Annotated in this window: 49 protein-coding genes (2 of these 49 running past the window's edge); 22 read left to right on the forward strand and 27 right to left on the reverse strand. The window is 39.3% G+C overall.

What is annotated here, in order from left to right:
• The 6 genes from D0T08_RS09400 to D0T08_RS09430 form a co-directional block, all read right to left on the reverse strand.
• A protein-coding gene (locus D0T08_RS09400; protein WP_116982362.1) for a hypothetical protein crosses the window boundary here: on the reverse strand, positions 1–1,135 show its 5' portion. 107 nt of this gene lie to the left of the window's left edge; 1,135 of the gene's 1,242 nt are visible here — the first part of the coding sequence; it begins with the start codon at positions 1,133–1,135; its stop codon lies off the left edge, out of view.
• A gap of 216 nt (positions 1,136–1,351) precedes the next feature.
• Entirely contained in the window at positions 1,352–2,791 is a 1,440-nt protein-coding gene (locus D0T08_RS09405) for a tail fiber domain-containing protein (RefSeq protein ID WP_116982363.1), read from the reverse strand.
• 233 nt (positions 2,792–3,024) lie between these two features.
• The gene (locus tag D0T08_RS09415) at positions 3,025–4,452 is read right to left on the reverse strand and encodes a tail fiber domain-containing protein (RefSeq protein ID WP_116982365.1); all 1,428 of its coding nucleotides are present in this window, start codon (positions 4,450–4,452) and stop codon (positions 3,025–3,027) included.
• A gap of 212 nt (positions 4,453–4,664) precedes the next feature.
• Positions 4,665–6,113 carry a tail fiber domain-containing protein gene (locus tag D0T08_RS09420; protein WP_116982366.1) on the reverse strand — a complete coding sequence of 483 codons (1,449 nt, stop codon included), beginning with the start codon at positions 6,111–6,113 and terminating at the stop codon, positions 4,665–4,667.
• Between the two features lie 173 nt (positions 6,114–6,286).
• The gene (locus tag D0T08_RS09425) at positions 6,287–7,924 is read right to left on the reverse strand and encodes a tail fiber domain-containing protein (RefSeq protein ID WP_116982367.1); all 1,638 of its coding nucleotides are present in this window, start codon (positions 7,922–7,924) and stop codon (positions 6,287–6,289) included.
• Between the two features lie 223 nt (positions 7,925–8,147).
• Positions 8,148–9,998, reverse strand: a complete 1,851-nt coding sequence (locus tag D0T08_RS09430; protein WP_116982368.1) for a tail fiber domain-containing protein — start codon at positions 9,996–9,998, stop codon at positions 8,148–8,150.
• Between the two features lie 311 nt (positions 9,999–10,309).
• Here D0T08_RS09430 and D0T08_RS09435 point away from each other — a divergent pair, with 311 nt between their 5' ends.
• The 4 genes from D0T08_RS09435 to D0T08_RS09450 all read left to right on the forward strand — a co-directional run bounded on the left by D0T08_RS09435 (position 10,310) and on the right by D0T08_RS09450 (position 15,515).
• A complete protein-coding gene (locus D0T08_RS09435; RefSeq protein ID WP_116982369.1) occupies positions 10,310–11,257 on the forward strand; it encodes an Ig-like domain-containing protein in 948 nt (315 codons plus the stop codon).
• 195 nt (positions 11,258–11,452) lie between these two features.
• A complete protein-coding gene (locus D0T08_RS09440) occupies positions 11,453–12,001 on the forward strand; it encodes an RNA polymerase sigma factor (RefSeq protein WP_116982370.1) in 549 nt (182 codons plus the stop codon).
• A 10-nt stretch (positions 12,002–12,011) separates the two neighbouring features.
• Complete coding sequence (locus D0T08_RS09445) at positions 12,012–13,523, forward strand: outer membrane beta-barrel protein (protein ID WP_116982371.1); 1,512 nt, start codon at positions 12,012–12,014, stop codon at positions 13,521–13,523.
• Positions 13,524–13,982: 459 nt separating this feature from the next.
• A complete protein-coding gene (locus tag D0T08_RS09450; protein WP_116982372.1) occupies positions 13,983–15,515 on the forward strand; it encodes an SBBP repeat-containing protein in 1,533 nt (510 codons plus the stop codon).
• Positions 15,516–15,583: 68 nt separating this feature from the next.
• Here D0T08_RS09450 and D0T08_RS09455 read toward each other — a convergent pair whose 3' ends face one another.
• Complete coding sequence (locus D0T08_RS09455; RefSeq protein ID WP_158561229.1) at positions 15,584–16,972, reverse strand: C1 family peptidase; 1,389 nt, start codon at positions 16,970–16,972, stop codon at positions 15,584–15,586.
• Between the two features lie 336 nt (positions 16,973–17,308).
• Here D0T08_RS09455 and D0T08_RS09460 point away from each other — a divergent pair, with 336 nt between their 5' ends.
• Both D0T08_RS09460 and D0T08_RS09465 read left to right on the forward strand, forming a co-directional pair.
• Positions 17,309–17,671 (forward strand): hypothetical protein, encoded by a 363-nt coding sequence (locus D0T08_RS09460; RefSeq protein WP_147322739.1) that lies wholly within the window; start codon positions 17,309–17,311, stop codon positions 17,669–17,671.
• A 199-nt stretch (positions 17,672–17,870) separates the two neighbouring features.
• Entirely contained in the window at positions 17,871–18,818 is a 948-nt protein-coding gene (locus tag D0T08_RS09465) for a DUF1080 domain-containing protein (protein ID WP_116982375.1), read from the forward strand.
• A 92-nt stretch (positions 18,819–18,910) separates the two neighbouring features.
• Here the strand turns inward: D0T08_RS09465 and D0T08_RS09470 are convergent, their stop codons facing one another.
• On the reverse strand, positions 18,911–19,804 hold the full coding sequence (locus D0T08_RS09470) for a C1q-like domain-containing protein (RefSeq protein WP_116982376.1): 894 nt from the start codon (positions 19,802–19,804) through the stop codon (positions 18,911–18,913).
• 226 nt (positions 19,805–20,030) lie between these two features.
• Here D0T08_RS09470 and D0T08_RS09475 point away from each other — a divergent pair, with 226 nt between their 5' ends.
• Entirely contained in the window at positions 20,031–20,327 is a 297-nt protein-coding gene (locus D0T08_RS09475; protein WP_116982377.1) for a hypothetical protein, read from the forward strand.
• A 67-nt stretch (positions 20,328–20,394) separates the two neighbouring features.
• On the opposite strand, the gene D0T08_RS09480 is transcribed toward D0T08_RS09475, so the two are convergent.
• Both D0T08_RS09480 and D0T08_RS09485 read right to left on the reverse strand, forming a co-directional pair.
• Positions 20,395–20,745 carry a hypothetical protein gene (locus D0T08_RS09480; protein ID WP_147322740.1) on the reverse strand — a complete coding sequence of 117 codons (351 nt, stop codon included), beginning with the start codon at positions 20,743–20,745 and terminating at the stop codon, positions 20,395–20,397.
• A gap of 55 nt (positions 20,746–20,800) precedes the next feature.
• A complete protein-coding gene (locus tag D0T08_RS09485) occupies positions 20,801–21,220 on the reverse strand; it encodes a hypothetical protein (RefSeq protein WP_116982379.1) in 420 nt (139 codons plus the stop codon).
• Positions 21,221–21,436: 216 nt separating this feature from the next.
• Between D0T08_RS09485 and D0T08_RS09490 the strand changes: the two genes are divergently transcribed.
• Both D0T08_RS09490 and D0T08_RS09495 read left to right on the forward strand, forming a co-directional pair.
• Positions 21,437–21,928, forward strand: a complete 492-nt coding sequence (locus tag D0T08_RS09490) for a hypothetical protein (RefSeq protein ID WP_116982380.1) — start codon at positions 21,437–21,439, stop codon at positions 21,926–21,928.
• Between the two features lie 225 nt (positions 21,929–22,153).
• Entirely contained in the window at positions 22,154–22,540 is a 387-nt protein-coding gene (locus D0T08_RS09495) for a VOC family protein (RefSeq protein ID WP_116982381.1), read from the forward strand.
• A 128-nt stretch (positions 22,541–22,668) separates the two neighbouring features.
• Here D0T08_RS09495 and D0T08_RS09500 read toward each other — a convergent pair whose 3' ends face one another.
• Both D0T08_RS09500 and D0T08_RS09505 read right to left on the reverse strand, forming a co-directional pair.
• Positions 22,669–23,154 (reverse strand): SRPBCC domain-containing protein, encoded by a 486-nt coding sequence (locus tag D0T08_RS09500; protein ID WP_116982382.1) that lies wholly within the window; start codon positions 23,152–23,154, stop codon positions 22,669–22,671.
• 12 nt (positions 23,155–23,166) lie between these two features.
• A complete protein-coding gene (locus D0T08_RS09505; RefSeq protein ID WP_116982383.1) occupies positions 23,167–23,475 on the reverse strand; it encodes a helix-turn-helix transcriptional regulator in 309 nt (102 codons plus the stop codon).
• A 197-nt stretch (positions 23,476–23,672) separates the two neighbouring features.
• On the opposite strand from D0T08_RS09505, the gene D0T08_RS09510 reads away from it, so the two are divergent.
• Genes D0T08_RS09510 through D0T08_RS09520 form a run of 3 tightly spaced genes read left to right on the forward strand, consistent with a single transcriptional unit; the run spans position 23,673 to position 24,969 of the window.
• Positions 23,673–23,999 (forward strand): helix-turn-helix transcriptional regulator, encoded by a 327-nt coding sequence (locus D0T08_RS09510; protein ID WP_116982384.1) that lies wholly within the window; start codon positions 23,673–23,675, stop codon positions 23,997–23,999.
• Positions 23,996–24,499 carry an SRPBCC domain-containing protein gene (locus tag D0T08_RS09515; RefSeq protein WP_116982385.1) on the forward strand — a complete coding sequence of 168 codons (504 nt, stop codon included), beginning with the start codon at positions 23,996–23,998 and terminating at the stop codon, positions 24,497–24,499. Before D0T08_RS09510 ends, D0T08_RS09515 begins: the two co-directional genes overlap by 4 nt.
• A 53-nt stretch (positions 24,500–24,552) precedes the next feature.
• Positions 24,553–24,969 carry a DUF1801 domain-containing protein gene (locus D0T08_RS09520; protein WP_116982386.1) on the forward strand — a complete coding sequence of 139 codons (417 nt, stop codon included), beginning with the start codon at positions 24,553–24,555 and terminating at the stop codon, positions 24,967–24,969.
• A gap of 440 nt (positions 24,970–25,409) precedes the next feature.
• On the opposite strand, the gene D0T08_RS09530 is transcribed toward D0T08_RS09520, so the two are convergent.
• From D0T08_RS09530 to D0T08_RS09555, 6 genes are all read right to left on the reverse strand, one after another.
• Complete coding sequence (locus D0T08_RS09530) at positions 25,410–25,973, reverse strand: transposase (protein WP_116982388.1); 564 nt, start codon at positions 25,971–25,973, stop codon at positions 25,410–25,412.
• 1,779 nt (positions 25,974–27,752) lie between these two features.
• Complete coding sequence (locus D0T08_RS09535; protein WP_116982389.1) at positions 27,753–28,232, reverse strand: hypothetical protein; 480 nt, start codon at positions 28,230–28,232, stop codon at positions 27,753–27,755.
• A gap of 400 nt (positions 28,233–28,632) precedes the next feature.
• Positions 28,633–31,197 (reverse strand): outer membrane beta-barrel protein, encoded by a 2,565-nt coding sequence (locus tag D0T08_RS09540; protein ID WP_116982390.1) that lies wholly within the window; start codon positions 31,195–31,197, stop codon positions 28,633–28,635.
• Positions 31,198–31,586: 389 nt separating this feature from the next.
• Entirely contained in the window at positions 31,587–31,802 is a 216-nt protein-coding gene (locus D0T08_RS09545; RefSeq protein WP_116982391.1) for a helix-turn-helix transcriptional regulator, read from the reverse strand.
• An 83-nt stretch (positions 31,803–31,885) separates the two neighbouring features.
• On the reverse strand, positions 31,886–32,410 hold the full coding sequence (locus tag D0T08_RS09550; protein WP_116982392.1) for a DUF2975 domain-containing protein: 525 nt from the start codon (positions 32,408–32,410) through the stop codon (positions 31,886–31,888).
• Between the two features lie 45 nt (positions 32,411–32,455).
• Entirely contained in the window at positions 32,456–32,980 is a 525-nt protein-coding gene (locus D0T08_RS09555) for a DUF2975 domain-containing protein (protein ID WP_116982393.1), read from the reverse strand.
• 664 nt (positions 32,981–33,644) lie between these two features.
• Between D0T08_RS09555 and D0T08_RS28220 the strand changes: the two genes are divergently transcribed.
• From D0T08_RS28220 to D0T08_RS09580, 5 genes are all read left to right on the forward strand, one after another.
• The gene (locus D0T08_RS28220) at positions 33,645–33,983 is read left to right on the forward strand and encodes a hypothetical protein (protein WP_229238930.1); all 339 of its coding nucleotides are present in this window, start codon (positions 33,645–33,647) and stop codon (positions 33,981–33,983) included.
• Positions 33,984–34,135: 152 nt separating this feature from the next.
• A complete protein-coding gene (locus D0T08_RS09565) occupies positions 34,136–34,777 on the forward strand; it encodes a hypothetical protein (protein WP_116982395.1) in 642 nt (213 codons plus the stop codon).
• Positions 34,778–34,802: 25 nt separating this feature from the next.
• Positions 34,803–35,474, forward strand: a complete 672-nt coding sequence (locus D0T08_RS09570; protein ID WP_116982396.1) for a hypothetical protein — start codon at positions 34,803–34,805, stop codon at positions 35,472–35,474.
• Positions 35,475–35,509: 35 nt separating this feature from the next.
• Entirely contained in the window at positions 35,510–37,537 is a 2,028-nt protein-coding gene (nadE, locus tag D0T08_RS09575; RefSeq protein WP_116982397.1) for an NAD(+) synthase, read from the forward strand.
• Positions 37,538–37,806: 269 nt separating this feature from the next.
• Positions 37,807–39,279 carry a hypothetical protein gene (locus D0T08_RS09580; RefSeq protein WP_116982398.1) on the forward strand — a complete coding sequence of 491 codons (1,473 nt, stop codon included), beginning with the start codon at positions 37,807–37,809 and terminating at the stop codon, positions 39,277–39,279.
• Between the two features lie 106 nt (positions 39,280–39,385).
• On the opposite strand, the gene D0T08_RS09585 is transcribed toward D0T08_RS09580, so the two are convergent.
• Together D0T08_RS09585 and D0T08_RS09590 are read right to left on the reverse strand one after the other, a co-directional pair.
• Positions 39,386–40,285, reverse strand: coding sequence for a LysR substrate-binding domain-containing protein (locus D0T08_RS09585; RefSeq protein ID WP_199538142.1), 900 nt, complete (start codon positions 40,283–40,285; stop codon positions 39,386–39,388).
• Positions 40,286–40,346: 61 nt separating this feature from the next.
• Positions 40,347–40,553 carry a hypothetical protein gene (locus tag D0T08_RS09590; RefSeq protein WP_116982399.1) on the reverse strand — a complete coding sequence of 69 codons (207 nt, stop codon included), beginning with the start codon at positions 40,551–40,553 and terminating at the stop codon, positions 40,347–40,349.
• Positions 40,554–40,855: 302 nt separating this feature from the next.
• Here D0T08_RS09590 and D0T08_RS27780 point away from each other — a divergent pair, with 302 nt between their 5' ends.
• The 3 genes from D0T08_RS27780 to D0T08_RS09605 all read left to right on the forward strand — a co-directional run bounded on the left by D0T08_RS27780 (position 40,856) and on the right by D0T08_RS09605 (position 43,527).
• Positions 40,856–41,479, forward strand: a complete 624-nt coding sequence (locus tag D0T08_RS27780) for a collagen-like protein (protein WP_116982400.1) — start codon at positions 40,856–40,858, stop codon at positions 41,477–41,479.
• 195 nt (positions 41,480–41,674) lie between these two features.
• Entirely contained in the window at positions 41,675–42,682 is a 1,008-nt protein-coding gene (locus D0T08_RS09600; protein ID WP_116982401.1) for a two-component regulator propeller domain-containing protein, read from the forward strand.
• A gap of 257 nt (positions 42,683–42,939) precedes the next feature.
• A complete protein-coding gene (locus D0T08_RS09605; protein WP_147322741.1) occupies positions 42,940–43,527 on the forward strand; it encodes a hypothetical protein in 588 nt (195 codons plus the stop codon).
• A 122-nt stretch (positions 43,528–43,649) separates the two neighbouring features.
• On the opposite strand, the gene D0T08_RS09610 is transcribed toward D0T08_RS09605, so the two are convergent.
• From D0T08_RS09610 to D0T08_RS09630, 5 genes are all read right to left on the reverse strand, one after another.
• Complete coding sequence (locus D0T08_RS09610; RefSeq protein ID WP_158561230.1) at positions 43,650–47,627, reverse strand: ELWxxDGT repeat protein; 3,978 nt, start codon at positions 47,625–47,627, stop codon at positions 43,650–43,652.
• Between the two features lie 447 nt (positions 47,628–48,074).
• Entirely contained in the window at positions 48,075–48,383 is a 309-nt protein-coding gene (locus tag D0T08_RS09615) for a LytTR family DNA-binding domain-containing protein (RefSeq protein WP_158561231.1), read from the reverse strand.
• A gap of 291 nt (positions 48,384–48,674) precedes the next feature.
• Positions 48,675–50,552 (reverse strand): histidine kinase, encoded by a 1,878-nt coding sequence (locus D0T08_RS09620; RefSeq protein ID WP_158561232.1) that lies wholly within the window; start codon positions 50,550–50,552, stop codon positions 48,675–48,677.
• 273 nt (positions 50,553–50,825) lie between these two features.
• Positions 50,826–52,739, reverse strand: a complete 1,914-nt coding sequence (locus D0T08_RS09625) for a histidine kinase (protein WP_116982406.1) — start codon at positions 52,737–52,739, stop codon at positions 50,826–50,828.
• A gap of 232 nt (positions 52,740–52,971) precedes the next feature.
• Positions 52,972–53,715 (reverse strand): LytTR family DNA-binding domain-containing protein, encoded by a 744-nt coding sequence (locus D0T08_RS09630; protein WP_158561233.1) that lies wholly within the window; start codon positions 53,713–53,715, stop codon positions 52,972–52,974.
• A gap of 279 nt (positions 53,716–53,994) precedes the next feature.
• On the opposite strand from D0T08_RS09630, the gene D0T08_RS09635 reads away from it, so the two are divergent.
• On the forward strand, positions 53,995–55,278 hold the full coding sequence (locus tag D0T08_RS09635) for a citrate synthase (protein WP_116982408.1): 1,284 nt from the start codon (positions 53,995–53,997) through the stop codon (positions 55,276–55,278).
• 92 nt (positions 55,279–55,370) lie between these two features.
• On the opposite strand, the gene D0T08_RS09640 is transcribed toward D0T08_RS09635, so the two are convergent.
• Together D0T08_RS09640 and D0T08_RS09645 are read right to left on the reverse strand one after the other, a co-directional pair.
• Positions 55,371–56,276, reverse strand: a complete 906-nt coding sequence (locus D0T08_RS09640; protein ID WP_116982409.1) for an aldo/keto reductase — start codon at positions 56,274–56,276, stop codon at positions 55,371–55,373.
• A gap of 192 nt (positions 56,277–56,468) precedes the next feature.
• Positions 56,469–57,098 carry a riboflavin synthase gene (locus D0T08_RS09645; RefSeq protein ID WP_116982410.1) on the reverse strand — a complete coding sequence of 210 codons (630 nt, stop codon included), beginning with the start codon at positions 57,096–57,098 and terminating at the stop codon, positions 56,469–56,471.
• Positions 57,099–57,275: 177 nt separating this feature from the next.
• Here D0T08_RS09645 and D0T08_RS09650 point away from each other — a divergent pair, with 177 nt between their 5' ends.
• Positions 57,276–57,671, forward strand: partial view of a DUF1684 domain-containing protein gene (locus D0T08_RS09650; protein WP_116982411.1) — the 5' portion only. Its footprint extends 195 nt past the window's final position; only the first 396 of its 591 coding nucleotides appear in the window; it begins with the start codon at positions 57,276–57,278; the stop codon falls past the right edge of the window.

A 57,671-nucleotide genomic window follows, 5' to 3' on the forward strand; every position in this document is an offset into this window, starting at 1 on the left:
ACACATTCAGCATCGTAAGACCGCTGAAAGAATTATAGTATTTCCCTCCCAAATAATACCATAGCGACGGGTGAACTGCTCCGATGATATTAAGCAGTATAAGCACCGTCCATTGTCTGGTTTTAAAAGTCTCACCATAGAAATAGATAATAGGTAGCAGAATCGTATATAAGTAATTCGGCAATGAATTTTTATGCACGATAATCGTAATCATATTGGTGAGTATAAAAGCAAATATCAGCAATTTGGTTTCGCTATAAGGTTTCAGGTTTTTCAGATAGTAGAAAGCTCCTGCCAGAATAATCAGCAGTCCTCCCCAGTTCAATATCTTGCTTTGTGGTTGCACTCCGCCAATAAATGGGCTAAGGATGCTCACCAGGTTCGGCGCAAAAGGTAAATCGCCCAATTGAAGCGGCGCCAGAATTTTTTCTCCTACCAGAAAGAGCATAATGGCAATTGAAGGAATACCTATTATCAGTAAGCCTGAGAGTATTTTGATACGTTGCTTCGAGAATAGAACTAATAAGGCTATTGGAATAATCAGTAGGATCTTGGTACATAAAATTCCGACACCTAATACCAGACCAATATGCAACGCATTATGCGACTTTTTGAAGGACCAGATAGCTAAAGCAATAAACAGCCATAGGAAAATATCTTCTTGTCCGCCGAAAATCAGAAAGATAAACGGCGCAGGTAAAGCCAGATACAGCACAATATAAAAAACTGTGTATTTGTGTTTGAATAAGGCTTTGGTAATATAAATGGCTACTAACTCATAAATCATCATCAGGAAGATGATAGATTTGGGAGAGTCGACAATGGCCAGTGTAATAGCATTCAGATATGGAAATAGGGGAGAATACGGCTGCCAGAAATCCCGATAAACCATCAAACCATCAAGGGCAAGTTTGGCAGTATCATAGAAGAAGATTACATCAGATTTTACGGCAAAATTCAGAACAATATAAACAATACAAAAGGGTAGGAGTCGTAAGCCAACCCATGCACCGATGATGGATAACTGATTATTTTTAGAGAAAAAACCATTAATTGCCTCTTTTTTAGCGAGTAAAATAATAGTGACAAGGCTTAAAAAAACAGAGATAGCTACTTTCCCTAAAACTACAGACATTGATGCGTAAATGTTTATTTGGTCGGCAAAGGTACGAGGGAAATATGATATTTAGAAGAATTTAGTGATTGAGTGCTTTAGTGATTGAGTGAATGTGTGATTTAGTGAATAATTGATTATAAAAGGACGAGACTTCAGTTCAAACAGGGCCTTCGACTCTTAAAGTAGGTTTTGTAGTCGAAGGCCTTGTGTAATTATTATTTCAAATAGACCTGATTACTTACCCGTAGGTATTTTAGGTAACTGCCCTTCAAGCGCTTCCAATCTGGCAGATAGCTGCTCAAATTTTCTATCTGTTTCTTTATTCTTCGCCTTTAACTCTTCATTTTCCTTAGCTAGTTGTTGAATCGCACTGATGCCCAGCATTGAAATTGCTTCATAATCTACACTACGGAAATCGTTTACCTCACGGCCGTATACAAAGATTTTATCTGTTGGGTGTTGCCAGTCTTTTACGGTAAAACGATTGCCTGATACTGCAATTACCTCGGCCTTGATAATACCTGCTGTGGGGTGAATGAACTGGAGTTTTTCGCCAATCTTCAAATCATAAGCTTTAGCCAATGCACAGGTTAGCGTTTGAGCGGTTTCGTTAAAAACAACTGTTTCGGCTAGTGTATAAATATCAGGTACGACATCAGTTACCTGGGTAATGGCTTGCGGATATACTGTTTCTACCTGTTGGGCGATTACTTTTTTGAAAGATTGAGTGCCATACTGCAACTGGTCTTTCATGGTATAATCGGTGATTTGTAGTGCCCTGATGGTGGCTAAATCTTTGGCTGAGTTGCTGATGCCCACAATATTTTTGATACGGGCATCTGAAACCGCCACAAAGATAGTTGATAAAACACCTTGCCCGGCATATATTGAAATGGGTGCTGCAAGGGCGGGGCTGTTGCTAACTACATGCTGACCGTCGGTCTCTTTTCTATAGAAATACGCCATAGGCATTGTACTGGTGGTCACCTGCCCTGTTACATCTAGCGGGCCTCTTGGGGAAGATGTATTTATACCTACACGACCGGTATTGCCACCGTTGGGTTTCAAAAGAATATTACTGCTCGAAGAGATAGTAAAATAGTTACTTTCCTGAATGAATCCTGTTGATTCCGATGTATTCCCTATAGCCAGATGATAGTCCTTGTAACCGAAGCTTGTTTCTCCTATCTGCAATTTATTGACCGGTTTGTCCGTATCAATACCAAAATTCCCTGTACCTTTTTGTAAGGTCAGTTGAGCAGCGGCATTATTTGTTGAAAAGTGTAAGTCATTATCTAAATGCGTTTGAAGATAGGCACTACCATTAGAGGTAAAAAAACCAATGGAGGTTTTGCCATCAAGACTTTCCTGGCTTAATCCTATTTCGTTGGCTCTTATTGTGAAAGGCTTAGAAGGCGTTGAGGTGCCGATGCCAACGTTTCCGGCATTGGTTTTATAGAGATTATTTCCGCTTAATGCCCAACCGGCACCTGAGGTGTTGGTAAGAGATACCCAAGCTGAGCCATTCCAGTATTGTAATTGATTAGAGCCGTTATTATAAACCACAGTACCTTTGGTTGGATTGGCTGTTGTGGCAGATAAGGTAACCGATTGTGCTTGAGAAACGCTGTTTACGAGGAATAAAATATAAAAAAATAGAGTGATTTTTTTCATAATAAATAATGCATATAAAATATAATCACAATATTCTGACAAAGTTTTGTAGAAATAATAAGTCTTTAGATAAATCGAATCGTTATTTTATCCGTTGGCCATTTCCTGCATTTACTGATTTAAGCGTGATAAATTCCGAACCTTTTGCAAAGCTTTCGGCAGAACTAATCAATAAAATGCCCGGCCGGATGATCAGTACTCATCCGGCCGGGTATTAAGCTTTTTCTAAATGATTATTTTCCTGTAGGTACTTTCGGCAGTTGGGCTTCTAGGGCTTCCAGCCGCGCAGAGAGTTGTTCGAATTTTTTGTCTGTTTCTTTATTTTTTGCTTTCAATTCCTCATTCTCCTTTGCCAATTGTTGGATAGCACTGATACCCAGCATCGAAAGGGCTTCATAATCTACGCTACGGAAATCGTTTACTTCACGGCCATACACAAAGATTTTATCGGTTGGGTGTTGCCAGTCTTTTACCGTAAAACTATTGCCTGATACGGCAATTACCTCGGCTTTTACTATACCTTCTTTTGCATGAATAAACTGGAGTTTTTCACCAACCTTCACATTATAAGATTTGGCTAGTGTGCAGGTCATGGTTTTATTGGTTTCATCAAAAACAACCTTTTCTGCCAATACATATATATCAGGTACTACATCGGTTATCTTGGTGACAGCTTGCGGAAAAACCTCCTCTACTTGTTGGGCAATCACTTTTTTGAAGGGCTTATAGCCATACTGCAACTGGTCTTTCATGGTATAATCTGTAATCTCCAATTTTCTGAGCGTAGCTAAATCCTGTGCAGAATTGCTGATGCCGACAATGTTTTTGATGCGGGCATCGGAAATGGCAATAAATTGTGAGGCTAAAACAGATTCCTGTGAATAAATAGAAATAGCAGGGTTTTCGGTAGTAGTATAACCCGTTGAAGCCTGATTAGTATTTAATCGAAAATAGGCAAAAGGCATACTGCCGGGGTTCTGAGCACCCCTGACGTCTAATGGCCCTCTAGGCGTAAGGGTATTAATTCCTACATATCCTCCGTTACCATAACTAGGGCGTAAAATAATTTTGGTTGTAGAAACGATAGATAAATCAGTAGTTGTCTGACTTATCCCTGTAGCACCTCCTCCATTGCCTAAGGCAAAGTCATAACCATTTATATTGGGCGCACCAATTTGTAAACGGTTTGTAGGAACAACATTACCGATAGCAACGTTTCCGGTTCCTACCTGAATACGCATTTGAGCAGACCCGTTGCCAGTTGAAAAATTCAAATCGTGGTTACTATAGGTCTGCACATAAGCACTGCTCTCAGTTGTATAAAAACCTGCCTGCACAGTACCGTCGTTGTTTTCCTGGGTAATACCTTGTCCTTCAAATCTTACAGTAAAACGCTTATCGGGTGATGAGGTGCCAATGCCTACGTTGCCGGTATTTGTATTATAAAGATGAGTTGCGTTTAGTGCCCAGCCTGTGCCGGAAGCATTGGTGAGTGATACCCAGGCAGAGCCGTTCCAGTATTGAAGTTGATTGGAGGTATTGTTAAAAACTACGGTACCTTTGGTGGGGTTGGCCGTTGTGGTGGCTAAAGTAACTGACTGTGCGATAGAAACCCTATTGATGATGAATAAAGTAATAAAAAGTAGAGTGATTTTTTTCATGGAGAATTATGTATGTGTGTAATAAAAATCAAAATATGCGGATAAAGTTTTTTATGTAATATAGTACTGACTAAAATAAGGATAATGATTTACTGAGCGGCTATTTGAATAGTCTAATGGTTCTTTTATAAGATTTTCGATAAATCTGGTGATGGAATTCCCTCCCTTATAACCATGTGTATCAGGCTTGGGTTTAAGATTTTTTCTGATAATTATTTTACTGTAGGTATTTTAGGTAATTGTGCTTCTATAGCTTCCAGTCTGGCTGAGAAATCTGACTTGACTTGCTCCAATTTCGCCTTTAACTCTTCATTTTCCTTAGCCAGTTGCTGAATGGCACTGATGCCCAGCATTGAAATTGCTTCATAATCTACACTACGGAAATCGTTTACCTCCCGGCCATACACAAAGATTTTATCGGTCGGGTACTGCCAGTCTTTTACGGTAAAACTATTGCCTGATACTTCGATTATCTCGGCTTTTATTATGCCTTCGCTGGGATGAACAAACTGGAGTTTTTCACCGACCTTCACATCATAAGATTTAGCCAGGGTACAGATCAAGGTTTTGTTTTCGTGGTCAAAAACAACAGTTTCTGTCATTGTATAAATATCAGGTACTACATCGGTTATCTTGGTTATAGCTTGCGGATATACTTCTTCTACTTGTTGGGCAATGACCTTTTTGAAAGATTTATTGCCATATTGTAAATGGTCCTTCAGGGTATAATCAGTTATTTGCAAAGATTTTACCGTTTCTAAATCTTTTATCTGATTGCTGATGCCCACGATGTTTTTGATTCGCGCATCTGAAACCGCAATAAATTGTGAGCCTAAAACAGATTCCTGCGCATAAATGGAAATAGAAGCGTTAGCAGAATTTGAGCCACCTGTAACAGGCTGGGCATTATATTCCCGATAAAAGGCCATCTTTACATTCCCCGAATTGGTAGAACCCTTTACATCCAGAGGTCCCCTGGGAGTAGATGTACTTATTCCTACCCGATTACCAGTGGTACTTACCACACCATCGCTTATACTTAAACTACCATCACCATTCGGCTTCAAAACAATTTTAGTAGAGGAGTATAAGTTAAATGCTGTACTTGATTGATAAAAAGCTGCAGCAGATGTTCCGTTGCCAATGACAAGGTCATAACCATACAGATATGTTGAACCAACTGATCCAATTTGTAACCTATTGTAAGGTTTGGCGACATTAATACCTACATTGCCATACTCACCATTCTGAGGCATCAAGGCTATATTAGTGGACGACTTTAATGAAGTTAATGTATCTGTTTGAGAAATTCCCATAGCATGTGTTCCATTCCCAATAGCAAACTGATTACCGCTATAGCCAGTTGAGCCTATAGAGTTGATTTGTAACAAGTTAGCCGGGTTAGTTACACCGATGCCTACACTGCCTGTATTACTTTTATAAATATTGTTTCCGCTTTGTGCCCAGCCCGTTCCTGATGCTGCGTTGGTTACAGGTATCCAGGCTGAACCATTCCAGTATTGTAGCTGATTGGTGCTGTTATTGTAGACTACTGTGCCTTTGGTGGGGTTGGCTGTTGTGGTGGCTAAAGTAACTGATTGGGCATACACTAATTGATTTACCAGCAGGAAGATGGCAATAAGTAAAGATGTTTTTTTCATGGCCAAGTTTAGTTTGTGAATTCAATTCTTAACTGAATTAGCCAAGTTAGAGGGTTTTGCGTATAACAAAAAACAAAATTTACTAAACGGTAAGAATAAGTAATTTTGCTCAACCGAGATCTCAGGCTGTATGAAGTTCGGTTGAGCAAAATATTAATAACTTTATTTATTCTCTACTTGCCTGGAGGCATTTTCGTCATTTGTGCTTCCAACATTTCCAGTCGGGCAGATAGTTGCTCAAACTTCTTGCTGAATTCCTCGTTTTTCTTTAACACGGCTTCACTCTTCGCTTTAAGTTCCTCATTTTCCCTAGCTAATTGCTGAATAGCACTGATGCCCAGCATCGAAAGTGCTTCATAATCCACACTCCTGAAATCGTTTACCTCACGGCCATATACAAAGATTTTATCGGTTGGGAGCTGCCAGTCTTTTACTGTGAAACTATTACCCGAAACGTCAATCACTTCAGATTTTACTTTGCCTGCTGTCGGATGGATAAACTGGAGTTTTTCTCCTACTTTTACGTCATAGCTTTTTCTTAATGAGCATTTTAATGTCTGATTGGTTTTATCATAAACCACATTTTCTGCTAACACATAAATATCAGGCACTACATCAGTCCCTTGAGTTACCGCTTGCGGATACACCTTTTCTACCTGTTGTGCAATTACTTTCTTGAAAGATTTGCTGCCAAATTGAATCTGGTCTTTCATGGTATAATCTGTAATTTCCAGATTCCTGAGAGTAGCTAAATCCTGTGCCGGATTGCTGACGCCTGCAATGTTTTTGATTCGGGCATCGGAATAAGCAGCAAACTGACTTGCTAAAACAGATTTTTCAGCAAAAATGGACACATCAATACCAGAAGACCCAGTATTGCCTATTACATGCTGGCCAGTGTTGGAATTACGATAAAAAAAAGCAAAAGCCAGTGTTTGATTCATTAACCCTCTAATATCTAATGGATACTGTGGTGAAGTAGTGTTTATGCCTACACGACCCCATGTAGACCCACCATAGCGGGGTAGCAAAACAAGATCAGTAGTGGTAGCTATATTAGAGGTAGTACTAGACTGGTATAACCCCGTAACCTGCGTTCCATTCCCGAAAGTAATATGATTACCACTAAAACCTGATGAACCCACTGAGCCGATTTGTAATTTGTTGGTAGGATTAGTAACATTAATACCCACATTTCCACTTCCAAATTGGGGATTTAAAGTAATATCAGATGAACTCCTCATATCAGTAATGTATGACCCTTGCAAAATTCCGAAAGCTTTTAATCCATTACCAATAGCGAAATGAGTACCCGTCACACCCGATGACCCTATCGACCCGATTTGTAACCTGTTAGAGGGATTTTCTATATTGATACCCACATTGCCATAACCATCGCCGGGTTTTAAAGCAATGTTTGTGTTTGAACCAATCAGACTGGCTTGATTCGACTGATAAAATCCGGTGACATAGGTTCCATTGCCAAATGCCAGATGATTACCTGCGTAGTAGCTTGAACCCATTGAGCCAATTTGCAGCATATTTTCTGGATTTGTTACACCAATACCCACGTTACCACTATTATTTTTATAGATATTCGTTCCGCTCAATGCCCACCCCGTACCCGAGGCAGCATTGGTCACAGCTATCCAGGCTGAGCCATTCCAGTATTGAAGTTGATTGGTACTTTTATTATACACAACTGTGCCTTTGGTGGGGTTAGCTGTAGTAGTAGCTAGTGTAACCGATTGCGCATTAACACATTGGTTTGCCAGTAATAAAATGGCAAAAAGTAAAAGTGTGTTTTTCATGACTCATTGTTGTTTGTGAATTGATTATTTAGAAATTCAATTCAAATTACAACGTTTCAATAAGAATCAGATACTTATCTTTCTAAGCGGTCGATTGAATAAATTCAAATGAAAAAAGGAATAATAAGGGCTATTGAAAGACTTAGGATTGAGGTTGAAAACAAAATAGTTGCCCGAACAGCAATGTTCACCCGGGCAACTATTTCTAGGCCTATGCAAATGATTATTTTCCTGCCAGTGCTTTAGGTAATTGTGCCCCAAGGACTGCTTCAATTGCTTCTAATCTGGCTGAAAAATCAGACTTAAGTTGTTCTAATTTTCTGGTCAATTCATTATTTTTTCTCTCTAATTCTTCATTCCGGCTTTTCATTTCCTCATTTTCCTTAGCTAATTGCTGAATGGCACTGATGCCCAGCATCGAAAGTGCTTCATAATCTACACTTCTGAAATCGTTTACTTCACGCCCATATACAAAGAGTTTATCGGTAGCATGTTGCCAGTCTTTTACAGTAAAACTATTGCCTGAGACGGCAATCACTTCAGCTTTTACTTTGCCTGCTGTCGGATGGATAAACTGGAGTTTTTCTCCTACTTTTACGTCATAGCTTTTTCTTAATGAGCATTTTAATGTCTGATTGGTTTTATCATAAACCACATTTTCTGCTAACACATAAATATCAGGCACTACATCAGTCCCTTGAGTTACCGCTTGCGGATACACCTTTTCTACCTGTTGTGCAATTACTTTCTTGAAAGATTTGCTGCCAAATTGTATCTGGTCTTTCATGGTATAATCTGTAATTTCCAGATTCCTGAGAGTAGCTAAATCCTGTGCTGAATTGCTGACGCCTGCAATGTTTTTGATTCGGGCATCTGAAACAGCAATAAAACTGGCTGCTTGAATTCCATTTTCTGCATAAATTGAAATGCTGGCGGTACTGGAAGAAGTACTGCCAATCGCATGAGAATACTGATTATTACTGTTATTAAGGTAAAAATAGGCAAAAGGCATATTGGCGGTATTTGACCAGCTCTTAACATCTAATGGGCCTCGTGGTGTGTAAGTATTTATACCAACAAAACCTCCACCATTACTGGGTTGTAAAACAATTTTGGTAGAAGAGGTCATAAGGAGCGACCCATCTGATTGATAAAATGCTGAAGTCTGTGCTCCGTTCCCGAAGGCAATGTCATAGTAATTATAACCAGAACCCACAATCCCAATTTGCAATTTATTTGTAGGAAAATCTGTATTAATGCCTACATTTCCATCCGTGTATCCTTTAGGTCTTAAAATGATATTTGTGGTAGAATTGATGAGGGTTTTATCATTGTATTGAGAAATCCCCATAGCGTGTGATCCATTGCCAAGCGCAAAGTCGTAAGACTCTATACTTGTAGGACCTACCGACCCGATTTGCAATTTGTTTTTGGGCGTTTCTGCATTAATCCCTACAAAGCCGGATCCGTTCACACGAGGTTTCAATACTATATCTGTGGTAGCACTAATTAAACTATTGCTATTGGTCTGATTTATAGCTGTGGCATGCGTTCCGTTACCAATAGCCAGTTGATTGTTGGAAAAACTGGTTGCGCCTACAGACCCTATCTGCAACTGATTGACGGGTGTTTCTGTATTGATACCTACAAAACCCAGACTATTCACCCGGGGCCTCAGCACTATATCGTTGGTAGCCCCAATTAAACTAATGGGGTCAGACATATAAAACGCTAAGGCATGGGTTCCGTTGCCCATGGCAAGATGATTGCTGTTGAAATCAGTCGTGCCGACCGAGCCGATTTGTAGCATATTGGCTGGGTTTGTGACCCCAATACCCACATTGCCACTGTTATTTTTATAGATATGAGTACCATTTAGTGCCCAGCCGACTCCGGCACTTGCACTCGTAAGCGACACCCAGGAGGAGCCATTCCAGTATTGTAACTGGTTGGTTCCATTATTATAATAGACTGTTCCTTTAGTAGGATTGGCATTGGTGGTAGCCAATGAAACTGATTGGGCATGAGCCACGCAGTTTGCTGCGAAAGCAAAAAGCAGAAGTGATTTTTTCATAGCAGATATAGATTAGTACGATTTAATAATCTTATAAAAGGATACGGAGCTTTGTATCAGTTGGCGGGCAGAGTAACGGGAATCTGGCAGAAAGGTAATAATAAAATTCATTTGCCCTACAACTGGCAACAAAAATTTCTGTCTGATATATAAATGCAAGAAGTTTTAAGACTTTATGAGCCCATAACTATTCACAGATTCAGGAATATGAGTACCATATAAAAAACATTTTTACATTTCATGATTTTTTTTTTATATTCATTCCAACCTTTTTACAAGAGTAGCAGTCAAGGCTGTAATTAACCAGAAAGATGCTTCGGAAAATATATATACTCATTGTATTGTTTGTAGTTATTTCTTGCGATGTTGCCAAGGAAGATTCAGTAGTACCGGTAGTCAAAGACGAGAACCCGGGCAATATCTTCTATACCTTGCAGGAAAATAACCTAACAATAGACCCCACTGCATTTGCTGGACTAAATGAAGCTACGTCTCTTTCGATTAGCCAATTACCTAAGCATGGTGAAGCAAAATTCATTGAAAATGGATTTATTTTCTATCGTGCCACCGATAAACTGGCTACATCAGATGCTTTCTCTGTGGAAGGGAAAACCGGAACCGGAGGAAGCATCACAGAAGAGGTGAAAATCAATTTTGTCAGCAATCCGTCAGACCTGCCTTGTTATGCAGGTGCGCTAGGTGATAATGCCAAAACAGATCCCGAAAAAGGGGTTGAAATTAATGTGCTTTTGAACGACAAAACCTGTAGTTCGATAGCCGATAATTCTTTAGTGATTGAGATTCCGCCTAAATACGGAAAGGCCGAAATTGTGAATCAACGCATTGTGTATACGCCTAACAAAGATTATATAGGCAACGATATTTTCTTCTATCGCGTAGGCATTAATACCAAAAAGAATCCTGTCGCTTCGGTTGATTTGAAGATTGCCGAATCAACAGAGTGTACAACAGGTATTGTAGACGATATTATTAATATTTTGAGCTATACGCCTAATACAGAACTGCAGCTGGATGTATTGCAGAATGACAGGCTGTGTGCTTTGTATAAAGATGCAGAATTGCGGATTCTGACGAATCCAACAGTAGGGACGCTGAGAATTGATAAGACTGTAGACACGCGCCCTGTGATTATGTATAAATTAACAGAAGCCTATAAAGGCCAGCAAAGTTTTGAGTATGCGTTGTATCGCTCAGAGAAGTTGTTCCTGAAAGCGAAAGTGACAGTGAACTTTTATTGAGTGATTGAGCGAATGAGTGATTGAGTGATTAAAAATAGGAATCATCTTAAGCAGTCAATTATTATATGAGGAACAATTAATTGAGATATAATTAATGTAATAATCACTCATTAACTAAATCACTAATTCACTCAATTATTCAAATTACCCCCACAAAAATCAATTTATTATTAGCCTCGATATTTACCAGCTTTTGTGCAAGTAAAAAGTGACCTTGAACTCTTAGAGGGGTGCTTACGGAGAGATTCCAAAGCACAAGCGGCTCTTTACCATCAGTATAAGGGGCGCTTTTTTGGTATTTGCCGTAGGTATGCACAAAGTAAAGAAGATGCCGAAGACATCTTTCAGGATGCTTTTGTGAAGATATTCCTGAATCTGAAAGAATTACGCAGCGCCGACCAGCTTAGTGCCTGGATTCGTCGCGTAGTGGTAAATGTATGTATTGACTACTACCATAAACGCGTCAATTTTGTGGATATAACAGAAATACCCGAAGCTATGCCGCCAGACTGGCAGAGCGAGTCGGTGATTTCGCAGATGAGTAATCAGGAATTGTTGAGTGCGGTGAACGAGCTGCCTGATGGGGCTCGTATGGTGTTTAACCTTTATGTGATTGATGGCTATAGCCATCAGGAAATAGCAGATATGATGAAGATTTCAGAGGGAACTTCGAAGTCTCAACTATTCTTTGCTAAGAAAGTACTTAAAAAAAAATTACAGACCATTGGAGCAGCCATTGATTAGCCGATAAAAAATGGAAAATTTTGATGAAAACTTAGAAAACGAGTATCGGAAGCGCTTCGAGAATTTTGACGAAACGCCGGACGATTTTCTCTGGGAAAATATTCAGGCACGCATAAAACCTGAGAAGGAACGACCGTTTGTAATCTGGTTAAACCATATGCGTGGCCCTGTAGGCATGGCAGCAGCTTTATTAGTAGGCTTGCTGATAGGAGTTTATTTTTTCGTAAAATCTGATAGTACCGATCAAACAAGTGATTTACCTGCCAAACCTGATACCAGCGCATCGCAACCCAAAAAGCCATACGTAACCCAAAAAGCTAATTCAACTGAACCGAATACTGAATCAGTTAATAAAAAAGGTAATTCTGTCAGGAACGAATCGCAACAGTTAGCATCAACAAAAAAGAACAATGGCAGGACTAAAGTTGTTGCTCCTGACGAAAATCTGAAGATTACGGAAGAACCAGCAACGAATAATGAAGCCATAGCCCAAGCCCCAATTGAAAAGAAACAAGTAGATAAAGGAGACAATAAACAAGCCATTGCTATTAATCCGATTAAACCGGAAACTAAAACTGAAAAACCTGTTATAGCAGAGAATAAACAAACGGAGGAAGAGAAAACAGTATTGGCACGCCTTGCGGAAGATAGAGCAAGAGAAGAAGCAAAAACATTAGCAGAAGAGAGAGCCAACGAAGCTAAACTGGCAGTGAATCAAACCCCTGAACAACCAGAATCTAATGCTGGGGTATTAGCCAATGAAGCGAATCAGACGACTATTTTCAAGGATACCTTGTTTCCAAATATTCATGCATTGAATGGTAAAGAAACACAGCAGATGGCTGTAACCGCCAAATCATTAGAAGCACCTGAAATACCTGCGTATGAAATGCCGATGATAGAAGAGGAGAGAGGTAGACTAAGATTTATTCCACCAACAGAAGTATTTGCTAATGTAACCTCTACTTTGAGTTACTATATGTTTTCGCCTAACAAGGGCGACCAGATAGTGGTGAATAACTTTAGCAGCAGTTCGCAACGTTTAGGTTTCGCCGCCCAATTAGGATTTGTGTATCCGCTTGCCAGAAAGATGGATTTACGCACGGGTTTGAGTTATTTCTCGAGCAAATCAAGAATCAGCTATGGGGTAACAGATAATTCACAAAAGAGCGTGACAGTTTTAAATGATAATTCGGTACAGATTAATCCGGGTAAATCTACCAAAGACGAAAACAGAAACTGGCAATATTTTGAAATACAAAGCGATGTACTGTATGAAACAAAGAAAATGCAGGCACTTTCATTAGGCATGAAATTCGGCGTGCAAACCTCTGCTGTGAACAAACCGCTACTTCAAGCCCGTATAGGATACAGAGTAAGCAAAGCTATTGCCGACCATTGGGCATTGTGGTTAGAACCAACTGTATCGGTCTCTTTATCTTCTCACCAAGCTGTAGGTGATTTATTTATGTACCGTACTACAGGTTTAGGACTGAATATGGGCGTTAGTTTGCTGAGGTAGAAGTTTATTGAGTGATTTAGCGAATGAGCGATTGAGTGATTAGAAAACCACTACCTGACCTAAGACCAAGGGATTTAAGATGATTTAATGATTAGTTAATGCTACCATGCCACCTGCATGGGATGCAGTGTCTTTTGTCTAGTGGTTAGGTTAATGCTCGAAAAGTGCTCAATAAATATGTGGCCCTTTGAATCGGCCGCTAAGCGGAGTGGAGGTCGCACGGCCGAAGCCTCGGGGCGCTTAATGAATTTGGCTATGCCGCGGCCTTCGGCCGTGCGACGTCCGCTTCGCTCAGCCACCGGGCTGGGGCGCTTGAGTTAATAGCAATTTATGACTAATAGCCAAATAGGTGAATGTTATTAAGCCCACTCCGCTGCCTTGTATAATATATTAAAGAAGACTCTAAATAACCATAAATTTCATCAATCCAAAATACCACAACAAATCAAACTCAATACTATGAAACAAATTATTTACTGCTGCGTACTAATGATTTTATTTACTAAAGCAAAAGCGCAGAATGTGACTATTATACCTGAAGGCATTACGCCTGTTATCACTCATCCACGCTTGAGTTATGACGCTATTCTGGCTTTGCCTTCACCACAGGAGGGAGATTTGGCCTACGATACTACCTTTAAATGTTTACGTATTTACGCTGATGGTAAATGGATATGCAGCTATCAGGATCCGTCTAATTATACCCCTAATTTGACACCAATTGCATCAATAAAAGGGTCAATGTTTGATTCTTCTCCGGCAATAACTATAGATGCCAGTGGTAATATTTATATAATAGGCATGTATTCGGGCACTGCTACAATCGGGAGTACTACCTTAACTTCTTCGGGGCATAGTGATATTTTTATAGCCAAGTATAACAAAAGTGGTGTTGCACAATGGGCAAAGTCTGCAGGAAGTACAACCTTTGAGTATGGGGCCGATATAACGGTAGATGCCATTGGCAATGTTTATATCATAGGTAGTTTTTCTGGTACGGCTATCTTTGGCTCAACCAATATTACTTCTGGTGGAAATAGTGATGTTTTTGTAGCCAAGTATAATACCAGTGGTGTTTTTCAATGGGTACAATCGGTGAGTGGGGCAGGCGATGCCAATGGGGCGAGCATAGCGGTTGACGGCAATAATAATATTTATCTGACGGGTAATTATGCGAATAATGCTCAATTCGGGACATTCTCACTAACCTCACAGAATTTTGGCTATGATGTTTTCGTAGCTAAATGTAATAGCAGTGGTGTTTTTCAGTGGGTGCAATCGGCAGGTGGCACAGGTAATGACTCCGGCTCAGGTATTGGTGTTGATGGTAACGGTAATATATATATTACCGGTGATTATGCAGGTACTGGTACATTCGGGAATACCCAGACAACTTTCAATGGAGCGGTTGATATTTTTTTAGCCAAGTATGATAATAGCGGTGCATTTCAGTGGGTAAAAACCGCTGGTGCTGCTGACTATGATATTGCGCACGATTTAGCAGTGGATAGCGATGGTAGTACTTATATAACAGGAAATTATTGGGGCACTATTACCTTTGGCACAAATGCCATTACCTCGCAGGGAACAAGAGACCTTTTTGTGGCCAAGCATGATGCCAGTGGGAATGCTATCTGGGCAAAGTCAGCAGGAGGAACACAACTGGAGGCTGGCAATGGGATTGCTGTTGATGCGAATGGGGTGTATGTCACAGGTCATTTTATGAGCCCAACCTCATTCGGTTCAAAAACTATTACACCCAATAGCCTAGACTATGACATTCTGGTGGTTAAATATAATAAATCTACAGGGAATTTTATATGGGTACAAACCGCAGGTGGCGCAGAAAAAGATGAGGGAACAGATATTGCTGTTGATTCTAACGGATATGTATATACCGTAGGGGGTTTTATGGGCACTGCTCAATTTGGTAAAACAACCAAAACCTCTCAGGGCAACAAAGATATTTTTGTTGTAAGATTTGATAAATAGGGCTCGAAATGCGGTATAAATAAGTCAAATCTCCCCAGTCTATTCCAGGGAGATTTGGCTTACTTATTTTATTTTTCCTCTTCTTCCTCCTCGCCACCTTCTTCACCATCACTCTCTTCTTCATATTCTTCTTCAGCCTCTTCCTCCTCGTTGTACTCTTCTTCGCTTTCTTCCTCCTCTTCGTCCTCGTTATACTCTTCTTCGCTTTCTTCCTCCTCATATTCTTCGTCTTCGCCCTCTTCCTCCTCATATTCTTCTTCGTCTTCGCTTTCTTCCCCCTCCTCATATTCTTCTTCGTCTTCGCTTTCTTCCTCCTCCTCATACTCTTCTTCGTCTTCGCTTTCTTCCTCTTCCTCATATTCTTCTTCATCTTCGCCCTCTTCCTCCTCATACTCTTCTTCGTCTTCGCTTTCTTCCTCCTCATATTCTTCTTCGTCTTCACTCTCTTCTTCATCTTCGCCCTCTTCTTCCTCATACTCCTCTAGCTCATCATAATCTTCCGGGAGTTCTTCGTCATATTCAACAACCTCAATTTCATCAAACACATCGAAATCTTCATAATCGTCTTCTGTATACACCACAAATTTATTAGGGTCATAGCCTTTACCTCCATCAACTACCGAGCGTTTATCTTCTTTCCAGGTATCTTCATAATCAGGGATAGGTGCTGTGCGGGCAATCATCCAGCTATCGCCCATATTCAGCTTAGAGTTTATTACGTAATCATATGGCATGTAGCAATAACCTTTGTCGCCCCACTGCTCACCCCATGAATTGCGTACAATAAACATTTTATCAACCTCCGAATATCCCACACAAAGCATGGCATGCAATCCATGAGCCTTGCGAGAAGCTTCGTCCGGAGAGGGCATCGGAACGATACCTTTGTTTTTATTACAATCATCAAATCCTTTAAAAAGCGCTATGCCGAAAATAATAGGGTAGCCTTCTGCCAGACACTGTTTCCAGGCATTCAAATCGGTTGGAATATATTTGGATTCCTGAACCTTAAAGTTGGCAGCCTCTTCGTAAGTCTTGCCATGCGGTTTGTCATTTACTTTTTGGGTCTCATAAGGCCAGGTTTCTTCTGTACAAGCGCCTAGTTTGTGCAAGCTATCAATCGCATACTGAATAAAGCTTCCTTTATCCTGAATATTACTACTGGCGCGTAAGCGCGCATTGTAATACACAAATAGTCGGCTTACTTCAAAGGCTCTTTTCTTTAAATGTTTTTTTGCCAGATACTCATACGCTCCGGCGGTGGCATTGGCTGTACAACTACTCAGATGTTTTTGATTTTCAACCTTTGTCATGAACGGACGCAGGTCAACTTTTTGAGGAAGGGCAGTTTTTTTTAGTTTAGGTGATGGCTTGTAGTTATCGGCATTCGGGCTTGCAGCCATATAAGAATACCCTTTCAGGACACTTTTGGTGCCATCTTTTTGCTTAAATTCCATACTCATAGGTGTTTAGGTGTAATATAAATCAACGCAATTAAAAAATTTCGGGAAGATATGGAGAATAATTTATGTGGGAAAGGATTTTTGATTGGGGTGGTGAATTTTAATGTGGTTATGTAGAGACATGCGATTCGTCGAGCGATGTGTTGCGTCTTGTGGTCTATACAATCTAATAAATGTTACTTGGGAATCGAAATTATTATTTGTGTTAAACTATATTGTCTATTATAATTTTTAGGTGTGGATAGACCCTTGATACACCATGGATTGGGCGGCGAACCGATCACCCCTCACACTAATAGTTTGATTCCACCAAAAATCTTTTCAAACGCTTTGAAAACACAAACCAGAATCGGAAATTTACTAGATACCAATCTACAACTAGCCGTCCGCATAACAACTATTAACATGGAGGAAGATAAAAATCTGCAAGCGAATACAGTTGGCAGTTGTATTACTGACTATCTACCTAAATATAATGAGGTAGAAACCACTCAAACTGAACCTGAAAAGGTTACCAATATGGTGGGAACCTTTTGGAACCCGGGGGCTGCGAAAGCACTAATTACTAAAACAGAACCTGAAAAGGTTACCAATATGGAAGGAACCTTTTTGAAAGGACACAACGATGGTTGTCTGAAAATTGTCGTTATGAAGAAAATTAAACGAGTTTTGTTTCTGAAAAGCCTTAAATAAGGATTACTTATATCAAGTCGTCTGTTAAGGATATGTCAAGTGAGAAGCTTTGAGATAAGTCAATTTCCTGAAAATAATGAAGAATTATTGCTATAAAATTATCAATTTTGTCATCGGAATTTTAATTCCCGAAAATCAACCTTTTCAACCAATATTTGCATTACTTTAACTTTTTATTCAACTATAAAAAACACCTGAAATGACTACTCGATTTCAAAAAATTGCCAGCATTTTTAGCTTTATTCTTATTATAGGTCATACCTTATCTGCCCAACTAGCCCCTATCAAACATATTGAAGGCCGCTGGGATATTACTATTACCGGTAAAGATGGTAAAACTTCACCGTCGTGGTTAGAAGTAAATCACTCAGGCGTAAAATACCTGAACGGACATTTTGTGGGTAGTGGTGGCAGTGCCAGACCGATTTCACGTATCAATTATGAAGGTGATAAAGTTTCTTTTTCTATCCCACCACAATGGGATGCTGCCACAAAGGATTTAGTGGTAGAGGGCGTTTTAAAAGACGATAAAATAACTGGAACGATGAATATGCCTAGTGGTGAAGTGGTGAATTGGGTGGGTGTACGCGCGCCTAAATTAAATAGCACCAGAACACCAGTCTGGGGAGCACCTATCAAATTGTTCAACGGTAAAAACCTTGACGGATGGGAAGCAACAGGAGCAACCAACCAATGGGTGGTAGAGAATGGGGTTTTAAAAAGTCCGAAATCTGGTTCAAATCTTCGTAGTATTCGTACGTTCAACGACTTCAAATTGCATGTAGAGTTCAGATACCCGAAAGAAAGTAATAGTGGTGTATATTTAAGAGGCAGATATGAAGTGCAAATTACTGATAGCGAAGGCAGAGACCCGCTGAAAGACCAATTAGGCGCTGTATACGGCTTTATTGCCCCTTTAGAAATGCCAGCCAAACCAGCCGGAGAATGGCAAAGTTTTGATATTACATTGGTAGGCAGAGTGGTAACCGTTGTGTTGAATGGCAAGACCATTATCTACAAAAACGAAATCCCGGGAATTACGGGTGGAGCATTAGACAGCAACGAAGGTGAACCAGGCCCTATCTTCTTCCAGGGCGACCACGGTGCTATTGAGTATAGAAATATCGTGATTACTCCTGCGAAGTAAGGAGGTTTTTTTATACTGAATGTCTGGTTTTGAAATGGGTTTGTATAAAGCTATTTCAGAACCAGACATTTATTATTGTTAAGGACAACCCACTAAAAAATCTGTAAAACAAGGCGGCCACAGAACGAAATCTGATCTTTTGCTCCATCAATTAATTGTGGCCAAAGCTCTGCGTCTACCTCAACCCAAACTGTATCTCCTGGTTCCAGCATAAAATCTCCGGTAATGGTGTGATGTACAGCAGGTCCAAATAAATCGGATCCATCCATCGTATCAAGATGAAATGTTGAATATTGTAGGTATGTGTTAAAAACTTCGCCATTACGTTTCCCCCTTATCAGTCTCACATGAGGTGCACGACCCGAGCCCGGAGATTGTCCTTTTCTGTAAGAAGCTACATGTGTACTAATATGATAAATACCTTTCACAGGGGCTGTAAATTTCCCAGAATTAACAGAGTACATTAGCCCGATATTATATGCAGGGAAAGTAAACAATAATTGAACTGTTTGATTCTTGTCTACAGTCATGTTAGCTTCGCCTTCCAGACCCTCTATTCTGAAAGCATAAGGCTTTTGCCATTTTAGTGTGCCATCGGCATCACTACTTACTAAGGTTGAACCTTTTGTCGGGAAATTGCCTCTGACTCTCACGTTACCATTCACATCGAGTGTAGCCGTCGGTGAGTCATTGCCAGTACCAATGCCTACTTTTCCATTGGGTAAGATAACATTATTACCGGAATTAATCCAATTGGTAGAAGTACCTGCACCACCAGAAGTAGGGTCTACCCATACAGAGCCATTGCAGAATAGTACTTTATTTTGAGTAGTGTTATAAATTAGTTTGCCTTTATCGGCCACTGCACATGCGGGGTTGTTTGCCACTCGTGGCAATTGCAAACTATTAGGGTCAAGACTGATAGATTGGGCAAAAGCGAATGAAATAGAACAAACAAAGGCAAATAGAAGTACTGTTGATTTCATATTATTTATGGATATAATTATTCTGTATTATTCATTAATCCAAAATTATAGTCAGATGAAAGCATGGAGAAATTTAAGTGTGTGAATAGCATGAAAGCCTGAAATGAATTGTTGATTTTGAAAAGTGAATGGTTTTTCGGAAGTCCAGAAGTATGAAGCCTTGTAATATCTTAAAACCTTCTTCAGCTATTATGAGTTCTTTTACTAAATACAACCTCTTTTTGAAATGAATAATACTGAGCAATTAAAACAAGACATGGATAAGTTTTTGCTTGATTTAGGCATTAACAATATTTTCGATAAAGAACTTTACGGCAGTCTGAAAGACACCATAGTGATTACCCTCAATAAGCAAACTGCCGATGAAGAATTTAAGACGATTGTGAGAGATGGATTAAGTCAGGCAAAAATACTGATTAGTGGTCATATCAGTTCTAAGAATGATTTCTGGATTGAGGATATTGAAAATGGCTATCTGGCTGGAAAGGTATTAGAAATTGATTCGATTCTGGAGCAGATTTGATATTTAAATTGTCTGAACATAAGCCATCGTTTCGTAGCTTGCAATGCGGAGGCTCGTGCTTAGTGACTTATTCTTTGTTATAATAATGTCCTAAGTCTGAGAATATAATAATTTTGGGTTTGCCATACCAGATTCTTTCTATTGAGGTTTCATAAGGCATACCAATAAAATTACTTAATGTAATTTTAGTTCCTCTTATAGAGTAGGAAATTTTATAAATTCCTTTTCCAGAATATTCAGATGAATACGTATTATTCTTATGCAGAACTAACCTGTCAGGTCTGTTAGGCGCAATAGGCGACTGAGCAAAGTTCGTGTTTTTGTAGGTTCCTGTAATCATACCAGGTGTAAAGAAATTATTGTACAAATGGCTCAAAACATAGAATATAACTATGACTATTATAATTTTCTTTATCATTGTTAAATAGAATTAGTTTTCAATAAATTCTTTCTGTTTTCCATAAACAATCCAATCAAGTACTCTGATCGATAGTGGTTGTCAAAAACCATTTTCCGTTTATCAACTCAAAAATATAATCTACATAAATGCCAGTGTCGTCTAACAGAATATTTAATATGTATTTCTCAGGATGTTCTTTAGTTACTTTCTTTATATAATTCTTCTTATTTAAACTACCAAATTCCCGTTCTTCTTTCTGCGTAATTATAGTTGTGAATTTGTCAGTATCATAATCATAATACTTGCTAATTAAAGGGTATTTAATTCTGGAAAGCTGAAAATCTTTTTCGGCACTAAATCTTTTTAGGAAAGTATTAAAATCCTCTGTCTTAACTTGATTGGCATCTTTATATATATGGTTCTTTTCTGTTTTACTGTGCCCACAGGCCACAAGGAAACAAATTAATGTCAATAAAATGACTTTACTATTCATCTGAATATCAATTGGGGGAAATAGGCAGTTTTTAAATATGGATTCCTGATGGAAGACATTTTGAGTTTCTAAGAATTTCTAAATTTGCATATAATTTAATGTAAATCTATGAATATACGTTTAAATCACGCCTAATTCTAAAATAGTTTTACACAAGCTCATTTCAGAACCAGACATTGTTTTTTTGTTTGTAACATTAAAAAGCCTCATTTAAAGATGGAGATAATTAATATTCCCACCAAACCGGACGACTTTTTAGGCTTACCGATTCACAGCCATGTCTCTCTTTTTTATGAAAAGAATGCGCCCCCTTATAACACCTATGAATCAAAGAAACACAGATTTATCATCTTCAAGATTGCAAATATTCAACTGACTTACACCCGTGATTTTTTGCAATATATAATGATAGATTTTGGATTTAGGGATAAATTTATTTTCAAGTTTAACTCGATTGAGATAAATGGTAATACTTCATATGACGACATCAAACATATAATAGTTGCCGGGAAAATGGAATACATTGAAAATTGGTTTTCAGAAGACCAATTGAATATAGCTATAAATAATTGGGTAGTATTCATTTTTCACAATGGGAAAGCGGGTATTTTATTAGACAAAATAAATTTTCCATTTAGTAGGGATATTCACCAGAGTCTCCTGCGCAACGATCAACCGAAGAAAGTTAAAGGCGGTAGTTTTGAATGAAAAGTGAATTATCTACTAATACAAATTATAAACCGGACATTTGGATATATATAAATATTTCCAGCAGTGTTCAGTTATTCTTTATATTTTGATAGTTAGGTCTGACCTGAATATGTAGTCGTAAGAAGATAAGTATATTCTTACAGAATCGAACGTTTATAATAACAAAAGAAAGAAGATAAGCTAACCGGCAGAAAAAAGCATAAACCATTAATTCTTCAATCTATGAAACCAAAGAAAATCTGGGCCAATTTTGGTGTCAGTGATTTAGAACGAACTGCTCAATTCTATACACAACTGGGGTTTAAATCAAACGGGTCATCTGATCAACTGACGAGCTTTTTCTTTGGCGATGATAATTTCATTATCCATTTCTTTCAGAAAGATATACTTGAAGCTAATACAAAGATTCAACTTATTGATACAAAAGCAGGCAATGAAATCATCTTCACTCTTTGGGCTGATACTAAGGAAGAGGTTGATATGTGGTCAGAAGAAATAAAGCAAGCAGGTGGAACGCTGGTGTCAGAGCCAGAAGAATTTGGAGAGGGGTATTACGGCTTTGTATTTGCCGACCCTGACGGGCATAAATTTAATGTGTTTCAAATGTAGAGGATGAGTAATTGTGTAAATCTATTTTAGTGATATATAGGCAAATAGGGAGTGATATATTAAAAATCACTCCCCATTATGTAAAAAGTATTGAGATGTCTGATATTGCAAGAAGGCAATAAGATTTTTCAATTCAACAACTCATCCAACTGGTTAAAAATGTCAATGAGACCTTTTTCCATGCCGCTATTAATCATAGCATCACGGTCTGCTACCGAAAAACACACATCGTGTATTGTCAGTTTTGTGCCTCCATTTTCCATCTCTTCAAATAGCATTGCCTCCATGACAGCATGGCCCCTTTCAGGCAGCTCCATAAATTCAGATGTCTGAATGACCCGCTCCGGTGCGGTCAATTCATGGATAGTACCGGCAAAAGTACACAGGATCTGGCCATCAGCATTTTTATTGTTCCAGCTATAACTTCCGCCAGTTCTATAGTCATGATGATTGAAATGCATAGTATTGCCGAAAGGAGCATAAAACTTAACCAGCATTTCAGGGTCGGTAAATGCTTTGAAAACTTTTTCTCTTGGAGCCTTAAATTCCCTGATAATAAATAACTCTTGTTTGCCGGGCTCGGCAATGACCTTTGTGTTGTTGTGAGTAATCATTTGCGGTTGATTTTAATTGTTTAAAATGTCTTCTAATCGGTTAAACCTGTCGTTCCACATTTTGGCAAACGGTGCTAACCATTCTGCTAATTCTTTCATTTTGTTAAGATTTAAATGGTAGTAAATCTCTCTTCCATTTTGCTGTTGAGTGAGCAACTCACATTCAGTAAGTATCTGAATGTGTTTGGAAATGGTCTGTCTGGCCGAATCAAAGCTTTCGGTTATGGCACCGGGTGTCATGGCTTGCAAGGCAACCAGGGTAAGTATCGCACGACGCGTTGGGTCAGCGATGGCCTGAAAAATATCTCTACGTGTTTTCATTATGCAGTTATTTGACTGCAAATATATATGCAGTTATTTGGCTGCGCAAGTTTTTTGGAGATTTTTTTTGATGGCACACAAATTCTAATGGTGATTAAACTCAAAATCAAGAAATTATATCATGTCTTAAATCTTTCTCAAAAATAATTTGCGAAACCAGATAGTTGCATATATATTTGCAACCAGATAATTGCACAATGGAAACCAGACGAGATATTTTTCAAGCGATAGTTGACCCGACGAGACGGGCGATTATCACACTCATTGCTCTACAAGCAATGACACCTAATGCCATAGCCGAACATTTTGACACCACCCGGCAGGCTGTTTCGAAACATTTACGCATTCTGACAGAATGTGAATTGGTGACACAAAAACAACAAGGCAGAGAAATCTTTTACCAACTGGAAATAGACAAAATGAAAGAGATTGACCAATGGCTGGCCCAATTCCGGGAGATTTGGGAGGCAAGATTTAATCAATTGGATGAAGTATTAGCAACACTTAAAAACTTGAAAAAATGAACCAGGCACTATTATTCGACTTTGTTGTAGATAAAGAGAACAGAACGATTACCATTAAACGTGAGTTCGATGCAGACCTTGCATTGGTTTGGGAGGCATGGACAATTCCCGAAATTCTGGATAAATGGTATGCTCCGAAACCGTTCAGAGCTGAAACCCAAACGATGGATTTCAGAGAGGGCGGTTTCTGGCACTATGCTATGATTGATGCACAGGGTGAAGCAAAAGGTTATAGCCGTTATGATTATCAGAAGATAGAGCCTCAGAAAACCATTGTAGAGTTGAGAGGATTTGCTGATGCAAACGGAACTGTAAACCCGAACTTTGCGCGTACTACGGCCACCAATGATTTCAGCGAAGCTGATGGTAAAACATTGGTAAAGATTCATGCCCAGTATGGAAGCTTAGAAACGCTTGAATTTATAGTGAAAAATGGATTTATTGAAGGTATGTCGGCTTGTTTTGGTAATCTGGATGAGTTGTTGGCTACCTTGAAATAACGAAACGACTATTCATTCATTTCACCTGAACAACCTCTAATACAGTATTTGGTATGAACGTAGAAGAACAAATCGAAGCATATATTGCCAGCCAACCTGAACCAAAATTTAGTGAGATTCAAGTCTTGCATGAGCTCATACTACAGGTGTTACCGACAGGTAAATTATGGTTTACAGATGGTAAAGACAGTGAAGGTAAGGTTATCACTAACCCTACTATTGGCTATGGTTCTTATATCATACACTATGCGAATGGCACAACACGAGAGTTTTTTCAGATTGGTTTGCTCGCCAACAAAACCGGAATCTCTGTGCATATTCTTGGTATAGCAGATAAGACTTACTTACCGAGAACTTATGGAGCAAAACTAGGCAAGGCCAGCGTGACGGGGTATTGCATCAGGTTTAAAAGTGTAAAAGATATAAATATTGATGTGCTTGAGGAGGCAATAAGGTATAGTAAGGTATAGGGTAGAAGAGCTGAATAACTAATAGGTGGTTATATAATCTCATTTGGTCTGGCCTCATTGCACTTTTGCTTACAAATTTTTGAAAATAGGGCTTAAGTATGGTCGAAATATTCAAAACAAATGTAGAAGAGACTTCAGAATCACTTCTTCTTTTACAGAAACTTTCAATACATTTCCCCGAACACAAAATAAATTTTGACCTGAGTGATTGGGAAAAAATATTAAGAGTGCAGGGGAAAAATATTTGTGTGGAGAAAATTGTTCAATTGCTTAATAAGGAGAATTATTTGTGTGAGGTTTTGGAGTGAATTATTTCAAAACTTTAACCATTCGGATTGGTATTGAGAAGAGGCTGTCCCCTCAGAGTCTCCTGTGTGCGCAAGCCAAAAGCTAAGCAAAGGGACTCTGAGGTCAAAGGTCTGTGAAATTAGCAATCATAATCATACATCAAGATAATGCGTCAAAATCACTTGCTTATCCGGCTCATTTAAATCATAAAATCTTGCTGAAGAATATGGGTAGACTAAGTAATCACTAGCTAAATTCCACTTCTTGCTTAGAGGATTCTTATGGATATAATCTAATTTTTGTCTGATAAAACTTTCATTAAAACATTCTTTGGCATCATAAGATTCTTTAAATACCTGATGTAATTTTCCTTTCTTTGCCTCTTTCGCCCTTACACTATTCTCTAATCTTACTAATAAATCTACCTTGTCGGCGTGTTCTAATCTCTTGACGATCTCATAAGCCATGAACCTTTTAGCATTACTGATAATCTTATATAATTCAGGAGCATCTTTGGGTAAATAAATCAGGCAATGCAAATGATTGGGCATAAAAACGTAAGCCAATACCTTTATTTGTTGCTTATTCAAAATACTAAACCATTGATACAGGTTATCATATAGTTGGGTTATTTCAAAAAGAGGAATCCATTGATGACAGGTGAAAGTAACAAAGTAAATCGCATCTCGTTGATTCTGACGGACTTTAACAGCCATTTTGAATGTGTATTTAGTTAATGTTTCCTCAGAGTCTCCTCATTACTTAAACCCTTGCCCTCAGAGTCCCCTACGTGCCTTCGGAGACTCTGAGAGGACTCAGTACAAACTAATAAAAAATCAAATCTAGTTATAACTGGACATAAAAATCTTTTTTGTCTCCTCAGAGTGTCCTGTGTGCGTTAGCCAGAGTAAAGCAAAGGGACTCTGAGACCTAAGGCATCTCCTCATTGCTTGAACCCTTGCCCTCAGAGTCCCCTGCGTTCCTATGGGAGACTCTGAGGGGACTTAATACAAAGTAATAGAAAATCAAATCTATTTATAATCGGACATAAAAATCTTTTTTTGTCTCCTCAGAGTCCCCTGCGTTCCTACGGGAGACTCTGAGGGGACTTAATACAAAGTAATAGAAAATCAAATCTATTTATAATCGGACATAAAAATCTTTTTTTGTCTCCTCAGAGTCTCCTGTGTGCGCTAGCCAGAGTAAAGCAAAGGGACTCTGAGGACTAGGGACTATCCACATTGCTTTAACCTCTGCCCTCAGAGTCCCCTACGTGCCTTCGGGAGACTCTGAGGGGACTCAAGAGTCTCCTGTGTGCGCTAGCCTAAGAAGAGCAAAGGGACTCTGAGGACTAAGGCATCTCTTCATTGCTTAAACCCTTGCCCTCAGAATACCCTGCGTTCCTACGGGAGACTTTGAGGGGACTTAATACAAAGTAATAGAAAATCAAATCTATTTATAATCGGACATAAAAATCTTTTTGTGTCTCCTCAGAGTCCCCTACGTTCCTACAGGAGACTCTGAGGGGACTTAATACAAAGTAATAGAAAATCAAATCTATTTATAATCGGACATAAAAATCTTTTTTTGTCTCCTCAGAGTCTCCTGTGTGCGCTAGCCAGAGTAAAGCAAAGGGACTCTGAGGATTAAGGACTATCCACATTGCTTTAACCTCTGCCCTCAGAGTCCCCTACGTGCCTTCGGGAGACTCTGAGGGGACTCAAGAGTCTCCTGTGTGCGCTAGCCTAAGAAGAGCAAAGGGACTCTGAGGACTAAGGCATCTCTTCATTGCTTAAACCCTTGCCCTCAGAATACCCTGCGTTCCTACGGGAGACTTTGAGGGGACTTAATACAAAGTAATAGAAAATCAAATCTATTTATAATCGGACATAAAAATCTTTTTGTCTCCTCAGAGTCTCCTGTGTGCGCTAGCCAGAGTAAAGCAAAGGGACTCTGAGGATTAAGGACTATCCACATTGCTTTAACCTCTGCCCTCAGAGTCCCCTACGTGCCTTCGGGAGACTCTGAGGGGACATTAAGGTCTATCCCCGTTGCTTAGGCCCTTGCCCTCAGAGTCCCCTTGCTTAACTCTTACCTTTGCACACGGGAGACTCTGAGGGGACTCAATAGATTTCTCTGGTTACCTCAGAGTCTCCTGCGTGCGTGAGCCGGAGTAAAGGCAAAGAGACTCTGAGGACTAAGGTCTATCCGCATCGCTAAGACCCTTGCCCTCAGAGTCCCCTTGCTTAACTCTTACCTTTGCACACGGGAGACTCTGAGGGGACTCAACTTCTTTATCCCTATTTTGGCTAAAGCCGAATAGGATAGTATCCATTTATTGTACCTCCAGCTAAAGCAGGAGGCAATTGAAAAATAAATGCATATACAGGAAACAATTTATTCAATAGCCCCGAGCGACGTCCGCCTATTTTTAAATGGGGTAACAAGAAAGTAATATCTTAATTGGCTTTAGCCAAAGTTTTTAAGTATTTTATCTATTCCCCTGTCCAAAAATAATAGAGATAATAACTCTCCTCGTCAACAAACAATACTTTCTCCTCATCCCAATCGGGATTCATTATCACATATTGTAGGTCGACATTTTTATTAAATATTCTAGAAAGAAATTTATCATAGCTTTGTTTTTTTGCCAGGCTTGCAATCTGACAAATACCTACTCGGTCTGGGTAATTATGCCATGTAGAACAAGACCAGAGTTCATCAATAATCAATGTTTCATAAAAATAATCTTGCCCTTCCCAGCCATACAATATTTGCGTTGATAGCCAAAACTCTACTAAGCTGTTATACTCCGTTTTCTCCCCTTTAAGGATTATTGTTTGCCCTACAGTATATTTTGTTTTTAATAACTCTTTTGGTCTCTTAGTTTTAAAACTTTGTTCTAATTCTATGAGCGGAAAATCAATAATACTTGATGGTGAAATCTCTTTAAGTTCAAGTTCTGTTTTAGTCATTATGCCTGTTTGTTAATAGCTTGACTTATCTATAATCCTAAAATAACCTTCTATAAATCTAATTTAAGATGAGTCAGTCTGATAGTTTTATATGAATATAATCAAAGTTTTAGATTCTTTTAATTCTGAAGCACCTAGTATTGGTGTTTATTTAATTTTCTTAAATTAGACTAATCAAGAATTTATTGTAAATTAAATAATCCACTATGAAGTCTATTTGCGTAGTAATATTTTTTTTAATATTTTTTGATTCATCTTAGAATAGGTTTACACAAGTCTATTTTTAGGCTAGATATTTTAGAACTTTATTAACTAAGTTGCATGGACGATTTGAAAAATCGTCATAAAAAAACGCCCCAGGCATCCCCGAGGCGTTTCTGCATTTATAGACTATTAACAATTAGTTGCCACCTGTTCTGCGTTGTTCGGCTTCTGTCGCTGTGCTGCGGTTACGTGCATTTTTCACGTTCTGGTTACCGAATTTGTAGGAGAACGATAAACGTACCATTCTGCTATCCCAACGGTTGTTCAGGGTCATGTTTACACCTGCAAAATTGGTTTTGCCACTCCAAAAGCTCGTTAAGAAAATGTCATTTACGTTTAAGCGAAGGGTAGCCTTTTTCTTCCATAAGCTCTTTTGTAAACCTGCATTCACTGCATATTGTGCTTTGCCTTGCATGATACCATACACGTTTGGTGAGTTGTACCACATTGAGATTTCAGCCGACAAGTCTTTTGGTAATTTAAAGTTTTGACTTGTATAGAAGTTATAAGCCCATTGGCCAACGCTTAGATTCTGGTCTGATACTACACCTTTGTACTGGTTGTGATAAAACGAGATGTTGTTCTGAGAATTCCACCATTTGGTAATCGGAATCGGTACGCTGAAATTTACATTCAGGTTCTCAAATCTCGCAATGTTTTCCTGTGTGGCAAATGTGATTTTCTCTGGGTCAATGCCTTGGATATTGTTGTATTTTTTCAATTTCTCCAATACTTCCGGTACGTTCACTGCATTCTTGATAACCTCTGCCATATAATCGTTAGTAACGGTATAGCCTACACTTGTTACGAACCCTTGTTTGTAGGTATGTGTCAGTTCAAACGAGTTGCTGTATTGTGGCATCAGGTATTCGTTTCCTAACTGATACGTGTATGGGTCAAGGAAATAAATGAACGGATTTAATGAATTATATCCCGGACGGTCGATACGACGGCTATAAGAGTACGTCAACTGATTATTTTTGTTGATCGTTTGAGTCAGGAACACACTTGGGAACAACTTCACATAATTACGTTCACGAGACTCGTTCAGGGTTACCGATTTGCCTTCTGAATGGGTATGCTCTACACGTAAACCCGCTTGTAAATTGAATGCCTTGTTCAGTTTTTTATTAAAGTTGGCATAAGCCGCATTAATGTTTTCGGTATAGATAAAGTAGTTGGTACGTCCTTTGTCTACTGCGCCATTCTGATAGAAACGGATGTCGTTATCTGATGTCACCCAGCTACTTTTTACCCCGAATTCCAACTTCGCACCACCTTTTAATGGGTTTACGTAATCTGCTTTTACTGCAAAGATATTGTATTTGTTTGGCGCATTACTAGTGATATTCAGTGGGGTGCCATATTCAGTTTCTACTTTATCAACATATTGGTAGAATCTTGACACCATTCCTCTTTCTTTGCCCTGGTTATCATAAAGCGAATAATCGATGTCAGCCGTAAGCTCTTTTCCTGTCGAATCGAATGTATGTTTCAGGTTTGCATTGAAAGTAGTGTTCACCCATGTTCTGATATTGCTCGAGGTAGTCACCAAACTTGAATCAGGTACAGCTGTGCTTGATTTTCTCATATAAGTGATGTTCCGGTTAGGATTCGAACTTTCCCAGGCTCCCACGTTACCTGTTATCAAAACACCCACGGTTGTCTTTTTAGTAGCGTAATAATCAGTACCTAATTTATAGCTAAGATTCTGGTTACTCTGATAACGATAGGCATACTGCTCAAAAATCTGGCCGCTCATGTCTCTCAAAAAGGCATTGTTATTGAAACGTTGGTTATCAGAAAACGTAAGATTCGTAAACGTATTGAATTTGCCCTGACGGTTGTTTAAATTGAGGCTTGTATTGTACTTTGGCATCATACCGGGCTTCATGGTTTCTACGGCGGTAAGTTCTTTGTTTAGCCCGGTTTTTAGAAAAGGGGGCAAACTCACCGAACCTCCTATAGATATGCTACCATTGGTACCGAAATTCTTATTTTTCTTGGTTACGATATTAATCACGGCTTTGCCGGCTGCGTCATAGCGAGATGATGGGTTGGATACGATTTCGATTTTCTCAATCTGATCACTGTTCATGCTTTTCAGGAGGTTAGCCAGATCGCTTTGCGACATATACGTCTGCTTGCCATCCATCAATATCAAAACCCCTTGTTTGCCTTTTACGCTGATATTATCGTTATTATCAACTGTAATACCCGGCGATTTCTGCAAAACCTCCAAAGCGGTGTTACCGTTGGCTACTATACTACCTTCAACATTTACCACCAGCTTATCGGCTTGTTGTTCAATGAACGGCTTTCTGGCTGTTACCGTTACCTCTTTCAGGTTTTTGGTATCCAGTTCTAACTGGATGTTAGAAAGTTTCACCTCCAGGTTTTCAGCACTGATAACAATTTTTGGAGAATAGTATTTTTTATAGCCAACCATCGAAACAGATACGATAAACTGGTTCTGTGTTTCGCTGCTGACAAATTGTTCGATTAAGAATTTTCCTTCTATATCACTTACGCCACCTTTCACCAATGTTGAGTCTTGTGCTTTTAATAATAGGACACTGGCAAACGGAAGGGCTTGTTTTTTTTCGTCGTAGAGGCTTCCCGAAATCTTTCCTTTGGTAGATTGGGCAAAAGAAAGTAGACTCGCTCCTGTCAACAGGAGTGTTAGTAATAGCTTTTTCATCAGATTTAATTATTTACTTAGTAATAGCTTTGTTATGTTTGCGGATGCCCTTTTGAAGCAAATGCACTGTTGGTATTATTGTTTTATTAAATGCTTTTCATAAATTTTTCTCCTATTTTCTTTCAACTACCTATTAGATGGTGAAAGCCGGGTTTAGGTTACACTTGATTTAAAAAAACTGCCTCTAAAGGCTGAGACAGTTTTCGTCTTAATTAACCTAAACTAAACTAAATATTTTGTGCTTTTTCATAATTTTCTGATACAAACTTATAGTACTTTGTAATGCAAGGTAACTGATATTACATAAGTGGTTTTAATATTATGATGAATGGTAAAACCTTGCATTTATTCTGTAGATGCAACGATGTAGGGTTGGGTTGCACTTGATTCTAATTTTTTTTTTCGGGCACAAATTCCAGTATATCTCCCGGTTGGCAGTCAAGTGCTTCGCAAATGGCCTCTAAGGTCGAAAAACGCACGGCTTTAGCCTTGCCGGTTTTCAAAATAGACAGATTAGGCAGAGTTATATCTACTTTTTCTGCTAAATCCGAAAGGGGCATCTTTCGTTTGGCAAGCATTACATCAAGGTTTACAATAATTGGCATTGTTGAATTATTTAAAGTGTTGAACAGACCCTACTGGAGTGACACTGTTGGTGTTAGCTCCCCTTTAGGGGTTGGGGGCGGTCTTACACCGTCAAATCATTCTCCTCCTGGATCTCAACCCCACGTTTGAATATCTGAGAGATTACATAGATGATTCCGGCTGCAAGCAGAAACTGGAAAGCAGTTTTAAAATAACCTCTGTCTAACTCAGGGATAGTCTTGGCTAAGTATCCAATATATAAATCGGCAACGATATACAGTATGCCTAAACTCAGAATCAGATAGCTCAGGTTTTCAATCATTTTCGCCACTTTCTCTGAAAAAGGCGTATTCAGATCGATTTCGTCGAGAATGCTACGCAGGTAATTCCAGATTTGTACCTGAATCAGTGCAATAACAATCACAAACGACATCAGGCCGATATAAGGTAATAGGTGGTTGTTTCTCAGGAAGTCGAATCCCGTTCCTGTATCTGTCCAGAGGTTTTCGTTAATGAAACCCATGATGAAAGGAACCATCACCCGACCTACATGAATGGATGCCCCGATATAAACAATAAAAGCAATGATACGTGTAGTACTTAGTATATTTTGTGTTCTGGTTTTCATAAATGTATGTATTGAATGATTAATGGATGTCAGATTTATAATGGGTTAAACTGTTAATTCGTTTTCTTCCTGTAATTCTAAGCCTCGTTTGAATATCTGCGCTATTACATAGACTATCCCTGCCGATAACAAGTATTGATAATCTGTTTTGAAAATAGTCAGGTTAATGCCAGTTATAGTATCAGCTATGTAACCTAAATAAATATCTCCGCCAAGGAATAGGGCTCCTAACGTCAGTATTGTATAACTCATCTTTTGTATGGATGAAGCTACTTCCATCGAAAAAGGCGAGTGCAGGTTAAGTTTTTCTATGATGTTTCTTAAGGTATTCCAGATTTCAATTTTGATGATAGCTATGGCAATAACCAGAGCCATAAGAGAGATGTAGATAAAGAGATGTGGTTGTCTCAGGTGGTCAAGCCCCGTTCCTGTGTCAGTAGCGATGGTTTCAGTAAAGAAACCGATAATATAAGGAATAATGATTCTAAGTCCATGAATAATAGCGCCGATATAGCCTATTAGGGCAATGATGCGTACTACTTGTAATATACTTTGCGTTCTGGTTTTCATAATAGTTTTTGTTTTTGATTAATTTGATGAAACAAAGGTATATAATTATTTATCGATAAACAATAAATATATGCTAATAAATAGTAAATTGTTTATGAATAACAGTTTTTTGGTGATAAACGGACTGCGTGGCACGACTCTACTCTGAAGTAGACGGGCGTGTCACGCATAACTAGAGTAGATGATGGGAATGGGAAAAACATTTTTCAATTCCTAGATGCTAAGTGGAATAATTAAAAGGGATAGAAAAATTGTCGAGTTTATCCGTGCCACGCGTGTTTGCGGACGAGTAGACGCGTGACACGGAGGCCATTGAGTGACACACTTTTTTTACACTTTATAGAAAGAATACCTATATTTTGCCTTTCATTGAAATTAAAAGTATTTTGCACGACTGTTGTCGAGACCTATGCAATATCAGATAAACCATATTTATCATATTTATAACCGGGGTAATAACCGACAAAAAATTTTCTTTAAGAGAATCAATTATCTGTTCTTTTTAGAGAAAATGCGAAGATTCCTGCAACCTCATTGTGATATCTTATCCTATTGCTTAATGCCCAATCATTTCCATTTTCAAATTCGGGCTAACGAAAATTCAATAAAAACCGTTACTATAAAAGATGAGGAGAGAAATGTTATATCGGAGGCAATAAGGATTATGTTGAGTTCCTATTCACAGGCAATTAATAAACAAGAAAGAAGGACAGGTTCGTTATTTACACAAAATACAAGAGTAAAAGATTTAACACCTGCTCCTGTCGACTGGGAATACCCTGCTACATGTTTTCATTATATACATCAGAATCCGTTCGTTGCTTCGTTGGTAACAAAGATGGAGGATTGGGAGTTTTCTTCTTTTACTAACTATCATCAAAATAGAAACAAAACATTATGTAATCAAGCGCTAGCAAAAGAAGTGTTAAGAATAGATTTTGATAATTTTTATGACGAATCTTATAAAAACATAAATCCTGAGAAAATATTGAAAATATGGTAAATCAGTGAACTACCGTGTCACGGCTCTACTCCTCCGAAAAAGGACCGGACACCGCGTGGGTGGCACGGTTAATGAGCTGAGCGGTCATGAAGTTTATTAATTAAAAGCATAAGCATATTCAAGTATATGTTTAATAATTATATCTATTAAATATGAAACCATTATCGTTATTGGTTGTAGCATTCATACAAGTTTCATGTATAGATACCAGGCAGCTATTCACAGTAAAGGAAGAATACCCGGCATACGAGATAAAGGCTACTCATAAAAAAGTGGCTATCTTGCCGGTAAATTATGTGGATAACAGTGATAGTAAAGATTTGGTAGGAGAGATGATAGATAGTAAGACAGACCCACTCATCAGGCAAGAAGAAAGAGCCAACAAGTTTCAACATATCATTTATGAAGAATTGTATAGATTAAATAAGAAGACTGACTGGCAAACCGATAAAGCAACAAACCGTATTTTGAAGGAGAAAAACATCAGTTTTCAGGACATCAGTAGACTATCTAAGACTGAAATAGCTAATAAACTGGATGTAGATGCTGTGGTTTATTTTGATTTTGCCTTTAAAATCGAAACCGTAAATAAAGAAGATAAAAAGAAAGCTCTACTTACAAATGGGAATGATGTTAAGAATGTTGTGGAAGTGACGGTAGAGATTTATAGTACTATAGCCAATGATCTGGTATGGAGAGGAACAAGTATGGTTGACAGACAAAAGATTTATTCACCAACACTATTCAAGGATTTGATAGGTCGTCAGTTAGAGCCTGTTTTGCCGTTTAATTGATTAAAAGTTTAACCATAAATAATAAATGAAGAAAGGATTTTTACTGGTGTTGACAATTATAAGTTTATCTTGTTTAAATAAAAGGGCTCTGTTTACTGAAAAAGAATTGTATGATACTGATGAGATAAAAGCTACACATAACAAAATAGCGATTTTGCCTGTTAATTATGTTTTTAATAAAGATGGTGAGATGCTAATCGAGAAGATATTTACCAGTAATGACCCCACAAAAGCTATTACCAATCAGGAAGATGTCGGGCATAGGATACAACGTATTTTGTATGAAGAGTTTGCAGCGTATCATAAAGAAGTAGTTTGGATGAGCGATGAAAAAGTGAATGGCAAACTGAACGAAAAAAACATTAATTATGAGGATTTAAGACGTTTGTCGAAAGCTGAGATAGCTAAAGCGCTAGAAGTCGATGCCGTAATTTATTGCGATATTTTTGTTAGTTCAACCAAAGTAAACAGAGTTAGCGCCGGACCCGGGATACCATCGATACCTCTGAATGGCACTTCTGGCATTTATTCAGATAAAGTACCAAAAGTTGAATTTACTGTAGAAATTCATAGCGGAATAGAAGAAGATTTACTCTGGAAGGCAAAAAGCGTTTTTAACAGAGACAGGTTTTATGTAGAACGATCTTTTAGAAAAGTTATTAAGTCAGACCTGTCACCGATTCTGCCTTTAAATTAATTGAACTTACCATTATAAGGTAATAACACAAAACAATGAAACTAATAAAAGTTGCTGCCGGAACACTTAACCAGACGCCTTTAGCCTGGGAACAGAACCGCAAAAATATCATCGATTGTATCAAAGAAGCTGATAAGCAAAATGTGAGCCTGCTATGTCTGCCTGAATTGTGCATTACAGGTTATGGATGCGAAGACGCGTTTTACTCATTTGATGTAGCCGAACAAGCCAAAGAAAGTCTGCTTGAGATTGTGCATCATACCTCAGGCATGATAGTATCGGTGGGATTGCCTTTGCGTTTTAATAATAAAATCTTCAATACCTCGTGCCTGATTGCCAACAAGCGCATTCTGGGGTTTGTATGCAAGCAGCACCTGCCTAATTATGGTGTTTTTTATGAGGACCGTTGGTTCCATCGCTGGCAAACGGGGCTAAGAGATGAAATAGAAATCGACGAATTTAAGTATCCGATAGGGGATCTGGTTTTTGAATTGAGTGGTGTTCGCATCGGCTTTGAGATATGTGAAGATGCCTGGGTAGCTAACCGTCCGGGCAGAGTATTGTTTGATAGAGCCGTAGATATTATTCTGAATCCAAGTGCCAGTCCGTTTTCGTTCTCAAAGTTTATGACCCGTGAGCGATTTGTGATTGATGGCAGCCGTTCATTCTCCTGTAGTTACATCTATACCAATCTATTGGGTAATGAATCCGGACGTTTGATTTTCGATGGTGATGCCATGATTGCCTCAGATGGAAATCTTCTGGTTTCTTCGCCTCGTTTTGGCTACAATGATTTTTATGTAACGAGTGCTACGATAGACATCGAAGCCCCAAAGGTGAACCATTCCCAAATCAAATCTCCGATTATTGCCAGTACCTGGAGAGTACTCGCACTTTTCGATTTTCCTGAGATTAAACCTGTAGCCAACCAGTATGCCGAATTAGAAAAATTTGAAAGGGGAGGGCATCTGAAAGAAGAAGAATTTGCCCGTGCGGTATCATTGGCTTTGTTTGATTACCTGCGTAAATCACGTTCACAAGGTTTTACAGTATCCTTATCCGGCGGGGCAGATTCTTGTGCCTGTGTAGCTTTATGTGGCTTAATGATTCGTCTGGCAGATGAAAGCATTGGTTTGGAAGCTTTTAAAAATAAATTGTCTTATATTAAGAAAATTCAATCTTGTAATACGGTAGAAGAAGTTACCAAAGAACTGATTCACAGTATTTATCAAGGTACTGAAAACAGTTCGACAGATACCTACGAATCGGCAGAAAGTCTGGCGAAATCAATAGGAGCCACTTTCTATAATGTCAATATTAATGGCCTGGTTGAATCTTACACAGGTTTAATAGAAAATCAGATTGGACGTAAGCTATCCTGGGAAACAGATGATTTGCCGTTGCAAAATATTCAGGCAAGGGTACGTGCCCCGAGTGTATGGTTATTGACCAACCTATACAATCACTTGTTATTGGCTACCTCAAACCGCTCAGAAGTAGCAGTGGGCTATTGCACAATGGATGGCGACACAGCTGGGAGCATCAACCCGATTGCAGGTATTGACAAATACTGGCTAAAACAATGGTTGGTCTGGCTGGAAACTATCGGCTGTGAGGTAAAAGGCAAACATATCAAGATAGAAGGTTTGCATAAGGTAAACACGCTGCAACCAACAGCAGAGCTTCGTCCGCTGGAAACAAAACAGACCGACGAAAAAGACCTGATGCCTTACGAAGTACTAAATGAGATTGAGAGAGTGGCCATCAGAGATAAAAAGCCTCCTTTGGAATGTTTACTATTCATGGAAGCTCAATTTGCTGACCGTTTCGACCGCGATATTCTGGCCACATGGGTAGAACGATTCTTCAGACTCTGGAGCCGCAACCAATGGAAACGCGAACGCTATGCCCCAAGCTTCCATCTGGATAGCCATAACCTTGACCCTAGAAGCTGGTGCCGCTTCCCGATTCTGAGTGGTGGTTTTGAAAAAGAACTCGAAGATATGAGAGAGTATCTGGCTAAAGGAGATAAGAGGAAGGTTAAGGGGAGAATTGGGTTTTAAATGAAAATAGTAGATGCTTTTGATAATTTCAATCAGTAGTATTCGCTTGATATGATAATAGGTAGAGACAGGGCATTGCCCTGTCTCTTTTTATGCACTTGTAAATCTAGCCAGGATGGTTCTCATCATAAGACAAGACTCCTCAGATTAATAATTATGAACCGATTATTTCCCATCCCCCACATTATAGGGCAATTGCCGTATTGAACAAAAGACAAATAGGGGTTTAATTTGTGGCGAATCTTATTCGCACTAAAACCCAGACCATAATGCTCAGAATTATACTAACTGCCCTTATGCTGTTTCCTCTTTTCGGAATCGCCCAATCGGGCACTGTGGCTACCGATGGGGTATATGTACCCCGATTATCAACCGTCCAACGTAATGCTATAGCGACTCCTGTAAACGGACAAATGATTTATAATACCGATGATAATTGCTTTAATCTGTTTCAGAAAGATACGTGGCAAAAATTGTGTGGTATGAACATGGAGGTAACTACAAATGATGACTGGGTCAGAAAAGGTGATTTTGGGACTACCCGCGTAGGTGCTGTGGGGTTTTCGATAGGTAGTAAAGGTTATGTTGGTACTGGTGCCAGTACTATGAGTGGTACTTCCCTGGCTGATTTCTGGGAGTATAATCCTGTTACGGATGTCTGGACACAAAGAGCTAACTTTGGTGGTGGTGGCCGTAAGGATGCTGTTGGGTTTTCAATGGGTAATAAAGGTTATGTTGGCACCGGAGGTACGTCAGATTTCTGGGAGTATAATCCTGTCACTAATGTATGGAGATCAAGGGCAGCTGTTGGAGGTGGTGCAAGGTCTGGTGCTGTTGGCTTTTCAATAGGTAATAAAGGTTATATCGGCACAGGAAGCAGTAAGGAGGATTTCTGGGAATATGATACAACTGCTAATGCCTGGAGCCAGAAAGCCAATTTTGGCGGAGGTACCCGGACCAATGCTGTCGGTTTTAGCATTGCCAACAGAGGCTATATAGGTACCGGCATTAGTGGTACTACCAAAAAAGTGGATTTCTGGGAATATGACCCGATTGCTAATAGCTGGACTCAGAAAGCTAATTTTGGCGGAACTGCCCGAACGGGTGCTTCCGGGTTTTCTATTAATAATAAAGGATATATTGGCACAGGAAATGTTGGTTTAGCTAATGATGTAGTCCCTGAAAATGATGTATGGGAATATAGCCCTTCCTCCAATTCCTGGACAGTTAAAAGTAGTTTCTGGCGCACAGGTAGAATTGATGGTGTTGGCTTTTCGATAGGCAATAAAGGGTATATGGGATTAGGATACGATCTTGATCGTAGTGATGACCCCTATGTAACAAAGGATTTCTACGAGTATACTCCTAACATAACCAGTCTATCTATCGATGGTAATCTAAGTATAGGAGGATTGCTGAATAGCCCTGATTTTATAGCTCCTACCTTGCTCAATAGCTGGGTGAATTTTGGCAGCGGCTATTCAACAGTTGGCTATTATAAAGACAAAGAATCGGTAGTGCATCTGAAAGGTTTTATTAAAGGTGGTACTACCACCCAGAATACCGTTTTATTTACACTTCCCTTTGGGTATCACCCTTCTGAAACCAGAGTTTTTACGGTAGCAAGTGGAGATGGTACATTCGGAAGGGTGAATATCACCTCTCTTGGGTCGGTTCAATTTTATAGCGGTGTAAATACTTATCTGAGCCTTGACGGGATTTCTTTCAGGGCTGAGGAATAGGGGTTTATTAATAAAGGTACCGGTTGGGTGTAGGGGTTCAAAGACCAGGCGTCCCCATCTTGAACCCCTACATGCACCGCACGTTGCTTTAATTCCCATTTAGGGGCTAGGGGCGCTTTTTCATTGCAAATCTCCTGAAATTTTCGGGTAACCGACCAATTACACCCTGCGGATGCACAAAAAAGAAATATCGTTCTATCTCAAAATCATTGAGTTCCACTATCTGCAACTCTTCATTTTTGAGCTCTTTAGTAATGGCGTGTATCGACAAAAAAGAAAAGCAATTGGTAGTGAGCAGAAAATTCTTGATGCTTTCAGTGCTGGCTAAAACTACTTTCACATGCAACTCGTGCATACCGATTCCTATTTTCATCAGGGCTTTTCTGATGACCTCATTCGTTCCCGAGCCTTGTTCTCTTAATACGAAATCTACTTCTTTCAATAATTCAGCATTTACCGGATTATTATTTGCCACCAAAGGATTGCCGTGACGGGTAACCAACACCAGTTCATCTTTCAAAAATTCTTCATATTTCATGGAGGCATTATCAGATAAGCCCTCAACAATGCCTAAATCAATCTCTTTTTGTTGTAGCCATTCTTCTACTTGTTTAGAATTGCCGTGTAGGGTCTTTATCTTAATTGAGGGGAATTGGGTATGAAAATCAGCCAGAATTTCGGGGATAATATAGTGTGAGATAGTGGTACTTGCGCCCAGACGTAGCTCTCCGGCTGTTCGTCCATCCAGAATATCCAGATTTTCATTCAACTGGTCATAGATTCCCTGTAATTGTTGGGCATAATTGAAGAGCAGTTGTCCGGTTTCACTTAATACCAATCGGTTACCGTTTCGCTCAAAAAGGTTTCGTCCGGTCTGTATCTCCAGTTCATGTATATTTTTACTGACGGCAGGCTGAGAGATATTGAGGTCTTGTGCTGCCTTTGTAAAATTAAGATGCCTGGCCGCTGCCATAAAAACCGACATTTTGAAGTCAATAGCTATCATTGATGCTTTTGGTATGAATTACGGCTCTATTTACAGCACATTAGTCGTAGTTCCAAATTATCTAAACAAAATTGGTATCTGCCAATGCCAAAAGAGACTGTTTCGGGCTTACATTAACTTTTGCATTTTCAGACACAGGAGCATCTTTCCAGTATATTCTCGATAATAGAAATAAGCCCAGTATTGATAAAAATGAAACCAGTAAAAACAATATAGTCATATATTTGAGTAGTAACGGCTGTTCGGTGCTTATATTTTCGTTGTTCATTGTGCAATCGTTTTATGCAACAAAAGTAGGTTTTTAATAGGTAGCATTAAAAGGATAGTTTTTGATTGTCGATAACTAAAGGTTATGGAATTTGAGCATTTTAGGTAGAAAACGAGGTGAGATGTAAAAGTATAGTAGTGGGGTTTATAGGGAAAGGGTGCGTTTAAGTAGAGGGTATTGTAAGGTCGAAAGTTCTTGCAAGGAAAGAAAATATGCCGAATAATCAATTTTTTTTGCTAAAGGGAGATTTATAATTACTTTTCAAGGCTGTTAGAATTATTAACCTTTATACCCCAAATTCAATGAAAAAACTTCTCTTTCTTTTCGCTATTGCTATTATTCTCAATGCCTGTAAAGGCGATCAGGGGCCACAAGGCCCCCAGGGAGCACAAGGTGCACAAGGCCCTGCAGGGGCAAACGGAGCCAAAGGTGATACCGGGCCTGCGGGTCCAACAGGAGCTGCAGGGGCTACTGGCATGACGGGAGCTACAGGAGCAACTGGTGCACAAGGTGCTACGGGGCCCCAAGGACCAGCCGGGGTAAGTGCTCCTACTGCGAGGTATTATGATTATACTTTGATCTGGGAAGGGAACATCCCAAGTTCTAAGGAAGATTTTAAAATTCCTAATTTTAAGCCTAATTCAGAGTATGCAATTACATATGTATTGGGTTCTTCATTAATAGAACAGTTACCGCTTGTCAATAAAGCCGTTTTCGAAGCAAATGGTACTACTATTAATATAGTAGATATGAGCGCTACTTATGGCAGTTCTGGGCTTACTTTTATAGATGAATGGAGATATAAAGAAAATGGCCCATCAAGTTATAAATTTAGAACAGTGATAGTCCCAATGGTAGCAGGTGCAAGACTACCTGCTAATACACCTTACGAAACATTAAAATCTTTATACAATCTGCCTGATTGATAATGATAAACATGTTTTTAAACGCCAAAAGCCTTGAAGATTCAAGGCTTTTGGCGTAAAATCAAAGTTACCTGACTCAACCAGACCTTCTTCTAGGTAGCGACATATTCTTCTCCAAAAACATTAACATTTCATTAACCTTGTTCTATAGTAAAAATTGATAAGTTTGTTTAAATCCTTTAAACAAATATAAATGTGGTAAAACTTATACACCTCTATACTTTAATACTGGTTGTTTCCGGCAATGTGTGCAAAGGACAAAAACAACAAAAAAGTTATTATCCGACCGAGCCTGAAACCAAAGAGATAATCACTTCACACGGTCCTTTGGGTATCGTACGTAATATCAAGCAGGATAAAAAGGGCCATATCTGGATTGCAGCCTTTAGTGGTATTTTTCGATATGATGGGAAATCGTTTACCAATATCACAAGTGATGTAAGTTCTGCCCGTTTTTTCGATGTTTTAGAAGATAAAAAAGGAAATCTCTGGTTCGCTTCTGTTGGTTCGGGGGTTTATTATTACGACGGTAAATCTTTTCAGCATTTTACAACTAAAGAGGGGCTTATGAGTGATGTGATTACTCATATTTATGAAGATAAAAGTGGCAATATCTGGTTTGGCGCTAGCCGTTGGGACGGAAAATCTTTTCAGAATTTTAAGCCAAATGAAGGATTGCCTGATGGCAATGATGACAATAATGATGTTAATTCTATTATTGAAGACAAAACAGGGAAGTTCTGGTTTGCTACAAGGGGTAAAGTCTTTACTTATGACGGAAAGAAATTTACTGTCGTTACCCATAATGGCAAATCTTTTTCGAATACCCGTACGATAATTGAAGATAAAAAAGGTGATATCTGGTTGGGTGGTGAAGCTGGCCTATGGCGATATAGCGATGGTGCATTCACCAATATTACGTATAATTCGGTTGGATATGTCTACGAAGATAAAGATGGAAACATCTGGACAAGTTCTCAACCTGATTATAACGGAACCGATAGGTGGGCAATTGCTCGATATGATGCAAACACCTTGTCTGAACCAAAGCCAACTGTAACTGATATCATGGCAGAATATGAAGATTATAAAAACCTGTTTTTTGGGATTTTAGTGGCAAATGATGGAAGTGTCTGGTTTGGCTCTTTAAATGGGGTGTTTCGGTATGATGGAAAGAATATCGTTGCTTTTACCGACAAATAACTTTGGATGCATTATAAAAACGCCAAAAGCCTTGAATCATTCAAGGCTTTTGGCGTTAAATCAGAGCTGTTCTGCCCAATCGGTTCTTCAACTGCACAGCGGCACATCCTTTTCCAACAGTTTTACATTCACTTAACATCTTTTTACAAGCCTTTTTCTAAAACCAAAGACAAATCTTGTAGGTTTGTTGAAATACCTGATGCATGGGTAATGGCGAATCTACGTATAAATTAGTACCACTTTTAAAAGACAATTACATGCGATTATTGTTTTTCAACCTGTTCATCCTGACAAGCTTCTTTGCCCTTGGTTCATGTAATACTTCAACAAACAAAGGCTTATCTGGTATCTCAACAATTCCTACAGACACAGCTAAAGGTATCATTATCAAGCATAGTTTACCAAGAGGCAATATATATAATGACCCTGCCGGAAAGCACTTCGCATATGGCGTATTCTGGGCTAGTGTTATTAATAAAACGGCAACTCCGATAGAATTAACGATGAATTTTCCTGCAGATTCATTCGCCATTTCTGGTCAGCCTAAAGATTATGTGAAGTTTTTTCTTCCTCCGGGCACCATGACACCTGAAAAAGAATCTGTGTATGACTATGGTCTAACGACTTTAAAATCTTTTTTAGACAAACACTTCCATGAACCAAGCCAACTGAAAACAACCATTAAACCTAAAGAGGAGTACCGTTTTTATATTGCGGTGGTCTCTAAGGAGGGTTATAATGGGGCGGTAAGAGCGGAACTCGTTTTAAAGGAGCAGAATCTTTTTTATAAAATTAATATGCTTGATTCATTGCTCCCGTGCGGAAGTATTGTTTTTAAGAAATGAGTAAAGGGAAACGCTCAACGATAGCAATTCGATTTTTGGTTTATTAAGATTTAAAAAATAATCGTTCTGAAATTCTTATCTGGCCGCAATAGATGTCAGACATAGATTACGGTTTTGCAATGCTAATTACAAGCCTTTATTTCTGCCTTAAAGACGCTGTTTTTCTCTGCCACAAAACCCGGCTTTAGTACAATCGTCTGGCCTGCCTGAAAACTTACATTGGCAGAAGGTGAATAATTAGGGTCACCGATTTTCTTAGCTGATTCTATCGTATTTAGCGCTTTAATGAGATTGAAACCAGTAATTATGTTTGTATTGATTACTACAGTCTGACTTGCGATAGATACATCAACGCTTGAGGCTCCACCTGTGCTACACTGAGCAATGTAAGTGGTAGTGGTACTTGGGCTTACCGAAATTGATGTTCCTGTCTGGCTGCTGTTACCAAAAAACCAGGTAACTACGCCACTGCACCCGCTTGCACTAAGGGTGGTTGAACCGCCAGGACAAATCAAAGGTTTAGCCGGTGTAATGATAATAAAACCCTGGCCGCCACAATTATCGGCTTGTGAAATGGTAATATTGGCCTCGGTACTGAAGCAGCCCATATCAGACATACAATAGCCTTTATAGGTACCAGGTGCACTTACTATCCGGATCACTTTGCTCAAAGGATTAGATGGAATATTGGTTTGCACTTGTTCAGTGCTCCAGTAAAAAGCATCAGCTACCGACTCGCACTGGCCTGTCAGTAAAGAAAAATCACCCTTACAGATTGCATTGTTATTGGCTGTAATGTTTGCTATTGGTTTAGGATTCACATATACATAGAATACATCAGATGAATCGCTACTACAACCATCAAACCTTGCCAAAGCTCTGTAGCCTTTACTTACAGTAGGAGAAACATTGACAGACTGACCGCTCAGGCCGCCAGACCAATGATAGGTAGTCTGGCCTGAACCACTGATAATGGTAGCTGTAAGCACTATTGCTACGCCAGGGCATATCTCATTGATACCGTTGATAACAGGTGTATTTGGTTTAGCCTTTATTACTACCTGGTTAGTGAGTACTCTATCGCTGATACAGGTACCATTGACACATTCGACAACATAAGTTGTATTTTCTTCCGGGCTAACTGTTAGAATATTACCACTACCAATGCTTGTAACAGAACTTGCGGTGCCACCACTTGCAGAGATATACCAGTTTACAGTGCCTATGGCGCAAGTAGCAGTTAAATTGATGCTCTCTCCAATACAAATGGTTGTTATATTTATTGCTACACCAGTTGGTGCAGTGGGTTGTGCATTAACTGTTACTTGATTTGTAGCAACTCTGCTACTTAAACACTCTCCATTTACACAGGTAGCATAGTAAGTTGTATTTTCAATTGGGCTTTGTATAAGTGCGTTACCTGTGCCAATGGGTACTCCGCCAGTAGCCTGCGTATACCAGTTAATAAATCCAATAGAACAGGTAGCAGTTAGGGAAACACTGGAGCCGCTACATATAAGAGTTTTATCAACCGCAACATTCGACGGAGCATCCGGCTGCAACAAATATACTATATGGCTGGTCGCCACTCTTCCTGATTCACAAATTCCATTCAAGCAAGCAGCATAATATGCACCGGATTTGGTAGGGGTATATACAAAGTCATTCGCCGTCCCGATAGTTGTTCCACCTGTGGCCTGGTTATACCAGACAATGCTTCCGCTAGCGCAGGTAGCACTTAGAGTGATGCTGGTACCTGAGCAAACAACTATACTACTAACAGAGACATTCGTTGGTTGCGAAGGTATACTATGAGCTGATACTGGGTTGGTAGCAATACGATTACTTGCTATACTACCAATTTCACAAGATGCATAGTAGGTAGTCTGTGACGTTCTGATGTAACTCAGATTATTACCTGTGCCTATAGCTGTTCCGCTGCTGGAATCTATGTACCAAGTAATGGTTCCGACAGCACAAGTAGCGGTAAGCACAACAGGCGTACCACTGCAAACAGCTGTGGCACTGACAGCCACCCCTGTAGGATTTGTAACTGTAAGACTATTGACGAAAAAACCACCGAATCCGGTAGTGGCAAAACTCACTTCCCAACGGTTATCCGTACTATTCCATACAATATCTGTATCTTCTGGGTTAATGGTAATGATGCTACCACTGTAAGTACCAGGCAGACCTGTTCCATCAGATGAGTATCCACTTCTCCTTTCAATCAGCAAATTGCCAATACCTATAGCATCACTGCTATTGACCGGAAGTTTAAGAGTATTGGCTGAAGTGGCTGCATTATAGGCATCAAATTCAGCCTGGCTGAAATAAAGTGTTACCATACCAGTAAGCTCAAGGCTTACAGATTCCGGTTTGATTTCGTAATGGCGTTTCACAAAACTATCCGGCGTTGTCGGCTCTATCCAGACAGTGGTTTCAATGTTTCCGTTTACAGGGTTTGCGCCCGTTGCCGTGACCTTGCTGATAAGGTAATTGAAGATATCACAATTGCAGGTTGTGGTGGTGTTATGAACCTGAGAATTAAACGTACTTGTCTTGGTTGTTTTGTTCACAGCAGGATTTGTATCAATACAGTTTCCAATACTCCAGAGTTCGTTACCATAGGAAACATTGTCTGCTACGCCACTGGCAGTAAAATATAGTTTACCATTGACATTAACAAACTGACTGGGCATAGAACCCGTAATTCCCGGGTTAATGTCTTTCATGAGCTTGGTGCCTGATGTTGTGCCGTCACTTTTCCATAATTCAGAGCCAAGAGCACTGTCATTTACCACCAGATACAACTGACTACCAGCGCTGTCTGAATTTTTTGTCAGTAATTCTATTCCCGGATAAAAATCTTTAATCATTACCGTTTCGCCAGAAGTTTCATCTATTTTCCACAAAGCCACCCCGCCATTATATTCAGCTGTAAAATATAAAGTATTATTCAGAATGGTAAGAAAACCTGGATTTGAGCCTGTACTTCCGGCAATTATGTCTTTTACAATTGCTGTTCCGGTACTATCGCTTTTCCATAATTCGCGGCCATAGTCAGGGTCATAAGCCACAAAGTACAAAGCCTTTTTGAAAACCTTAAAATCTGAGAGGTCTGCGCCGCCTGTACCCGCATTTATATCTTTTACCAATACTGTACCAGTCCCCGTACCATCGGTTTTCCATAGTTCAAAACCGTGCTCATTGTCATCAGCAATAAAGTATAAATGGTCATTCACAACTGTAAAATCTGATATTTCCGGGTCAGCATCTGTACCAATGTCTTTTAGTAGACTTGTGCCTGTACTATCACTTTTCCAAAGTGCATATCCATGTATACCGTCATCGGCCTTAAAATATAAGGACTTTTTGAAAACGAATAAACCGGATGGATAAGAGCTATTGCCATTAACCGGATTAATGTCTTGTACGAGCATTGTATTGGGCGCTGTGCCATCTGTTTTCCATAACTCATCTCCGTGCTCATTATCAATTGCAGTAAAATATAAAGTATTATTTACTACAGTAAGACTATTAACGTTTGAGTTCCCATGAGAGTTTATATCTTTAACTAACAGGGTGCCGGATGGCGTGCCGTCTGTGTTCCATAATTCGACTCCATTTGTTCCATCGTTGGCTCTGAAATAGATACTGCCATTAAAAACAATAGGGCTGAATATATCTGCATCGCCGGAAAGATTAATATCTTTTACCATATAGGTGCCGTCTGGCGTGCCATCGCTTCTCCACAATTCACTGCCATTCGTCCCATTATTGGCTCTGAAATACAAAATACCATTATTTTGTAAAAAAAATGTAATCTGGGAACCGCTAATCCCTGGAAAAATATCTTTTACCAATAATGTCCCGGCTTCTGTACCATCAGACTTCCATAACTCTTCTCCGTAATTTAGTGTTTCAGCAGTAAAAAACAGCGTTCCATTTACATTTAAATGATTATTTAAATTGGCATTACCAGAGCCAACGAGAATGTCTTTAACCAGATAAGGTACCTGAGCAACAGTAAGATGGGTAGCAAACAGACAAAAGGCAACAGCAAGACTTCTATAGAAGAGAGATAGAGGTTTTATCATCGGATAATAGAATAGGTTAACAAAAGGATATAAATCTTGTAAATTAAAATCTAATCTTGTCTTAAAAGGAAACAAACATAATTTATAACTAAAACCAGACTTAAATATAATTAATTTCAGAATTATTCTATCAATAAAAATCCTGATTTTTCCTTTTTGTTTGAGAGGGAATGATTTTGCTTTGCGGGATTTGTAATTTTCATTAACCTTCATTCCCTGATTTAATCTGAAAAAGCACTGTATTTTTTCGCTTGTTAAAATCATTAGTGCCTACATGGATGACGAATATATAGAGGGCCTTACAGACTGTGTCCTGACCAGGTGGCAGAGAGAAATAAGAAGTAGCACGGTCGAAAGCACAAATGTGCAAGTATAGCATTAAATGCCAAAAGCCCTGATTCCTCAAGGCTTTTGGCATTTAATGCTGTTACAATGGTTTACAGTAACTTATTGATGAAGGAATGTTCGTGCTTTTCTTCTTGACACTACAATCTTGTCTCCGGTAGTCAGGTGGGCGATGTGTTCTTCACCTATCGACTCTATACGTTTCAGATATTGCAGGTTTAGCATGAACTTGCGATGAATGCGGGCAAAATGCCCTTTTTCAACTAATTGTTTTTCGTGAACCCCTAAAGTGCGAGAGGAAACTACTTTCTTGCCGCATTTCAAGTGGAACTCGGTGTAATTTTCTAAACTACTCAAATAAACGACCTCATCTGGCTGAACACAGGTTTTTCCGTGATCGAACCAAATCATGCGAGGATCACAATAGGATGGCTTAATAAAAAATTTTCTCATGGCTGCTCAAAAAAGGGATTATAATATGGATTGTCAAATTTGACAAGAAAAAGATAAACCCTCTACGAACATTTAGTATCTGGCGGATATAGCAGATATTTGGTAGGTTTCGGTTAGTATTTGGCGCCCCCGCTCCTAAAGGAGAGCTATATATTCGACCCAACAAGATTGTAGCAAATTTGTAATTCCCCTTTAGGGACGGTCCGCCGCGCGGTTAGGGGTTCTTAGCTCCCCTTCAGGGTCGGGGGGCTATAGGGGTATATGTATCGTCACCTTTGTGCCTTGTGCTGTGCCGTCTTTTGATTTCTTGTCTTCAATCATAATCTGGATATGTAGGTCATTGGCCTGGCTTAAGAGTTTAATACGCTCATTGTTGATATTCATGCCCATAGACTGGTATTTTGGGATGTTTTTGCGTAATAGTGCAGCCTGTTCCCGTCCGATGCCATTGTCTTCTATAATTATTTCAATAGACTCAGCCAATTGCCTGATTTTCAGTTCCAGCATACGCGTTTCCTGCTTGTTCATCAAACCGTGCTTGATGGCATTTTCAATATAGGGTTGCAGGAGCATAGGTGGCGCAAATACTTCGTCGGTATCAATGCTTTCGTCTACTTCATATACAAACTCAAAATTATCTTCAAATCGCAGTTTTTCCAGTTTTATGTAGAGGACGGCGGTTTCCAGTTCGTCTGTCAGGGAAATTAACTGCTCTTTTGAATGCTGCAGGATGGAGCGCATCAGCATCGAAAAATCGGTCAGGTATTCGGCCGCTTCCACCGAGCGGTGAGTCAGGATATAACTCTTGATAGAGTTGAGACTATTAAACACAAAATGCGGATTAATCTGCGAGCGCAATGTACGCAATTCAGATTCTTTCATGGCTTTGAATAGCGAATTCTGTTCTTTTTGTATCTGATAACTCCGGCTACCGATGGCAATAGAAAAGAAAAAGATTTCAAGCAAGGTGCCCAGCATGAACACAATGCTTGGCTCCACCCGCAAAAGTATGTACGACTCATGGCTGAACCACTGGGTCATGAATCCGACAAGAGCCCCGAGCATCAGAAAAGTACTGCCTATCTTAATGTTTCGGGCGATTCTTCCTTTGGTTTTGAATACGAATATCAATAAGATGATATTCAGAATAGGAAATACACCCTGAAAAAACCAGTAGAAAGTGTCGCTCCAATCCAGACGTCTGAAAACGAATAAGATAATGATATCTATTGCCAAACACACAAATAAGGTTCGGATTAACCGTCGGAATAATAAGCCTAAGCCGGGATATTTTTCTTTTAACTCCAGGAAATCATAGATAAACAGAAAATAAGAAATCTGGCTCAATAATATATAGATATTGCTATTACCCGTGAATTTCAGAAAAGGCAGGTAACTGAACAAGAGATGAAAATAAGGCGAATGCTCGTATTCCCAGAGATTAAAAAAGGCCAGAGAAGCCGTATAAAAGCCATAATAAAGGTAATATTTTTGACGGTCGAGCAGGTAAAAGGTAAAGACAAATAGTGCAACGAATAGTTGAATTGAAATAATGAGCCCATTGTTAATCAAATAAATATATTCGTCATAAAAAGCTTTTACCTTATGGTGATTCTCCCAGAAATGACTTACCAGCTTAGGCTGTAAAATAAAGTCTTTCTTAGGATAATCGTTTACCTTGATGTATAACTGATAATGCGTGCCAGGCAAAAACCGAATCGGAATATACTGGTCGTCATAACGGAAGAGCCTTTGGTCGGGCAGATAATCTTCGTTGGTTTTATACAATTCTATCAACTGGTTATAAATATCTCTGTATAGACCAACAGATCGGTGCAAACCTGTGGTTAATAACAAATCAAGGGTATCTGGTGTGGGGTTGTGCACATGTAGTTTGAGCCAGTAATCGTACCGATAACCCTTTGCAAAGCTCTTGGGTATATCCAGACTTTTGAGTGGTTTGAATCTTTGTTTTGGAATGGCTTGTAAAGGTACTTGTCTGGTTGAATCAATGAATAGAGACGTGCTATCTGTGCAATCCAGGAAACCGTTTTTTTCCAGCTCGAAGTATAAGCGGATTTGGGCTTGGGTTTTTATAGATAAGAAAATAAAGCAAAAGAATAACAATAGTTTTGAGAAATTTCTCCTCCTTAAAAAGGAGGAGTACCCATTAATAACTAATGAAAAATTAGTTATTAATGGGGGAGGTGGTTGTAGGATTAAAAAGTACTTTTGAACCAGCTCACTGGCCTGTAACCACCCCGTCACCATCCCGACTGCGTCAGGTATGGTGCCACCCCTCCTTGAAAAAAGGAGGGGAAATTTCGGACCAATACTTTCTATTATGCAATAGAAAGTATTGAGTAAGGAATAGGATAGTATTTTGCGAGTGTACTTCATCTAATCAATCATCGGTAAATAAATCATCACCTTAGTACCATCAGCTTTGCCTTCCGGTGTTTTTTTGTCAATAATCTGTATATCTATATGCCAGTCGTTGGTCATGGCTAAGAGTTTTATCCGTTCGTCGTTGATATTCATGCCCATTGACTGGTGTTTGAAAATGTTTTTGCGTAGCAAAGACGCCTGTTCTCGCCCGATGCCATTATCCTCAATCACAATCAGGGTTTTGTAAGGGTGCGCTTCCAGACTTATCGATAAGATTCTGTTTTCAGATTTATTCATCAAACCGTGCTTAATAGCATTTTCGATATAGGGCTGTAAAAGCATGGGTGGAATGAGTGTTTCGTCGGTATCAATCTTTGGGTCGAGGTGGTAAATAAACTCAAAGCCATCATCAAAACGCAGTTTCTCCAGTTTGATATAGAGTGAAATGGTTTCCAGTTCGTCGGCTAATGGAATCAGCTTTTCTTTAGAATGTTGTAGAATTGAACGCATGAGGGTCGAGAAATCTGTCAGATACTCTGCTGCTTCAACTGAGCGGTGTGTCAGGATATAACTCTTAATAGAATTCAGGCTATTGAATACAAAGTGCGGGTTAATCTGCGAGCGCAATGTACGTAAATCAGATTCTTTTACCGATTTCATCAGCAAGTTACGGTTGCGTTGGCGAAGCCACGTTTTGTAGCCTAAGGCTGTTGAAAAACACAATATTTCAACTAGCACCCCTATATTGAATGGTGTACTCAATGCGAGTCGCATCAGTACGTTTTCAAAAGGTTTCATCATGAGCAATTGCTCTGATATACCCACTATTACTCCTATCAACAAGGCAATAGAACCCCACTTGATATACTTCACAAAGGAGCCTTTCAGGGTAAGTACCACAATAGTAGAATAAACTCCAAAGAAAACAATGAGTATCTGTGTAAGTATCCAGATGTACCCACCTGACTGGTAAGCCTGAAAAACAAAATTCAGCAGGGTATCGGCTACTAGCAACGCTATAAGGATTTTCAGGTAAAGCCGGATAAGTTTTTCAAATTTTGGAGCTGTCTTTTCAAGTTCCAGAAATTCGCTTAGAAACAGATAGTAAAAGACATTAGCAACCAGCGCATAAGTATTATTATTGGCTGAGAATTTCAGAAAAGGCACAAAGCTAAAAAACACCCGCATATAGGGCGAATGTTCGATACCCCACAAGGCAAAGAGCAGGATAAAAAACAAATAACCTGCATAATATAGGTAATAGCGCTTGTGCTCAACAAAATATAGGATGAATATATAAATAGAAACAAAAATCAGGATTGAGGCAAAGAAGCCGTCGGCCATCAGGTGGCGATATTCATCAAAAAAGGCACGCATTTTATCGTTATACTCCCAGCCATAACTTACCAGTTTGGGTTGGAGATTCATATATAACTGCGGATGCTCACTTACTTTAATCAACAATTCATAGGTCTGCTTTGGCCCAAATTTTAAGGGAACGTACTTTTCATCGTACCTGAATGGTCGTTCATTTGGCAGTAAATCCTGACTGGTAGATTGCAATAATACGTATTTGCCATTGACCTTACGAAACACCTTTACCTCCTTATGAATACCTGCTGTAAACAAGGCCGGAATCATAACATTAGTCGGATTAGTAACCGTGATTCGAAGCCAGAAAACATAGTCAAAATAGTCGAAGGCAAAAGGCTGAAAACGAAACGCCTGCAATGGCATAAAGTATTGCTTGTCAATCTGTTGTATCGGCGCTTTGCCTGTTGAATCGATATATAAAAGGGCTTGGTCAGAACATTGAATGACCTGATTGTCGATAAATTTTTTGGTAATAGTAATGGTGCCTGTTTTTTGTGCAAAACAGTGGGGGGGGAAAGATAGTAGTATAGCTATTGTGAGAAAAAATCTCAAATTAATATGGTTGTTTTTTTATGTATCACGATTTGAAAAATCGTGATTATTAAGGAAGTTCTTGATTGCGTCGTTTCAGCGAATAGAATTCGCCGTCTAAGATAACAACGGTAGTATCATCTTGCATAGGCCGACTTAAGTAGGCCGTACATAATAAAAAATATTCCGTTGTTATCTTAGACGGCGACTTTAGTCGCTGTGCGTATGCACGTTTGTATACCATGCCAATAAATTACCGCACCAAATCCATCAGTTTCATCCGATTGGCACGTGAAACCTGCAGGCTCACGCCATTATTCATTACCACATAACCACCCTCGCCTTTGATATATTTTTTGATATGCGTCAGATTAACCAGATAAGATTGATGGATACGCACAAAAGGATGATTGGAAAGCAGGGTCTCCAGATCTTTCAGCGTGCGTGAAATCAACACCTTTTCTTTATTCCCCATCATGATTCTGGAATAATTGCCATCGGCTTCGGCATAGATGATGTCGTTGATGGAGATAAACTCCAGTCCCTCCGGTGTTGGTACGGCCACATTGGGTTTATGATGGATACCCCCTCGCATATTGGCCAGGAGTAGTTCAAGATTCTGCAGGTCAACCTGTTTGCTTTGTTTCTGGCGAACCTTTTCTACGGCTCTGATAAGCTTCTCTTTCGAAATAGGTTTCAATAGATAATCTATGGCACAAAACTCAAAGGCTGTGAGAGCATAGGCATCATAGGCTGTACAGAAAATGACTTCAAAATTGATTTTCGGAATCTTGAGCAGGAAATCAAAACCATTCATCTGTGGCATACTGATGTCCAGAAAAATCATATCGGGGCGGATGGTCTCTAGTATTTCAAGCGCTTTTTCGGCAGACTGGAATTTGGCAAGTACTTTTACGTCGGCACAATAGGTCTGTAGCTCTATTTCAAGGGTATCGAGGCAACCTTTTTCGTCGTCAATTAAAATGGCTGTAAGCATACGCATCAAGGATTTTCGGAAAGTGAAGCTACAAACTTTCTCTGAAAAAAGTGTATCTTTTTACAAAAACACAAACTTTTTTGAAAAGGAGGGGGTTATAATTTAAGAAATTGTAAATTTGCTATCCCTATTCCAAGGGCTCAGATTAAATTTTAGTTGCTTTAACAAATATTTAACTGCGGATGGATATTTTTGCGCTTTTTTTGTTATTATTGCAACGGAATTAGCAAAATAATTCATCAATAAAATTGATAACCACAAAATAATCTAAATGTTTTTATGGCTGGTACAGCAGAATTAATACTTGATGGTAAATCTTACCAATACCCTACCATAGAAGGTTCGGAAGGAGAGAAAGCGATTGATATTGCCAAACTCCGTGATGAAACAGGTTACATAACAATCGATAGCGGCTATAAAAATACAGGAGCGACCAAAAGTGCCATTACTTTTCTGGATGGTGAAGAAGGAATATTGCGCTACCGCGGCTATGCTATAGAAGATCTGGCTGAAAAAGCTAACTTCTTAGCAGTGGCTTATTTGCTTATTTATGGCGAATTGCCAAATAAGGAACAATACGACCAATTTGATAATGCTATTCGCAGACATACGCTGGTAAACGAAGATATGCGTCGCATTTTCGATGGTTTCCCGGTGAATGCTCACCCAATGGGTGTAATGTCGGCAATGGTAAGTGCCATGAGTGGTTTTTATCCTGATTCTTATAACGATAAAGTTCCTGACCATACCGAAACGCATATCATCCGTTTGTTAGCTAAATTCCCTACACTGGCTACCTGGTGTTATAAAAAATCAAACGGACACCCAATCAATTATCCTAAAAACTCATTAGATTATTGCTCGAATTTTCTACATATGATGTTCTCGTTGCCGGTTGAAGAGTATGAAGTAGATCCGGTAGTTTCAGCAGCTTTGAACAAATTATTGATTCTTCATGCCGATCACGAGCAAAACTGCTCTACCTCGACTGTACGTCTGGTAGGTTCATCAAAAGCTAATTTATACTCGTCTATTTCAGCAGGTATTTCGGCATTATGGGGTCCGCTACATGGTGGTGCTAACCAGGAGGTGATTGAAATGCTGGAAGACATCAAGGCTGATGGTGGTGATGTAATGAAGTTTGTGAATAAAGCAAAAGATAAAAATTCAGGTTTCCGTCTGATGGGCTTTGGCCACAGAGTTTATAAGAACTTTGACCCACGTGCCAAAATCATCAAAAAAGCGGCTGACGATATTCTAGGTAAACTAGGTGTAAACGACCCTGTACTGGAGATTGCAAAAGGATTGGAGGAAGCAGCGTTGCACGATGATTATTTCGTATCGAGAAAGTTGTATCCAAACGTTGACTTCTACTCAGGAATCATCTACCGTGCTTTGGGTATTCCTACCAATATGTTTACTGTAATGTTTGCTATAGGCCGTCTTCCGGGTTGGATTGCGCAATGGAAAGAAATGAGAACCAACAAAGAGCCAATCGGTCGTCCTCGTCAAATCTATACAGGAGCAACTTTGCGCCCGTTTGTGGAGATTGAGAATAGATAAGATTTATGGTTTTATAGATATATAGAAGCCTCGGAGATTGGTCTCTGAGGCTTTTTGTTTTAATCTATGATAGCGGAAATGAGATAAATCATTTATTCAACAAAGTAATCACGGGGATGCAAGACCCCATCAGGGGTTAATTTACCTCCATATACTGGGAACAGACTTGCGTCGCCATAGTTTTTGATACGTCTGATATTTTTAAGGACTTCCATATCGACCTCTGAAATCTCGAAATCTATCTCTGCATTGGCACGTATATGAGCGGGATTGGCTGTTTTAGGCAATGGCAGCATATCTAATTGCAGACAATAGCGAATACATAGTTGCGGAATACTAACCCCATAGCGTTCAGCCATGGCCGAAACCTCTTCGTTTTTTAACAACTCTCCATGTGCTACCGGCGAATAAGCCTGTATCAGAATGCCTTCACTCTGATTATAGGCAATGAGTTCAAAAGGAGTATTGCTTATATGTGCCAGAATCTGGTTTACCATAGGTTTGATTGTGCCATGCGCCAGAATATTCTCCAGATCCACCTGCTCAAAGTTTGAAACGCCGATAGAGCGGAGTTTACCTGCTGTATAGGCTTCTTCCAGGGCACTCCAGGCTTCCAGATTACCTTCAAAGAAGCGATTATCTTCGTGATAGTCGAGCCAGGGCTGAGGGCTATGAATAATCATTAAATCTATATAACCCAGGTCGAGTTTTTGCAGCGATTCTTCGATAGCAGCTACTGCTTCGGCGTAATTCTTGATGTTAGCACTCAGCTTAGTGGTAACAAAAATTTCTTCACGAGGCACACCACTGGTCCGGACACCCTCACCAACGCCTCTTTCGTTGCCATAACCTTGTGCGGTATCAATATGCCGATACCCCATTTCGATGGCCGCACGAACCGGCTCTGCCACTTTGCTGTCTTCAATTAACCATGTTCCAAGTCCAAGCTTTGGAATCTTAACGCCATTAGGTAAAGTAAATGTTTCTTGTAGAATCATAAGATAATTTCTTTACCTTGTTTTACTAAAAAAATTGTTCCTACTGATTACCATATAAAGCACCGGCTTATCAGAAGCTTTTATAATTCCTGCTGAAATGATAATTCATCTGTTTTTTGGCGGAATGTGTGATGCTCAAATTTTTTCTGCTATAGGTTTATATATTTCAGGTGATAATTATCTACTTAACTGCTACCTTCTCTGCATAATGCGTTGCATGTATTTGCCTAGTATATCAAACTCCAGATTAACCGTGCTGCCTACTGCTAATTGATGAAAATTGGTATGCTCCCAGGTATAAGGGATAATGGCTACACTAAAGCCATTGTCTTTTGAATTGACAACCGTCAGGCTCACACCATTCACACAGATTGAGCCTTTTTCTACTGTAATATTATTGGTAGCAGCATCGTATTCAAACGATATGAGCCAACTACCGTTCTGGTCTTCAAGGGTGGTGCAGATACCTGTCTGGTCAACATGGCCTTGCACGATATGCCCGTCGAAACGTCCGTTGGCAGGCATACAACGCTCCAGATTTACTTTATCTCCAATGGTTAGTTTGCCAAGGTTGGTTTTTTTCAGGGTTTCATCAATGGCGGTTACTTTATATCTTATGATTTGATCGCCATTGAGTCCTTTCACAGGTTGATATTCAGCATTCAGTAACTCTACAACAGTCAGGCAAACGCCGTTGTGCGATAGGCTCTGGTCTATTTTTAGTTCGTGAGCAATATCAGATTCAAAAGTAAAAGTTAAATTTGTGCCATCTGGCTGAATATCAATGAGGTGGCCCATTGATTCTACAATTCCGGTAAACATGTAATAATTGATAAAGTTTTCGACTGCGAATTACGATATTTCAACTCAGAATAGCGAAGAAAAGTTCTTATTAGCTATATTAGCGGAAAAACCCCCGACCCCTAAAGGGGAGAGACAGAATCGTCGATTCTCAAGAGAAATAAAATGAAAAAGGTTTATTAATAATCATACAACACTATGTTCAAAAACAAAATTGTCCTTCTTATTCTGGTCGTTGCCATTGTAGGTATCTTGTTTTACTCGCTTCAGGGCTCAGAAGACTATATTGCTACTATCAGCGAGAAGCGAAATGAATATGCCCAGACTCTTGCTAACGATAAAGATTCTCCGATAGCTAATCTGCCCAATTTTACGGGTTTTAAATACTTTGAACCGAATGTAGACTACCGGATTGAGGCTGAGTATAAAGGTACCTCAGACAGCGGACAAAGCATGATTCTGATGACCGACAGCACCCAAAGCGAAATAAAAAAAGCCGGAGAAGCGACTTTCTTATTAGGTGGAGAAAACTATACGGTGAGCCTTTTTGATGAGGGAGATATTTACCTGCTCCCTTTCCGCGACCTAACCAGC

The sequence above is a fragment of the Emticicia sp. C21 genome, assembly GCF_003418935.1.
In the GTDB taxonomy this organism is placed as follows: domain Bacteria; phylum Bacteroidota; class Bacteroidia; order Cytophagales; family Spirosomataceae; genus Emticicia.

Excerpts from the sequence above, each read along its gene's own strand:
- D0T08_RS09430 (WP_116982368.1), bottom strand. The coding sequence starts at position 9,998 with ATGAAAAAATCACTTCTGCTTTTTGCTTTCGCAGCAAACTGCGTGGCT.
- D0T08_RS09505 (WP_116982383.1), bottom strand. The coding sequence starts at position 23,475 with ATGAAAACACGTAGAGATATTTTTCAGGCCATCGCTGACCCAACGCGT.
- D0T08_RS09615 (WP_158561231.1), bottom strand. The coding sequence starts at position 48,383 with ATGATTTGGTTCGATCACGGAAAAACCTGTGTTCAGCCAGATGAGGTC.
- D0T08_RS09565 (WP_116982395.1), top strand. The coding sequence starts at position 34,136 with ATGAAACCATTATCGTTATTGGTTGTAGCATTCATACAAGTTTCATGT.
- D0T08_RS09580 (WP_116982398.1), top strand. The coding sequence starts at position 37,807 with ATGCTCAGAATTATACTAACTGCCCTTATGCTGTTTCCTCTTTTCGGA.
- nadE (WP_116982397.1), top strand. The coding sequence starts at position 35,510 with ATGAAACTAATAAAAGTTGCTGCCGGAACACTTAACCAGACGCCTTTA.
- D0T08_RS09455 (WP_158561229.1), bottom strand. The coding sequence starts at position 16,972 with ATGGAATTTAAGCAAAAAGATGGCACCAAAAGTGTCCTGAAAGGGTAT.
- D0T08_RS09635 (WP_116982408.1), top strand. The coding sequence starts at position 53,995 with ATGGCTGGTACAGCAGAATTAATACTTGATGGTAAATCTTACCAATAC.
- D0T08_RS09555 (WP_116982393.1), bottom strand. The coding sequence starts at position 32,980 with ATGAAAACCAGAACGCAAAGTATATTACAAGTAGTACGCATCATTGCC.
- D0T08_RS09425 (WP_116982367.1), bottom strand. The coding sequence starts at position 7,924 with ATGAAAAACACACTTTTACTTTTTGCCATTTTATTACTGGCAAACCAA.
- D0T08_RS09450 (WP_116982372.1), top strand. The coding sequence starts at position 13,983 with ATGAAACAAATTATTTACTGCTGCGTACTAATGATTTTATTTACTAAA.
- D0T08_RS09515 (WP_116982385.1), top strand. The coding sequence starts at position 23,996 with ATGAACCAGGCACTATTATTCGACTTTGTTGTAGATAAAGAGAACAGA.
- D0T08_RS09550 (WP_116982392.1), bottom strand. The coding sequence starts at position 32,410 with ATGAAAACCAGAACACAAAATATACTAAGTACTACACGTATCATTGCT.
- D0T08_RS09605 (WP_147322741.1), top strand. The coding sequence starts at position 42,940 with ATGCGATTATTGTTTTTCAACCTGTTCATCCTGACAAGCTTCTTTGCC.
- D0T08_RS09585 (WP_199538142.1), bottom strand. The coding sequence starts at position 40,285 with ATGATAGCTATTGACTTCAAAATGTCGGTTTTTATGGCAGCGGCCAGG.
- D0T08_RS09500 (WP_116982382.1), bottom strand. The coding sequence starts at position 23,154 with ATGATTACTCACAACAACACAAAGGTCATTGCCGAGCCCGGCAAACAA.
- D0T08_RS28220 (WP_229238930.1), top strand. The coding sequence starts at position 33,645 with ATGTTGAGTTCCTATTCACAGGCAATTAATAAACAAGAAAGAAGGACA.
- D0T08_RS09510 (WP_116982384.1), top strand. The coding sequence starts at position 23,673 with ATGGAAACCAGACGAGATATTTTTCAAGCGATAGTTGACCCGACGAGA.
- D0T08_RS09610 (WP_158561230.1), bottom strand. The coding sequence starts at position 47,627 with ATGATAAAACCTCTATCTCTCTTCTATAGAAGTCTTGCTGTTGCCTTT.
- D0T08_RS09645 (WP_116982410.1), bottom strand. The coding sequence starts at position 57,098 with ATGTTTACCGGAATTGTAGAATCAATGGGCCACCTCATTGATATTCAG.
- D0T08_RS09475 (WP_116982377.1), top strand. The coding sequence starts at position 20,031 with ATGAATAATACTGAGCAATTAAAACAAGACATGGATAAGTTTTTGCTT.
- D0T08_RS09435 (WP_116982369.1), top strand. The coding sequence starts at position 10,310 with ATGCTTCGGAAAATATATATACTCATTGTATTGTTTGTAGTTATTTCT.
- D0T08_RS09630 (WP_158561233.1), bottom strand. The coding sequence starts at position 53,715 with ATGCTTACAGCCATTTTAATTGACGACGAAAAAGGTTGCCTCGATACC.
- D0T08_RS09490 (WP_116982380.1), top strand. The coding sequence starts at position 21,437 with ATGGAGATAATTAATATTCCCACCAAACCGGACGACTTTTTAGGCTTA.
- D0T08_RS09535 (WP_116982389.1), bottom strand. The coding sequence starts at position 28,232 with ATGACTAAAACAGAACTTGAACTTAAAGAGATTTCACCATCAAGTATT.
- D0T08_RS09445 (WP_116982371.1), top strand. The coding sequence starts at position 12,012 with ATGGAAAATTTTGATGAAAACTTAGAAAACGAGTATCGGAAGCGCTTC.
- D0T08_RS09520 (WP_116982386.1), top strand. The coding sequence starts at position 24,553 with ATGAACGTAGAAGAACAAATCGAAGCATATATTGCCAGCCAACCTGAA.
- D0T08_RS09405 (WP_116982363.1), bottom strand. The coding sequence starts at position 2,791 with ATGAAAAAAATCACTCTATTTTTTTATATTTTATTCCTCGTAAACAGC.
- D0T08_RS09470 (WP_116982376.1), bottom strand. The coding sequence starts at position 19,804 with ATGAAATCAACAGTACTTCTATTTGCCTTTGTTTGTTCTATTTCATTC.
- D0T08_RS27780 (WP_116982400.1), top strand. The coding sequence starts at position 40,856 with ATGAAAAAACTTCTCTTTCTTTTCGCTATTGCTATTATTCTCAATGCC.
- D0T08_RS09465 (WP_116982375.1), top strand. The coding sequence starts at position 17,871 with ATGACTACTCGATTTCAAAAAATTGCCAGCATTTTTAGCTTTATTCTT.
- D0T08_RS09530 (WP_116982388.1), bottom strand. The coding sequence starts at position 25,973 with ATGGCTGTTAAAGTCCGTCAGAATCAACGAGATGCGATTTACTTTGTT.
- D0T08_RS09485 (WP_116982379.1), bottom strand. The coding sequence starts at position 21,220 with ATGAATAGTAAAGTCATTTTATTGACATTAATTTGTTTCCTTGTGGCC.
- D0T08_RS09420 (WP_116982366.1), bottom strand. The coding sequence starts at position 6,113 with ATGAAAAAAACATCTTTACTTATTGCCATCTTCCTGCTGGTAAATCAA.
- D0T08_RS09590 (WP_116982399.1), bottom strand. The coding sequence starts at position 40,553 with ATGAACAACGAAAATATAAGCACCGAACAGCCGTTACTACTCAAATAT.
- D0T08_RS09480 (WP_147322740.1), bottom strand. The coding sequence starts at position 20,745 with ATGATAAAGAAAATTATAATAGTCATAGTTATATTCTATGTTTTGAGC.
- D0T08_RS09540 (WP_116982390.1), bottom strand. The coding sequence starts at position 31,197 with ATGAAAAAGCTATTACTAACACTCCTGTTGACAGGAGCGAGTCTACTT.
- D0T08_RS09545 (WP_116982391.1), bottom strand. The coding sequence starts at position 31,802 with ATGCCAATTATTGTAAACCTTGATGTAATGCTTGCCAAACGAAAGATG.
- D0T08_RS09640 (WP_116982409.1), bottom strand. The coding sequence starts at position 56,276 with ATGATTCTACAAGAAACATTTACTTTACCTAATGGCGTTAAGATTCCA.
- D0T08_RS09495 (WP_116982381.1), top strand. The coding sequence starts at position 22,154 with ATGAAACCAAAGAAAATCTGGGCCAATTTTGGTGTCAGTGATTTAGAA.
- D0T08_RS09415 (WP_116982365.1), bottom strand. The coding sequence starts at position 4,452 with ATGAAAAAAATCACTCTACTTTTTATTACTTTATTCATCATCAATAGG.
- D0T08_RS09570 (WP_116982396.1), top strand. The coding sequence starts at position 34,803 with ATGAAGAAAGGATTTTTACTGGTGTTGACAATTATAAGTTTATCTTGT.